Annotated in this window: 50 protein-coding genes, 1 tRNA gene and 1 riboswitch; of the genes, 26 read left to right on the forward strand and 25 right to left on the reverse strand. The window is 48.5% G+C overall.

Annotated features, from left to right (window positions below; all coding sequences use genetic code 11):
• Positions 1-130 precede the first annotated feature (130 nt).
• Entirely contained in the window at positions 131-619 is a 489-nt protein-coding gene (locus V6Z81_01340; GenBank protein ID MEG9861141.1) for a peroxiredoxin, read from the forward strand.
• Between the two features lie 4 nt (positions 620-623).
• Here V6Z81_01340 and rnhA read toward each other — a convergent pair whose 3' ends face one another.
• Genes rnhA through ispH form a run of 3 tightly spaced genes read right to left on the reverse strand, consistent with a single transcriptional unit; the run spans position 624 to position 3,062 of the window.
• Entirely contained in the window at positions 624-1,070 is a 447-nt protein-coding gene (rnhA, locus tag V6Z81_01345; GenBank protein ID MEG9861142.1) for a ribonuclease HI, read from the reverse strand.
• Positions 1,067-2,035: a homoserine kinase gene (locus V6Z81_01350; protein MEG9861143.1), complete on the reverse strand. Its 969-nt coding sequence runs from the start codon at positions 2,033-2,035 to the stop codon at positions 1,067-1,069. Before V6Z81_01350 ends, rnhA begins: the two co-directional genes overlap by 4 nt.
• On the reverse strand, positions 2,019-3,062 hold the full coding sequence (gene ispH / locus V6Z81_01355; protein MEG9861144.1) for a 4-hydroxy-3-methylbut-2-enyl diphosphate reductase: 1,044 nt from the start codon (positions 3,060-3,062) through the stop codon (positions 2,019-2,021). The genes V6Z81_01350 and ispH overlap by 17 nt, the downstream gene beginning before the upstream one ends.
• A gap of 97 nt (positions 3,063-3,159) precedes the next feature.
• Positions 3,160-3,266, forward strand: a riboswitch (glycine riboswitch).
• Between the two features lie 183 nt (positions 3,267-3,449).
• Between ispH and gcvT the strand changes: the two genes are divergently transcribed.
• The 4 genes from gcvT to gcvPB are packed head-to-tail and all read left to right on the forward strand — an operon-like array spanning position 3,450 to position 7,974.
• The gene (gene gcvT, locus V6Z81_01360) at positions 3,450-4,658 is read left to right on the forward strand and encodes a glycine cleavage system aminomethyltransferase GcvT (GenBank protein ID MEG9861145.1); all 1,209 of its coding nucleotides are present in this window, start codon (positions 3,450-3,452) and stop codon (positions 4,656-4,658) included.
• Between the two features lie 43 nt (positions 4,659-4,701).
• Positions 4,702-5,079 carry a glycine cleavage system protein GcvH gene (gene gcvH, locus V6Z81_01365; GenBank protein ID MEG9861146.1) on the forward strand — a complete coding sequence of 126 codons (378 nt, stop codon included), beginning with the start codon at positions 4,702-4,704 and terminating at the stop codon, positions 5,077-5,079.
• Positions 5,079-6,461 carry an aminomethyl-transferring glycine dehydrogenase subunit GcvPA gene (gcvPA, locus tag V6Z81_01370; protein ID MEG9861147.1) on the forward strand — a complete coding sequence of 461 codons (1,383 nt, stop codon included), beginning with the start codon at positions 5,079-5,081 and terminating at the stop codon, positions 6,459-6,461. The genes gcvH and gcvPA overlap by 1 nt, the downstream gene beginning before the upstream one ends.
• Complete coding sequence (gcvPB, locus tag V6Z81_01375) at positions 6,454-7,974, forward strand: aminomethyl-transferring glycine dehydrogenase subunit GcvPB (protein ID MEG9861148.1); 1,521 nt, start codon at positions 6,454-6,456, stop codon at positions 7,972-7,974. Before gcvPA ends, gcvPB begins: the two co-directional genes overlap by 8 nt.
• Positions 7,975-8,002: 28 nt before the next feature.
• Here the strand turns inward: gcvPB and V6Z81_01380 are convergent, their stop codons facing one another.
• The 8 genes from V6Z81_01380 to V6Z81_01415 all read right to left on the reverse strand — a co-directional run bounded on the left by V6Z81_01380 (position 8,003) and on the right by V6Z81_01415 (position 15,435).
• Positions 8,003-8,491, reverse strand: a complete 489-nt coding sequence (locus V6Z81_01380) for a hypothetical protein (protein MEG9861149.1) — start codon at positions 8,489-8,491, stop codon at positions 8,003-8,005.
• Positions 8,478-8,993, reverse strand: coding sequence for a hypothetical protein (locus tag V6Z81_01385; protein MEG9861150.1), 516 nt, complete (start codon positions 8,991-8,993; stop codon positions 8,478-8,480). Before V6Z81_01385 ends, V6Z81_01380 begins: the two co-directional genes overlap by 14 nt.
• Before the next feature lie 12 nt (positions 8,994-9,005).
• Entirely contained in the window at positions 9,006-9,233 is a 228-nt protein-coding gene (locus tag V6Z81_01390) for a F0F1 ATP synthase subunit C (GenBank protein ID MEG9861151.1), read from the reverse strand.
• Positions 9,234-9,288: 55 nt separating this feature from the next.
• On the reverse strand, positions 9,289-10,080 hold the full coding sequence (locus V6Z81_01395; protein ID MEG9861152.1) for a F0F1 ATP synthase subunit A: 792 nt from the start codon (positions 10,078-10,080) through the stop codon (positions 9,289-9,291).
• On the reverse strand, positions 10,081-10,488 hold the full coding sequence (locus tag V6Z81_01400; GenBank protein MEG9861153.1) for an AtpZ/AtpI family protein: 408 nt from the start codon (positions 10,486-10,488) through the stop codon (positions 10,081-10,083).
• Between the two features lie 153 nt (positions 10,489-10,641).
• Positions 10,642-14,085, reverse strand: a complete 3,444-nt coding sequence (smc, locus tag V6Z81_01405; protein MEG9861154.1) for a chromosome segregation protein SMC — start codon at positions 14,083-14,085, stop codon at positions 10,642-10,644.
• 39 nt (positions 14,086-14,124) lie between these two features.
• Complete coding sequence (locus V6Z81_01410; protein MEG9861155.1) at positions 14,125-14,853, reverse strand: DsbA family protein; 729 nt, start codon at positions 14,851-14,853, stop codon at positions 14,125-14,127.
• A 54-nt stretch (positions 14,854-14,907) separates the two neighbouring features.
• Complete coding sequence (locus V6Z81_01415) at positions 14,908-15,435, reverse strand: DciA family protein (protein MEG9861156.1); 528 nt, start codon at positions 15,433-15,435, stop codon at positions 14,908-14,910.
• 30 nt (positions 15,436-15,465) lie between these two features.
• Here V6Z81_01415 and mutY point away from each other — a divergent pair, with 30 nt between their 5' ends.
• Positions 15,466-16,575: an A/G-specific adenine glycosylase gene (gene mutY / locus V6Z81_01420; GenBank protein ID MEG9861157.1), complete on the forward strand. Its 1,110-nt coding sequence runs from the start codon at positions 15,466-15,468 to the stop codon at positions 16,573-16,575.
• Between the two features lie 6 nt (positions 16,576-16,581).
• Here the strand turns inward: mutY and V6Z81_01425 are convergent, their stop codons facing one another.
• From V6Z81_01425 to V6Z81_01435, 3 genes are all read right to left on the reverse strand, one after another.
• On the reverse strand, positions 16,582-17,817 hold the full coding sequence (locus V6Z81_01425) for a DNA methyltransferase (protein MEG9861158.1): 1,236 nt from the start codon (positions 17,815-17,817) through the stop codon (positions 16,582-16,584).
• Between the two features lie 106 nt (positions 17,818-17,923).
• Positions 17,924-18,556: a ribonuclease HII gene (locus V6Z81_01430; GenBank protein ID MEG9861159.1), complete on the reverse strand. Its 633-nt coding sequence runs from the start codon at positions 18,554-18,556 to the stop codon at positions 17,924-17,926.
• Positions 18,557-18,620: 64 nt separating this feature from the next.
• The gene (locus V6Z81_01435; protein MEG9861160.1) at positions 18,621-19,877 is read right to left on the reverse strand and encodes a PA0069 family radical SAM protein; all 1,257 of its coding nucleotides are present in this window, start codon (positions 19,875-19,877) and stop codon (positions 18,621-18,623) included.
• A 309-nt stretch (positions 19,878-20,186) separates the two neighbouring features.
• On the opposite strand from V6Z81_01435, the gene V6Z81_01440 reads away from it, so the two are divergent.
• Together V6Z81_01440 and V6Z81_01445 are read left to right on the forward strand one after the other, a co-directional pair.
• On the forward strand, positions 20,187-20,561 hold the full coding sequence (locus V6Z81_01440; protein MEG9861161.1) for an ankyrin repeat domain-containing protein: 375 nt from the start codon (positions 20,187-20,189) through the stop codon (positions 20,559-20,561).
• The gene (locus tag V6Z81_01445; GenBank protein ID MEG9861162.1) at positions 20,537-21,298 is read left to right on the forward strand and encodes an ankyrin repeat domain-containing protein; all 762 of its coding nucleotides are present in this window, start codon (positions 20,537-20,539) and stop codon (positions 21,296-21,298) included. The genes V6Z81_01440 and V6Z81_01445 overlap by 25 nt, the downstream gene beginning before the upstream one ends.
• 65 nt (positions 21,299-21,363) lie before the next feature.
• Here the strand turns inward: V6Z81_01445 and moaB are convergent, their stop codons facing one another.
• From moaB to V6Z81_01460, 3 genes are read right to left on the reverse strand one after another with little or no spacing between them, the layout of a single operon-like run.
• Positions 21,364-21,897, reverse strand: coding sequence for a molybdenum cofactor biosynthesis protein B (moaB, locus tag V6Z81_01450; protein ID MEG9861163.1), 534 nt, complete (start codon positions 21,895-21,897; stop codon positions 21,364-21,366).
• Positions 21,897-23,741 carry a lytic transglycosylase domain-containing protein gene (locus tag V6Z81_01455; GenBank protein ID MEG9861164.1) on the reverse strand — a complete coding sequence of 615 codons (1,845 nt, stop codon included), beginning with the start codon at positions 23,739-23,741 and terminating at the stop codon, positions 21,897-21,899. Before V6Z81_01455 ends, moaB begins: the two co-directional genes overlap by 1 nt.
• Positions 23,678-24,523: a uracil-DNA glycosylase gene (locus V6Z81_01460; GenBank protein ID MEG9861165.1), complete on the reverse strand. Its 846-nt coding sequence runs from the start codon at positions 24,521-24,523 to the stop codon at positions 23,678-23,680. Before V6Z81_01460 ends, V6Z81_01455 begins: the two co-directional genes overlap by 64 nt.
• Before the next feature lie 33 nt (positions 24,524-24,556).
• On the opposite strand from V6Z81_01460, the gene V6Z81_01465 reads away from it, so the two are divergent.
• The 3 genes from V6Z81_01465 to V6Z81_01475 are packed head-to-tail and all read left to right on the forward strand — an operon-like array spanning position 24,557 to position 29,012.
• Positions 24,557-26,356 carry an electron transfer flavoprotein-ubiquinone oxidoreductase gene (locus tag V6Z81_01465; GenBank protein ID MEG9861166.1) on the forward strand — a complete coding sequence of 600 codons (1,800 nt, stop codon included), beginning with the start codon at positions 24,557-24,559 and terminating at the stop codon, positions 26,354-26,356.
• 32 nt (positions 26,357-26,388) lie between these two features.
• Positions 26,389-28,128 carry a tetratricopeptide repeat protein gene (locus V6Z81_01470; protein ID MEG9861167.1) on the forward strand — a complete coding sequence of 580 codons (1,740 nt, stop codon included), beginning with the start codon at positions 26,389-26,391 and terminating at the stop codon, positions 28,126-28,128.
• The gene (locus tag V6Z81_01475; protein ID MEG9861168.1) at positions 28,125-29,012 is read left to right on the forward strand and encodes a 4-(cytidine 5'-diphospho)-2-C-methyl-D-erythritol kinase; all 888 of its coding nucleotides are present in this window, start codon (positions 28,125-28,127) and stop codon (positions 29,010-29,012) included. The genes V6Z81_01470 and V6Z81_01475 overlap by 4 nt, the downstream gene beginning before the upstream one ends.
• Before the next feature lie 15 nt (positions 29,013-29,027).
• Here V6Z81_01475 and V6Z81_01480 read toward each other — a convergent pair whose 3' ends face one another.
• Positions 29,028-30,068, reverse strand: a complete 1,041-nt coding sequence (locus tag V6Z81_01480; protein ID MEG9861169.1) for a polyprenyl synthetase family protein — start codon at positions 30,066-30,068, stop codon at positions 29,028-29,030.
• A 108-nt stretch (positions 30,069-30,176) separates the two neighbouring features.
• Between V6Z81_01480 and V6Z81_01485 the strand changes: the two genes are divergently transcribed.
• The 7 genes from V6Z81_01485 to V6Z81_01515 all read left to right on the forward strand — a co-directional run bounded on the left by V6Z81_01485 (position 30,177) and on the right by V6Z81_01515 (position 38,810).
• Positions 30,177-30,419: a DUF2007 domain-containing protein gene (locus V6Z81_01485; GenBank protein ID MEG9861170.1), complete on the forward strand. Its 243-nt coding sequence runs from the start codon at positions 30,177-30,179 to the stop codon at positions 30,417-30,419.
• Positions 30,409-31,170 carry a methyltransferase gene (locus tag V6Z81_01490; GenBank protein ID MEG9861171.1) on the forward strand — a complete coding sequence of 254 codons (762 nt, stop codon included), beginning with the start codon at positions 30,409-30,411 and terminating at the stop codon, positions 31,168-31,170. Before V6Z81_01485 ends, V6Z81_01490 begins: the two co-directional genes overlap by 11 nt.
• Before the next feature lie 23 nt (positions 31,171-31,193).
• Positions 31,194-32,093, forward strand: coding sequence for a S49 family peptidase (locus V6Z81_01495; protein ID MEG9861172.1), 900 nt, complete (start codon positions 31,194-31,196; stop codon positions 32,091-32,093).
• A gap of 118 nt (positions 32,094-32,211) precedes the next feature.
• Complete coding sequence (locus tag V6Z81_01500; GenBank protein MEG9861173.1) at positions 32,212-33,156, forward strand: glycine--tRNA ligase subunit alpha; 945 nt, start codon at positions 32,212-32,214, stop codon at positions 33,154-33,156.
• On the forward strand, positions 33,149-35,209 hold the full coding sequence (gene glyS / locus V6Z81_01505) for a glycine--tRNA ligase subunit beta (protein MEG9861174.1): 2,061 nt from the start codon (positions 33,149-33,151) through the stop codon (positions 35,207-35,209). The genes V6Z81_01500 and glyS overlap by 8 nt, the downstream gene beginning before the upstream one ends.
• A complete protein-coding gene (ppdK, locus tag V6Z81_01510) occupies positions 35,206-37,899 on the forward strand; it encodes a pyruvate, phosphate dikinase (GenBank protein MEG9861175.1) in 2,694 nt (897 codons plus the stop codon). The genes glyS and ppdK overlap by 4 nt, the downstream gene beginning before the upstream one ends.
• Positions 37,899-38,810, forward strand: coding sequence for a hypothetical protein (locus tag V6Z81_01515; protein ID MEG9861176.1), 912 nt, complete (start codon positions 37,899-37,901; stop codon positions 38,808-38,810). Before ppdK ends, V6Z81_01515 begins: the two co-directional genes overlap by 1 nt.
• Here V6Z81_01515 and V6Z81_01520 read toward each other — a convergent pair.
• The 5 genes from V6Z81_01520 to nadA all read right to left on the reverse strand — a co-directional run bounded on the left by V6Z81_01520 (position 38,807) and on the right by nadA (position 44,095).
• Positions 38,807-39,598: an SDR family oxidoreductase gene (locus V6Z81_01520; protein MEG9861177.1), complete on the reverse strand. Its 792-nt coding sequence runs from the start codon at positions 39,596-39,598 to the stop codon at positions 38,807-38,809. The genes V6Z81_01515 and V6Z81_01520 overlap by 4 nt on opposite strands.
• Before the next feature lie 11 nt (positions 39,599-39,609).
• A complete protein-coding gene (locus V6Z81_01525; protein ID MEG9861178.1) occupies positions 39,610-40,416 on the reverse strand; it encodes an SDR family oxidoreductase in 807 nt (268 codons plus the stop codon).
• 131 nt (positions 40,417-40,547) lie between these two features.
• Positions 40,548-41,399, reverse strand: a complete 852-nt coding sequence (gene nadC / locus V6Z81_01530; GenBank protein MEG9861179.1) for a carboxylating nicotinate-nucleotide diphosphorylase — start codon at positions 41,397-41,399, stop codon at positions 40,548-40,550.
• Positions 41,389-43,023, reverse strand: a complete 1,635-nt coding sequence (locus V6Z81_01535; protein MEG9861180.1) for an L-aspartate oxidase — start codon at positions 43,021-43,023, stop codon at positions 41,389-41,391. Before V6Z81_01535 ends, nadC begins: the two co-directional genes overlap by 11 nt.
• Before the next feature lie 7 nt (positions 43,024-43,030).
• Positions 43,031-44,095 carry a quinolinate synthase NadA gene (nadA, locus tag V6Z81_01540; protein ID MEG9861181.1) on the reverse strand — a complete coding sequence of 355 codons (1,065 nt, stop codon included), beginning with the start codon at positions 44,093-44,095 and terminating at the stop codon, positions 43,031-43,033.
• Positions 44,096-44,398: 303 nt separating this feature from the next.
• Here nadA and V6Z81_01545 point away from each other — a divergent pair, with 303 nt between their 5' ends.
• From V6Z81_01545 to V6Z81_01560, 4 genes are all read left to right on the forward strand, one after another.
• Positions 44,399-44,869, forward strand: coding sequence for a GatB/YqeY domain-containing protein (locus tag V6Z81_01545; protein ID MEG9861182.1), 471 nt, complete (start codon positions 44,399-44,401; stop codon positions 44,867-44,869).
• Positions 44,870-44,992: 123 nt separating this feature from the next.
• Positions 44,993-46,924, forward strand: a complete 1,932-nt coding sequence (gene dnaG / locus V6Z81_01550; GenBank protein MEG9861183.1) for a DNA primase — start codon at positions 44,993-44,995, stop codon at positions 46,922-46,924.
• A gap of 141 nt (positions 46,925-47,065) precedes the next feature.
• Positions 47,066-49,117 carry an RNA polymerase sigma factor RpoD gene (rpoD, locus tag V6Z81_01555; GenBank protein MEG9861184.1) on the forward strand — a complete coding sequence of 684 codons (2,052 nt, stop codon included), beginning with the start codon at positions 47,066-47,068 and terminating at the stop codon, positions 49,115-49,117.
• An 86-nt stretch (positions 49,118-49,203) separates the two neighbouring features.
• Positions 49,204-49,280: transfer RNA gene (locus V6Z81_01560), tRNA-Ile, on the forward strand.
• Positions 49,281-49,286: 6 nt separating this feature from the next.
• Here V6Z81_01560 and V6Z81_01565 read toward each other — a convergent pair.
• Both V6Z81_01565 and V6Z81_01570 read right to left on the reverse strand, forming a co-directional pair.
• Positions 49,287-49,895, reverse strand: a complete 609-nt coding sequence (locus V6Z81_01565; GenBank protein MEG9861185.1) for an ABC transporter substrate-binding protein — start codon at positions 49,893-49,895, stop codon at positions 49,287-49,289.
• Between the two features lie 86 nt (positions 49,896-49,981).
• The gene (locus tag V6Z81_01570) at positions 49,982-50,809 is read right to left on the reverse strand and encodes a VacJ family lipoprotein (GenBank protein ID MEG9861186.1); all 828 of its coding nucleotides are present in this window, start codon (positions 50,807-50,809) and stop codon (positions 49,982-49,984) included.
• A 159-nt stretch (positions 50,810-50,968) separates the two neighbouring features.
• Here V6Z81_01570 and V6Z81_01575 point away from each other — a divergent pair, with 159 nt between their 5' ends.
• The 4 genes from V6Z81_01575 (at position 50,969) to V6Z81_01590 (ending at position 57,550) form a co-directional block, all read left to right on the forward strand.
• Positions 50,969-52,006 carry a metalloregulator ArsR/SmtB family transcription factor gene (locus V6Z81_01575; protein MEG9861187.1) on the forward strand — a complete coding sequence of 346 codons (1,038 nt, stop codon included), beginning with the start codon at positions 50,969-50,971 and terminating at the stop codon, positions 52,004-52,006.
• Complete coding sequence (gene metF, locus V6Z81_01580; protein MEG9861188.1) at positions 51,984-52,889, forward strand: methylenetetrahydrofolate reductase [NAD(P)H]; 906 nt, start codon at positions 51,984-51,986, stop codon at positions 52,887-52,889. The genes V6Z81_01575 and metF overlap by 23 nt, the downstream gene beginning before the upstream one ends.
• Entirely contained in the window at positions 52,889-56,623 is a 3,735-nt protein-coding gene (gene metH / locus V6Z81_01585) for a methionine synthase (protein ID MEG9861189.1), read from the forward strand. The genes metF and metH overlap by 1 nt, the downstream gene beginning before the upstream one ends.
• 402 nt (positions 56,624-57,025) lie before the next feature.
• Positions 57,026-57,550 (forward strand): molecular chaperone DjiA, encoded by a 525-nt coding sequence (locus tag V6Z81_01590; protein MEG9861190.1) that lies wholly within the window; start codon positions 57,026-57,028, stop codon positions 57,548-57,550.
• Positions 57,551-57,671 lie beyond the last annotated feature (121 nt).

Genomic DNA, 57,671 nt, shown 5'->3' on the forward strand with positions numbered 1-57,671 from the left:
AAGACAATCACGATAACGGTGAGGGAGGGCCGGAGGGCGCTTTCCGAAACGGTGCAGGTAGGCTATAGTCAAGCCAACGAGTAACCGGAACAAGAATTAGAAGCCAGAGCAAATTAGGGAGACACTTTTCATGACCATAAAAATAGGTGACAAGGTTCCGGAATCTACATTGATGACCATGACAGATGAAGGGCCACGACCTGTTAGGACAGCAGATTTGTTTGGTGGCAAAAAAGTTGTATTGTTTGCCTTACCGGGAGCATTTACACCGACGTGTTCTAATCAGCACGCGCCTGGATTTATTCGTCATGCTGCTGATATCAAGGCCAGAGGCGTTGATACTATTGCATGTCTTTCTGTTAATGATGCATTTGTTATGGGGGCTTGGGGAGACCAGCTGGGTGCGGACAATAAGGTCATGATGCTAGCGGATGGTAATGGTGATTTTACCAAATCCTTAGGGCTTGATTTTGATGGCAGCAGTTTTGGCATGGGAGTGCGCTCCCAGCGCTATGCCATGCTTGTAGAAGATGGTGTGATGAAAACTTTGCATCTGGAGCCTAACCCCGGAGAGGCCCATGCCAGTGGTGCAGAGGCCATGTTGGAGGCGCTTGGTTAAAAACTTATTTGGACTCCTCCATAAAAGGCTCCATAGCCTGATGCGCCAAACTATCGGCGCGTTCATTACCAGGGTCACCTGTATGCCCCCGCACCCAACGCCAATCTACATCGTGGGGGGCTAGGGCAGCCTCTAGCCTCTGCCATAAATCTTTATTCTTCACAGGCTTTTTAGAGGCTGTGCGCCAATTATTGTGCTTCCAATTTGTAATCCAGCGGGTGATACCGTTACGGAGATACTCAGAATCAGTTACCAAAATTACTGCACAGGGATGCTTCAAGGTCTCCAAACCACAAATTGCTGCCATGAGTTCCATGCGATTATTAGTGGTTTCTTTCTCACCTCCTGAAAGTTCTCTACAGTGCTTTTTGTGCTCCATCACAACACCCCACCCCCCGGGACCTGGATTACCAGAACACGCCCCATCCGTATGCATAATAACATCTGTCATGGGTCTAGACCATAGGCCGTAATGCTCTCAACTCGGCGATGAAAGCGCACTCGGGCGAGATAATCCAGAGGGTCTTTCGGTTTTACCAAAGCAGTTTCACCAATATCACCCAATATCCAATCATAAAGCCGTGTTAAGAGAAAGCGCATAGCGCTTCCTCGACACAATATGGGTAACGCTTTTCGTTCGCAATCTTCAAGAGGGCGGCGTTCTTGATAACCAGAAAGCAATGCCCGTGCACAGTCAGCATTGAATTCGTAGTTATCCTCAAAGCACCATGCATTGATGCAGATGGCAATATCGTAGGCCAGAAAATCGTTACAGGCGAAATAAAAATCAATAACGCCTGATAATACACCCTGAGTGAAAAATGCATTATCTGGAAACAAATCCCCATGAATAACCCCATGGGGTAAATTACTGGGCCAACAGGTGGTAATGTAGTTTAGTTCTTTGTACAGTTCTACCGTTAGATGAGGTTTGATATGATCAACATTTCCAACCGCTTCTAGCAAGGATTGCAAGATATGAAGGTTAAGGGTGTTCTCACGTTGTAGAGAAAAATTCTGACCTTCATCATGAATACAAGCAAGAACCTTACCCACCTGTTGACAGTGTTCAGGGCGCGGATGGCGCACCCACAGACCATCAAGGAAACTCACTAAGGCTGCCGCTCGTCCCTCCAAGTGACCCCAAACATCTCCGTGACGGTTTCCTATAGGTGTCGGGCAATGGATACCTCGCTCTGATAAATGGTTCATCAAGGAGAGAAAAAAAGGTAAATCCTTCTCCTGTACCCGTTTTTCATATAGGGTCAGAATATAAGACTTCTGATCGGTCCGTAGCAGATAGTTTGAGTTCTCAATCCCCTCGGTAATGCCCTTGAAGGATAACAATGCGCCTATATCATAATCCGCTAGAAACTGCACCAGTGTCTCATTACTTACTTCAGTGTATACGGCCATCAGCGTCAACCTGTTGGGTTAGGATAGAGGGGAGTTTAAAGCGCATGGTTTCTTCAGTGATTTGTTGTTCGTCAATGTTTATCACGAACCATTCGCGCAATTTTTGAATGATATCTGTAACAATAATTTCTGGTGTTGAAGCCCCTGAGGTAAGACCGATGCGTTTAACATTTTTGAACCAATCTTGGTTAAGGTTGGTCTCATCTTGAACAAGGTATGTGCTAGTGCATCCCGCCTGTAGTGCTACATCTACCAGACGCTGAGCATTGGATGAGTTAGAGGATCCCGCCACCACAAAAACGTCCACCTGAGGGGCAATATGTTTAACGGCATTTTGCCGGTTGGAGGTGGCGTAGCAAATATCCTCTCGTCGTGGTCCGGCGATATGGGGAAAGCGTTGCTGCAGAGCGTCAATAATGACGGCAGTGTCATCCACTGACAGAGTAGTTTGAGTGATATAGGCTAGAGAGTCGGAAGCTTTAAAAGGCAACTGTGCTACAGTAGTACTCTCTTCAATCAGGGTTATGGCACCTTCGGGGAGATGACCAACGGTTCCGATGACTTCGGGATGTCCAGCGTGGCCAATTAAAATCACATGGCGGCCCGCCTCGTGATGACGCATAGCTTCCATGTGTACTTTGAACACCAACGGGCAGGTAGCATCTACAAAGAATAATCCGCGGGCGCGGGCTTCTTCTGGCACAGACTTAGGCACGCCATGGGCTGAAAATACCACCCGCCCTCCGTCGGGGACTTCATTTAGAGTATCCACAAAGACCGCACCATGTTCTGCCAACCGATTGACAACATGGCGGTTATGCACAATCTCATGGCGCACATAAATAGGAGCACCGTAGCGTTGCAAGGCGATTGCCACAATCTGGATGGCGCGGTCTACACCGGCGCAAAAACCCCGTGGTGCCGCCAATATAATTGTGAGAGGAGGTTTGCTATCAGGGGTAGAAGATAAGGGAGAAGAGCTATTTAAGGGCATGGATTTGGGGCAGGTTATCTCGTTTGTACGCATTATAAGCCATTTGGCTACGTTCGTCTCATCTGTGGCGTGTGGGCACTAGAATGAAATTGACATGAGCGAAAACGGCTATAATATTGGCGGGTCGCATGGACTCTTCACGGGAGAGAGTAGCGTAGGCTCTTCTAAGGGCCTGATGTAGCCGCCGAAGGAGCAACCGCCCCGGAAACTCTCAGGCATCCGGACCGTGTTGGGAATGTGGCGCTCTGGAAAGCGAGTCGGTATTCATCGGCTTCACCGACGGGGTAAGCGGAGCGCTTGAGAGCGCTCTCGTCAGTCTCTCAGGTTCCACGACAGAGGGGGCACGGAGGCAGGTGATTGCATAATTGCCTGACTGGACGAGCACCTGTTCGCATGGATTTGTGTGGAGATATGCTAATAATGAGTGAGCAACATGCGATATACAAAAGAATAGGACCTCAACCTACTGAGATTCAACCAGTTGTTGATGTTGCCGATTTGAAGCGTACACCGCTTCATGGCCTTCATTGTGCTTTGGGAGCTTCTATGGCGCCGTTTGCTGGTTATGATATGCCAGTGCATTATCCTATGGGTGTTATGGAGGAGCATATACATACTCGCAGACGGGCGGGGTTGTTTGATATCTCTCACATGGGGCAAGTGCGGTTGGTAGCCTCTGGCGCTGACCATCTCATGGAGCAGATAACGCCGGGAGATATTGTGGGGCTTGCACCAGGCCGTTTACGCTATACGTTTTTGATGAAGGAAAATGGTGGAATTTATGATGATTTGATGGTAACGCGTCCGGAGGTCACCGATAGTGCGTCAAGTGACACACTCTATCTTGTACTCAATGCTGCGTTTCAGGAGAAAGACGTGGTCATTATGGAGCATGCTTTTTCTGACGTAGAGGGAGTAGCACTTATCAAGGAGGATGACCGCGCTCTTTTGGCTTTGCAGGGGCCAGAGGCCGTTGATGTGCTAGCAACCCTTATGGGTGCGCCGTCTTTGAAAACGATGCCGTTTATGTCTGTTCAGGATGTTGTATGGCAGGGGGTGAGTTATCGCGTTAGTCGATGTGGGTATACGGGGGAAGATGGTTTTGAGATTTCTGTAGTCTCTAATAGGGCGGAATCTTTGGCTCGCTCTTTATTGGCCCATGAGGCTGTAGAGCCGATTGGTTTGGGAGCACGAGATTCATTGCGTCTGGAGGCAGGCTTGTGTCTCTCGGGTCAGGATATTGACGAAAATACAAGCCCTGTAGAGGCCGGTTTAATGCGATTTGTGCCTAAACGGCGGCGGGAGGAGGGTAACTATCTAGGTGCGGAGATTATACACCAACAATTAGAGAAAGGTGTTAGATGGCATCGTGTTGGTATTGTGCCAGAGGGGCGTGCTCCGGCGCGATCAGGTGTTGTCATCATAGGATCAGGTGAAGAGGACATTGGAGTGGTGTCAAGCGGCGGCTTTGGCCCCAGCGTTGGTCGCCCTGTTGCCATGGGATATGTTCTGGATGGTTGGCAGAAGGTAGGGACAGCCGTTCGGTTGATAGTGCGAGATAAAGCGCGAGCAGGGCATATCGTGGATATGCCGTTTATTGAACCCAATTATTATCGGGGCAAGAAGTAAATTCTTACACGCAAAAAAATTCTAAGAGAAATGAGGTGCGATTATGAGTAACGAAAAGTATACCAATCAACATGAGTGGGTGCGTGTTGAGGGAGATACTGTAATTGTTGGTATATCTGATTATGCTCAAAAAAAATTGGGCGATGTGGTTTATGTTGAACTTCCGGAAGTAGGACGACGTTTCTCTGGCGGAGAGGAAGCAGTGGTCATTGAATCCGTGAAAGCCGCAAGTGAAATCTATGCACCGGTTTCTGGTGAGGTGATTGCCATCAACGATGCGTTGGAAGAAAACCCAGCTATAATTAACGAGGAAGCACAAGGTGCGGGCTGGATATTCAAATTATGCCTTGAGGATAGTAGCGAGGTGAACTCTTTGATGGACCAAGCAGCTTATGATGATTTCTTAGCTGGTCTTGAATAATGCGTTATCTGCCCCATACAAATGCTGATCGCAGGGATATGTTGGATGTTATTGGTGTATCTTCTGTGGATGATTTGTTTGTTGATGTACCACCAGAGGCACATCTTGAAGAGCTTGTTGACCTACCTCATGCTATGAGTGAGTTGGAGGTTGAGCGTGTTTTGGGCCAGCTAGCCGACCGCAATATATCAGCGCGGAATTGGCCGTTTTTTATTGGCGGGGGAGCTTATTTTCACCATATACCTGCCAGTGTTGACCATCTGATTCAGCGTTCTGAATTTTTGACCGCTTACACACCCTATCAGCCAGAAATTGCTCAGGGTACTTTGCACTATCTGTTTGAGTTTCAAACCCAAGTCGCCATGATTACCGGCATGGAGGTAGCAAATGCATCCATGTATGATGGCTCTACGGCCTGTAGCGAGGCTGTGCTGATGGCCCACCGCGTAACCCGCCGTCCCAAGGCAGTGCTGTCGGGCGGATTACACCCTCATTACCGGGCTGTTTGTGAAACCCTTTCTCGTTTTAGCGGTCATACGATTGTAAGTGCTGATTGCCATGGTGTTGCAGAAGATGTAACGGCTCTTGCTAATCTAGTCGACGATGAAACAGCCTGCGTTGTTGTGCAAACTCCCAATGTGTTTGGCAGTTTGACGAATTTATCGAACCTAGCAGAATCCGCTCACGAAAAAGGCGCTTTGCTGATTGCCGTAATCCCTGAAATTATCTCTTTGGGATTGGTGAAGCCTCCTGGAGATATGGGGGCGGATATTGTTGTAGGCGAGGGTCAATCTGTAGGGAATAGCCTTCAGTTCGGTGGTCCTTACCTTGGTTTGTTTGCTACCAAAGGGCGTTTTGTTCGCCAGATGCCGGGTCGTCTATGTGGTCAGACTGTTGATGAAGAGGGTAAGCGTGGGTTTGTGCTAACACTCTCGGCCCGTGAGCAGCATATTCGTCGAGAGCGGGCCACAAGCAATATTTGCACAAACTCGGGTTTGTGTTGCTTAGCTTTCACCATTCATATGGCTCTTCTGGGAGAAATCGGATTTAAGCGTCTTGCAGCCGTTAATCATGCACGGGCTGTTCATTTAGCAGACTGTTTGGCGGAGGTACCTGATGTTGAAGTCTTGACAGATAGTTTTTTCAACGAGTTCACTCTAAGAGTGCCCGGGGATGGAGCGCAGATTATTGAAGCACTGGTTGGTATGCAAATTTTTGGGGGTATTCCTGGAGAAAGATTGTTTCCAGGGGCGCTTGCGTGTAAGGATAAAATTATAGTGGCTGCAACCGAAATGAACAGCGATGAAGATTGTGAAATTTATGCCGATAGATTGCGCTCCGTGCTTCAAGTCAATCAACAAGAAAGAGCCGCTCATGGTTGAGGGTATATTGTCACTCCCTAAAACATTTACGGGTAATCGGGCGTTGATGTTGGAGGAGCCCCTTATTTTTGAACGTCAATCCAGCGGGGGCGGCGTGGATATTGATGACAAAGTGCTAGACGGGAAAACCACCCGTTTGGGTGAGCTTGAGCGCGAGGATAATATTGGTTTGCCAGATTTATCAGAGCCGGATGTGGTGCGTCATTTTGTACGCCTCAGTCAGAAAAATTACGCCATTGATAGTGGTATTTTTCCCCTTGGGTCATGCACGATGAAGCACAATCCACGCCTTAACGAAAAAATGGCGCGATTGGACGGTTTTGCTGATATTCATCCTTTACAACCCACCTCTACGGTTTCCGGTGCATTGGCATTGATGGACATGTTAGCCCATTGGTTGAAAACACTAACTGGTATGCCGGGTATTGCTTTATCGCCTAAGGCAGGAGCACACGGTGAACTATGCGGTTTGATGACAATCGGCTCGGCGTTGGAGGCACGTGGCGAGCGCTCTTCGCGCACTCGAGTTTTAGTGGCTGATTCAGCTCATGGCACCAACCCGGCCACGGCAGCTCTTCTGGGCTTTGATGTTACTGCCATCCCAACCACCCCCGATGGGCGGATGGATGTTGAGGCATTCGGGGCAGAAGTAGATAAGAGTGTAGCCGCCGTTATGTTGACTAATCCCAATACATGCGGATTGTTTGAGCGGGATTGCAAGCGCATCGCGGATGATATACATGAAATCGGGGGATATTTTTATTGTGATGGAGCTAATTTTAACGCTATGATTGGTAAGGTGCGGCCCAGCGATTTGGGGGTAGATGCTATGCACCTTAATCTGCACAAGTCTTGCTCTACTCCTCATGGCGGTGGCGGGCCGGGATCGGGGCCGGTAGTCTTTTCAGAGGCGTTAACTCCCTATATTCCGGTACCTTTTGTGATACGAGACAACAACGGATATAAGCTTGTGGAGCAAATAGAAGACGCAGGGGAATCTATGCCCTTTGGCCGTCTTGCAGGATTTCACGGCCAAATGGGCATGTTTGTGCGGGCTATGGCATGGTTGATGAGCCACGGGGCCGATGGTTTGCGTCAAGTAGCAGAAGATGCTGTTTTGAACGCGAACTATATTATGAGCCGCTTACAAGATGTTATGACTACGCCCTTTGAGGGGCCATGCATGCATGAGGCCATATTTGATGATCGTTTTTTGAAAGCCTACGATATAGAAACCCTAGATTTTGCTAAAGCTATGATTGATGAAGGTTATCATCCTATGACGATTTATTTTCCCCTAACGGTGTCTGGTGCAATGTTGGTGGAGCCAACAGAAAGTGAGTCGCGTGCGTCTCTTGATTTGTTTATTGATACAATGCGTCACTTGGCCTCTATTGTACAATCTGGAAAGAAGGATTTATTCACCAAAGCTCCAGTTTATGCTCCACGACGGCGTTTGGATGATACGGCGGCGGCACGCAATCCAGTCTTGAGATGGCATAAACGCTTGTAATGCTTAAAAGAGCTTGTAATACGTGAAATTAACGCAGTGCGCTACGTAGTTCCTGAGCGCCTTCGTTAATGTAAGCATCGGTTTGGTCAGAAGACATTTTTTTTTCGACTATGTCTTTGGTGGCATCAATGGTGGTGGAGGCCACTAGAGCATGAATATCAGCCAAAGCATGTCGCTCTGCTTGCTTGATTTTATCTTCGGCCATTTTGGTACGCCTCTCCATACGTTGAATCATGGCACTGCGTATTTCCATAGCTAACCGTTCAGCCTCTGCGTGGGCTTGCTCTAATATGTTGTTTATTTCTTTGGTTTCATCTTGTTGGCGACGTTGATGTTGGGCCAGTATCCTCTGTGCCTCTTCTCGCAGTTTCTGCGCTTCTTCAAGTTCGTGGGCAATGGCAGCACTACGATCATCAAGGGCCGATATAACCCTCGCAGGAACTTTGAAGTAAAACACAAGGCCAACAAATCCAAGAAAGCTAATTAGAACCCAAAAGTCAGCATTAAACAGTGCCACGAGACATATCCTCCGAATTGCGTTCTAATGCTCCTTCAACGGCAGATATCAATCTTTGGCTGTCGGGCGAGTGGCCCATAATTTGCTTTACAATGTTTGAGGTAGCTTCTAATGTAATACTCCGCACGTGTTGTAGGGCTTTCGTGTGGCTTGCTGTAATGTGCACTTCTGCGGTCGCAATTTTTTTGGCTAGTTCCGTTTCAATGCGAAGTCGGTGAGTTTCTGTTTCACTGTGTAACTGTTCTCGTGTCTCCCGTGCTATAATGTGGGTGCGTCTGCGGGCCTCATCAAGAGCTATCTCATACTGTTGCACAACTTCATCAGCTTGACGGCGTAGTTGAACCGCCTGATCAAGGTTGTCTGCAATTTTATCTCGCCGCTCTTCAATGGCTGTTGCAATACGTGGCAGAGCAACACGTGCCATAATCAGATAAAGCAGGCCAAAACTGATGGCGAGCCAAATGAGCTGGGGTGTATAAGTGGAAAAATCTAGCTGTGGCATGAGATACCCTTGTTAGATGACGAACAGTAGAATGAGCGCTACCACAAGACCGAAGAGACCAGTTGCCTCCGTTAGAGCAAAGCCTAACAGAAGGTTGGGGAATTGTGCTTGTGCTGCAGAAGGGTTACGCAAGGCACCACTGAGGTAGTTACCAAATATAGTGCCGATGCCCACGCCTGCGCCTGCAAGGGCCACACACGCAATACCTGCGCCGATTAATTTTGCTGCTTCTGGTTCCATTTGAGTTTCCTTAGTTTTTAGAAGTTAAGGGCTAGGGTGCCCGTTTTGTTGTAGGTTAGTGCATGTGCAATGCATCATTGAGATAAATGCAGGTGAGAATAGCAAAGACGTAGGCTTGAAGGAAGGCGATTAAAATCTCAAGTCCGGTGAAGGCTACCATAAAGCCCAAGGGTAGCCATCCTCCCAACAGGCCCATGGCGACAACGAAGCCTGCAAATACTTTCAGCATTGTGTGTCCGGCCATGACATTGGCGAATAGTCGCACGGACAGGCTAATGGGACGTGTGAGATATGAGATGACTTCAATAACCACCAGCAGGGGTAATAGGGCTACAGGGACTCCTTTAGGTACGAAGAACTCCAAGAATCGTATGCCATGGCGAGCAAACCCAATGACAGTTACGCCGATGAAGATAAAGGCGGCAAGGGCGAAGGTGACAACAATATGGCTTGTTACGGTGAAGGAGTAGGGCAGCATGCCTAGCATGTTTGAAAACAGGATGAACATGAAAAGCGTGTAGATAAAGGGAAAGTAGCGTTGTCCCTCATGGCCCACATTTTGGCGCAGCATATTGGCAATGAATTCGTAGGATAATTCAGCAACCGATTGTAGTCGTCCGGGAACAAAAGAGCGTCCCCGCATAGCTGAGATGGTAAATAGGCTCACGAGCCCTGTGACCAGCAACATCCACAGGCTGGAATTGGTGAAGGAAGCATCAAGAGAGCCAATTTCTATGGGGATAATCCGGTGGACTTCAAATTGATGCATGGGGTCAACATCAAATCCACCCATATCTTTTTGTAAGATATTCGGGGATATAGCTGTTTGTTGTGCTGTGTCTGACATTTAGAGTCCCCTTCTTGGTTTATTGGGGATGGCATTTTTTACAGAGTCTACAGCATCTTGTTGTGAGTCTTTACTGAGTTCTTGATTGACTTCTCGTGCAGTGCGCATGACATTAAGAATTCCGGCAACGACTCCAAGAAAAAAAAAGATCATAATAAGAAGGGGTGCAGTGTTAAGCCATCTGTCCAAAAACCACCCGATGGCTGTACCAACAACGGGTCCAGCTACCAGTTCGCTACTAAGCCGAAAGGCTGTCCCTACAGCGCGTCTTGATGCAGGGGGGCGTACGTCAGCAGATTTTACTCTCTGTGCTCCTTGGGTGTTCAAGGCGCTGTGCAGGCGATTGTCAAAATCGGAGTTATCTACTCCTGACGGATTATCCATTTCCGGGTTGCGTGTTTCCGGCATGATGACAGATTATCTGTTTGGTTGCGGTTTACTTTTGCGATATCCCCGAATCTTTAATGTGTCCCCGGAAATCGCCCTAAACCCTAGTGTCATTTCCGGATTCTGTCAAGGGGTAGAAAAGAACAAGGGGGAGATAAACAGGTCCTTTGAGTCTTATCCAGTTTCTAAAAACTGCTCGGCGATATTAAGGTCAACTGAGACCAACTGGCTTACTCCACGCTCCTGCATAGTGACTCCAAACAGTCTGGATGTCCGTGCCATAGTCAAAGGATGATGGGTAACAACAAGAAATCGCGTGGGGGTGCGCTCTACCATTTGGTTTATCAAAGTGCAAAAACGTTCAACATTAGCATCATCAAGGGCAGCATCGGCCTCGTCCAAAACACAGATTGGCGACGGATTGGTCAAAAAGACAGCAAAAATCAGCGCTAGCGCTGTTAAACTCTGCTCTCCACCCGATAGCAATGAGAGAGATTGCAATCGCTTGCCCGGTGGCCGTGCCATAATTTCAAGACCGGCCTCGAGGGGGTCGTCAGACTCAACTAACTCTAGCCGTGCTACTCCGCCACTAAATAAGTGAGAAAATAAGTGCTGGAAGTTTTCATTGACCTCATCAAATGCTGCCAAAAGTCTCATCCGACTTTCTCTGTTCAGCCGGTTAATACCCTTGCGCAAACTACTTATAGCTTCCTCAAGGTCGGTGCGTTCTGTGGTAAGGGTGGTGAGTTGCTCTGACAAGGCTTCGGTTTCTTCATCAGCGCGTAAGTTTACTCCACCTAGATTTTCTCGCTCCCGTTTAAGGCGTTCCAAACGCGCTTCTGCCTGCTCGATAGAAGGTAGCCTTTCGTTTGTCTTAACGCCCCCTGCCGTTAACAGAGATTCCGGTTGACAGCTAAGGCTTTCCTGAATGCGCAGAGTTATTTCGTTGACCCGTTCTTTTGCCCCTTCAACGAGCGCTCCCTCTCGTGCCCGTTCTTCTCTAGTCACGCTGAGGGTATTGGCGGTTTCTTTGGCGCGGGCATCGGATGCGGCGCGATTTTTTTCAGCAATGGCTAACTTATCCGCGATTTCCCGCCGATTCACTTCTGCAATTTCTGTTTGCTCTATAAGACGTTCGCGACGCTCAGTGATTTCTTGTGGGACAGATTTCACTTGCTCTTGAGTGCGCTGGCTTTCCTCAAGGCGAGTTTGAAGAATATCCCTGTGCTGGATTGCATCAGAAAGTCGCCGTTCCCATATCTCCATATTGCGAGCCAACCCCGCCTGTTGCTCAGTGTGACGGTTTGCCTGATGGTGCAAAATATCATGAGATCCTTGTGCCTCTGTTAGGGCCTGACGGCGCTCGTCAATTGCAATCTTCTTGACGTCTAAGTATTGTTTCATTTGTTCAACATCTGGAAGAGTCTTCCGCTCCTGATTCACAGTGGCCAGTGCTGTTTGAACTGTTTTAATTTCTGACGCCAACCACTTTGCCATATCATCAAGAGCTGCTAGGCGCGATTGTTGCTCATTGTACTTTTCAAGAGCGTTGCTTTTAGCTTTTTGTAGGTGTGATAAATTATTTATAGCTGCGCTCCAAGCGTTATAACAGGCATTTTCGTGATCGTTGGCTTCTTGTGCTGCATGTCGGTTTTTTTCTGTGGTTTTGTTTTGCTCTGCTAGGGAATTTGTCAGCGCGTCTAGGCGATTACGCGCTACAATACGTTGTACACTATGGGAGGATGCATTCATGTTGGCGGTATATCCATCCCAGCACCATAAATCGCCTTCCTGTGATACCAGGCGTTGGCCTGGGTAGAGTTGGGTTTGCAAGTGTACTCCGATTTCTCGTGGGACCAATCCAGTATAGGCAAGGTAACGTGCTAGAGCAGGGGGAGCTGTGATGTACTCTGATATAGGTGTTGCACCTTCTGGTAGGGGCGGTATTGAGGAAGGGTCGGTGGGCATCTCTCGCCAATGGGCTGGGGCGCTGATATCCAACGAAGCCTCAAGTGTTTCGCCTAAAGCAGCCCATAGGGCTGTTTCGTAACCTGGGAGGGGGGTGACAGCATTGGACAAAGGTGAGGCATTGTCTGATGACCCTGCTACAAGGAGGCGTTGGAGAGTGTTAATCTCGGCGGTAAGGGCAGTACTGTTGCGCTCTGCTGTGCTGAGTTTCTCTCTGGCTTGTTCTTGTGCTTGTCGTGCTTGAGTTAAGGCTTCTTTAGTCTCTTGGATAGCGCGCTCTGCTTCTTCTCGTGCCTCAGCAGAGATACTCCCTGCCAAATGTATGGCCTCTCCTTCATAGGATATGTCTCTAACAAGAGGGCTAAGGGTGGCTTTTTCAGTTTCCGTCTCTCTTTGTTGTTGTTGAAGACGTTCATAGCGGGCGCGGAGTTCCTCCTCTTGATGAGAGAGAGAGGTGCTGCGGGCTTGATGCTGCGCTACAGTTGATGTGATTTCGTCAAGATCAGTTTGCTCCCGCATAAGAGCGGTTCGGGCAGCCTCAAAAGTGCTTTCAGCTTTTTGCAATTTATCGATATGACTCGCTTGTGCTTGCTCAAGATTGACCTTCTCTTCTGCCAACTGTTGAATCATATGTTGCGCCTCCGTTATGGCAGCTTTATCTCGCTCGCGGTCTTCGCTGGTTTGCCGAATGAACTCGGCTAATTGCTCCAGTTGCTCGTTCACCCGCCTCTTTTCTGCTTTAAGATTATCTTCTTCGGCAGATAATCTATGTAGAGCGGCGGCGGCTTCTGCCTCTGCCATGTGGAGAGGTTGCAAGGTAGCATCAGCCTTCTCTAGAGCTGTTGAGGCCTGTGCAGCCGCTCTGGTATGGGTTACGAGGACCGCATCAATATCATTCAGGCGCTGAATGGTAGATGATAGCGTCTCTTGTGCGTCTGTCCATTTGAGATAAAACACTATGGCTTCATCGCGCCGAATGTGAGAAGAAATATTCCGATAACGTGTTGCTTGTCTCGCTTGTTTTTTGAGATTGGCAAGTTGGGTTTTTATCTGATTTATAACGTCATCAAGACGCAAAAGATTGGTTTCCGCCGCTTTTAATCTGAGTTCCGCTTCATGACGACGGGTATAAAGACCAGTGATACCGGCGGCTTCCTCAAGAATATGACGGCGCGCTGTTGGCTTAGCGGTGATTATTTCCGTAATACGTCCTTGCCGTACAAACGCTGGAGAATGCGAGCCTGAGGCGATATCTGCAAAAAACATCCGCACATCACGGGCGCGTACATCACGACCATTGATACGATAAGCCGATCCGCCACCTCGCTCAATAAATCGGGTAACCTCTAGAACTTCTTCTTCGTTCCAAGCGGCAGGGGCGGTGCGAGTGCTGTTGTCAATAACAAGCGTCACTTGTGCTAGGTTGCGAGTTGGACGACCTGCCGTGCCGGAAAAAATAACATCTTCCATGGCTGCTGCGCGCATGCTCTTAATAGACGACTCACCCATAACCCAGCGCAACGCTTCCAGAAGATTAGATTTACCGCACCCATTAGGACCAACAATACCTGTCAATCCCGGTAGAATATCCAGATCAACCGGTTCAACAAAAGATTTGAAGCCCGCCAACCTCAGTTGTGTGAAATGCACAACGACTCCGCCGTTATTTGGGGTTCCGTCATCGTCTCGCTAATCCCCATCAGAAGTATCCCGCATGTCTTCAGGGAGATGTTGCTCAATGATAGCCTCTAACTCTTTATATGGACGATTGCCTTGTACTTTCTCTCCGTTAATAAAAAAGGTGGGCGTTGAGCGAACCTCCAACTCTCTCTGACCCCGTCCTTGTACATCTCGAACGTGAGACAGAAGAGTTTCATCTTTCAAACAAGCCCGAAACTCTTCAGCGTTAAATCCGCCCTGTCGTGCTAGAGATTCAAGACTAGCCATCGGCTGTACGGAGTTCATCCACTCATTTTGTTGAGAAAACAGTAGGTCAATAAAGCCAAAGTAGCGCTCCTCTCCAGCGCACAGTGCTACTATAAACCCTGCCGTAGCTAACGGATCAAAAGGATACTCCCGAAAGACCAGACGAACCTTGCCGGTATCAATGTATTTTTCTTTAATTAGAGGAAGGGTACGCATGTGAAATTCGCCACAATGAGGACAGGTCAAAGATGCATATTCCACCATGGTAACGGGAGCATCATCAGCGCCTAATACGGCATCTCCCAAGGGGCCAGGAGTCTCAAGTGGGCTGGTGCTAGTGCTAATGACCTGAGCTATTCCATTTCCAGAAGAAGGACTGTTCTGTAGGGAGATTGAAGGTGAAAAATATACGCTCGCCCATACCGCCCATCCAGCGATTAGAACGGCAATTACAATAAGACCTATGATGATGTATCGCCTATTTTGTATCATGTTCCTTCATCCTCCGCGATATGTATTGATTATAATGTGTCATACGCTCCTCTATCAAGGAGAGCTTGGGGGCCTGAGGGCGCTATCCATAATATGTTGACCTATCCGTTTGAGGTTTTCTCGTAAGCCAAGATTTGAAATGTTTTCCAGAGATGAATCCAGCTGGGCGCCTTCTCTATGGGAAGGGGGGTTGGAGGTTATTTTTTTGCATTTTTTTTGAGTAATTCGTAGGGGAGAAACAGGCAGCGGTGCACCTTGAACACAGTGTAGACGGGTAACGGTGTCTGGGCCGCATACGGCATTAATGCGGGCGATGAGTCGGGGGGTATCGTGTTGAATGAGGACAGCGGCGGCTCCACTGACCCGAATCACGAGAACAGAACCACCATTATGCTTATCTTGGTGTAGAGACTCAGGTTGGGCGAGAGCGGCTATCTCTGGGCCCACCAATTCCGCCCAATGGGTCAACAGGCTGGTGTGGGTAAAGCCGTGGCGACGAAAGATCCGCCGGACGACAGGGGTAAGAGATAGAGTGACAGAGCGCATCGTTGTAGGTCTAGGGTATGGTGTCAGGCTTTTCATGAGAGCGGTGTGTGTGTCACAATCGCTCCTATGAGTAAGCATACCACAGGGGTGACAGGGGGGAAAGGTGCACATACCCATGCGCAGCTTGTGCGGTGGCTGCTGGATTGGTACGGCACACATCAGCGCTCTCTTCCATGGCGTGTGCCTTTGGGAGTCCACGTGGATCCTTATCGCATATGGCTAAGTGAAGTGATGTTGCAGCAAACGACTGTAGTAACAGTAATTCCTTACTATCAGCGTTTCTTGGAGCGCTGGCCAACCATTGAGAATTTGGCGGCGGCGTCTGTTGATGATGTTTTGGCTGCATGGGCGGGTCTTGGATATTATGCGCGGGCGCGTAATCTACATCGATGCGCCCAGACGTTGATGACAGATTATGGAGGCCGGTTTCCTGATACAGAAGAGGCGCTGCGTACCCTGCCGGGTATCGGAACTTATACGGCGGCGGCGATAGCGGCGATAGCGTTTGATCGTCCCGCTACCGCCGTGGACGGTAACGTAGAGCGGGTGATGGCTCGTTTTTATGGGGTTGAGACTCCTCTACCAAAGGCCAAACGAGAACTGGCCCAACTGGCCAAGGAGTTAACACCTACCCATCGGAGCGGGGAGTTTGCCCAAGCCATGATGGAACTGGGCGCGCTGGTCTGCACACCAAAGCAGCCCTTGTGTGAGATTTGCCCTTGGCATAAGAATTGTGAAGCGCAGCGCACAGGGCGTGTGTTAGATTTGCCCCATCGCTTCCCCAAACCGACTAAGCCAACACGCTATGGGGTAGCCTTTTGGGTTGAAAGGGCGGACGGGGCCGTAATGTTGCGCCGTCGTCCGGATCATGGGTTGTTAGGTGGCATGATGGAACTACCCGGCACACCATGGATGGAAACAATCCCTTCGGAAACAGACGTTGTTGTTCATGCGCCCGTGAAAGCACGTTGGCGACGGTTGACGGGATGGGTTCAGCATACATTCACACATTTTCACCTAGAAATCGAAGCGCGTACTACCAGCCTAACGCCGCGCACAACCTTAACCTTGCCTGATGGTGCAATGTGGGTGCAGCAGAAGAAATTTGATACCTACGCGCTACCCACTCTCATGCGCAAAGTTATTGGCCATGCTTTAGCGCAAAAAGAAAAATAATTTCTGTTAGGAAGATCCATTGAGGGTTGCTATTCTGGCGCGCAATTTTCGGCGTAGAAAATCAATGGGCAACATTCTGCTCTGGTCACGAAAATGCCAGAACGTCCAACCATTGCACGCAGGAAGACCCTGAACACGCGCTCCAATTTGATGAATGGACCCTGTTTTGCCATCACAATCTAAAGTGCCATCGGCACGCACCCGAGCAGCGCAGGGTTGTTGCCCTTGACCATAAAGCACAGACCCTGGCATTAGCAGACCTTGCTCAACAAGAGCACCAAAAGGAATACGAAGCTCCTCTCTTGGAGATGGCGTTACTTGAATATCTTCCGGCGCGGCAGGTTTAATGCCTTGTAGTCGGGCGCGGGCCAAGCGCACATACTCAGACTCTTTTTCAATGCCTATATAATGTCGGTTGAGCCGTCGTGCTACAACGCCAGTTGTACCGGTTCCAAAAAACGGGTCCAAAACCTTATCTCCTGGCTTGCTAGAGGCAACAAGCACCCGATGTAATAACGCCTCTGGTTTTTGTGTGGGATGTGCCTTGGTCCCCGTCTCATCCTTAAGACGCTCCTCGCCTGAACAAATCGGCAAAAGCCAATCAGAGCGCATTTGAATATCATCGTTTAAGGCCTTCATGGCGTGATAGTTGAATGTATACTGCGGGCGTTTGTCATAAGCCGCCCAGATAAGAGTTTCATGAGCATTGGTAAAACGGCGTCCGCGAAAATTAGGCATTGGGTTCGTCTTGCGCCAGACAACATCATTGAGAATCCAAAATCCCAAATCCTGCAAAATGGTGCCCAGACGAAATATATTATGATAGCTGCCGATTACCCACAGGCTGGCATCCTTCTTCATCACCCGTCGCGCCGCCTGAAGCCACTCACGAGTAAAGTGATCATAGGCCGCAAAACCATCAAACTGGTCCCATGCCTCTGTCACACCATCAACATGAGAGTGGTCAGGGCGAGTTAGCCCTTGTCCCAACTGCAAATTATACGGTGGGTCAGCAAAAACAACATCAACAGAGGCTTCGGGTAAGCGGTTCATAACTACAATACAATCGCCAGTTATAATCCTGTTGCGGGCGGTTTTTCCAGTGGTCAGTTTTTCTTTAGTTTTCCCCGCACTTTTCCTCACCTTCGGTGTTTGCCCTAACTCTGTACTATGGTGAGTCGAGGGGCCTTTGCTCTGTTTTTTGCAAGTCTGTTTTCTGTGGGCAATCTTGTTTCCTGACATTATCCCTCTCTTTCGGAGAGGGTATCATGGGAATCTTGTGGAAAAGGTCAATAGCTTTATTGAATCAAGGGGTTATCGTGTTTTTACTCACTACATCAAGCCCATATCAAGCATTTAGACTCAATATCTTGCGTATCGGGGCAAATGAACGCCGATGATGGGGCGTCACCCCAAAGCGCATCAAGGCCTCCTTGTGCTCCGCTGTGCCATATCCGGCATTGTGTTCCCAGCCATAAGGAGGCCACTCACGAGCCAGTTGTGTCATCAACCGGTCACGAGATACCTTGGCTATAATGGACGCTGCTGCAATGGAAAGTGATTTCCTATCGCCGCCCACAACAGAAACAGCCGGACAATCAACCTGCGGAACATAGGGACCATCCACAAGGACTGATCCAGGAAGATGTGGCAAGGCGCGAATAGTTTGTGCCATAGCATCAAGACTAGCATGCAGGATGTTACGTTCATCAATGACAGCTATGTCTACCACGGCGATAGTTGTGGTGGCGTATGTCATGATGCGGTCAAATAATCTCTCGCGTCGGGCGCGGGTGAGTTTTTTTGAATCGTTAAGCCCGTCAGAAATATGTCTTTCATCAAGAATAACGGCGGCGGCTACCACCGGTCCAGCCCATGGACCGCGTCCTGCTTCATCCACACCAGCCACCGGTCCACCATGCTGTTTTATGGCGGCTTCCTCCAGAACGTAAGAAGGAAGGTTAGGGGTTATCTCTGTCATGGTGCGTCAGTATGATGGACTGGCAAGGATGGCGCAATGATTTGCTTGTTGTCGGAGATTGGCTTTAGAGCAGGGTCATCTGTCGTGCTTGATTCGGTGGGGCAAAACGAGTGGCGTCAAGAAGGCAGGATGAGGCGTTGAGATTCAACCGTCTGACACATAGGTCAAAGCGGCGTTTGAGAAGCCAAGCGTAGGGGCCGTTTCCACGCGTTCTGGTAAACCATTGGGAGTTGTAATCCTCTCCTTGTCGCATAGCGTTCACAAGAGACATGATATGGGCGGTTTTATCGGGGACGTGAATATCCAACCATTCGCGAAACAAGCCAGCTACTTCGCGGGGAAGTTTGAGTAGTACATAATTGCCAAAGCGGGCACCACTTCGTTGGGTTCCATCCATAATACGTTCCAGTTCCATGTCATTGAGAGCCGGAATGACCGGAGCAAACATGACGCCTGTAGGAACCCCTGCCTCCGCTAAATCAGCAACAGCGGCCATGCGTTTTGTGGGGGTGGAGGCGCGGGGTTCTAGAGCACGGGCAAGTTTGGGGTCAAGGGTTGTGACAGAAAGAGCGGTGTGCACCAGATTTTTTTCAGCCATGCGGGTGAGGATATCCAAGTCTCGCTGGATGAGGGCGGATTTTGTGAGAATTGTTACCGGATGTTGAAACTCTTCTAGCACTTCAAGGATGGAGCGGGTGATGCGGTATTGTCGTTCGATGGGTTGGGAGGGGTCGGTGTTGGTTCCCATAGCTATGGGGCGCGGTGTGTAGCGGGGAGAGGAGAGTTCGCGTCTCAGGAGTGCCGCTGCTGTGGGCTTGGCGAACAGTTGAGTTTCAAAATCAAGGCCCGGAGATAATCCCAAAAAAGCATGAGAGGGACGGGCGAAACAATAAACGCAGCCGTGCTCGCATCCCCGGTAAGGGTTGATGGAGCGGTCAAAAGGCATATCAGGTGAGTTGTTCCAGCTGATAATGCGTTGAGGCGTTTCAAGGGTGACGTTGGTATTGAGGGATGATTCGTCGGCGAGTGAGTTCCACCCGTCGTCTTCATGGGTTCTTTGTTGGGACTCAAAGCGCCCAGATGTGTTGGAGGCGGCTCCTCGTCCTCGTTGGAATCTGTCCGGGCCGAGGTGGGACATGGAAGTATGGGTGAATGCGCTCCGGTTCCGGTGTTCATCTGACCAGCGAGGAGGGAATAAGAACCGGTCTGGCGTGTTGTTTGCCGGAGAGCCATCCGCCTCATCAAGGGGGGATAGGGGAGGCGGTTTCGCCCTATTGTGGGTGTTGGCCGTGCCGGAGCGCATTTGTTGGTTAAGAATCATGGTTGTGATCTTATACCTCGATAAAGAACAAATCAAGAACTTTTTTCGTGGATTTTGCGATCCCCCTGAGGATTATTGATGTTTTTTGAGAACTTGGGTGCGCATATTGTCAGTCTCCTATAGCTCTTTTATTGTCAACAGAATTATATTTTAAGGGGCTTATATACTTAGGGGCTTTTAGGCCGTTTTGGGCACTAGAGTATATAAGCCCCCTTATTGTATATCCTTCTGGTCTTTGTTGGAGCGGGCCGACACTGTTATGGAACGAGAGCTATACAGATGGCCCCAAAAAGAACGGTCTCTTGAGATATGAAATCAATAATCATCATTTGTAGTATTTTTTTGCTGGCGCTTACACCAGTGTCACTTCATGCGCAGGAGAATGTTTTATTGGAATCAGAGTTCTGGGAAACAGCAACGATTGAGGATGTAGAAACAGCTATCAGGGATGGTGCCGATGTCAATGAGTCCATCGCATGCATCCAATGTACAGATGATGAGTGGTTCAATATTACTCCCCTACATTTAGCGGTAGATGTTGGTTCACCAGAAGCTATAAATGTGTTGCTGGAGCATGGAGCGAATGTTGAAGCGCATGACAACTACGGCTGGACGCCTATGTACTGGGCAGTAAAAAAAGCACAGAGACAGCGAAAATATTGCTCAATCATGGTGCTGATATAAACAGCAGAGACAATCGTGGAGCAAGCCCACTTCATAGGGCGGCACACAATTACAAACCTAAGATGCTAAAATTTCTATTAGAGAAGGGAGCTAATGTAAAAGTGCGCGACAGGTTTGGAAATACACCATTTCACAAAGTCGGGCGTTCAGAAAAAGTAGGAATTTTACTAAAATATGGGGCAGATATAGAGACGCGTAACGAGTTTGGATATACACCTCTTCATGAGTTGGTATCCGAGAACAGTAGCCTATCTATAGTGGAAGAGATGCTAATCTCTGGCAGTAATACTGAATCTCGCACGAATTTATTTGGACAAACGCACCTTCATCTAGCTGTTCATCTGCCAGAATCTACGGCAAAGAGATTCTGGAGGCCAGGGCCACTTGCTATGGTGGAACTTTTGCTAAAATATGGTGCGGATATAAAAGCCCTTGATAATGAAAATAATACGCTTTTGCACAAGGCATCTAAATGGGGTCAGTCAACGACTATATTGGAATTTCTTATCAACAAGGGAGCAGATCTGGAAGCCCGGAATGCCGTTCATGCTACTCCTCTACATTTGGCTGCTCAACATAGTGAAATACCAGAAGTTATAGAGATACTTCTGGAGCAAGGAGCTGATGGTACGGTGAAGGATGAACAAGGGAATACGCCTTTTGATCTTGCTGTCTCTAACAAAGCCCTTAAAGACACAAAAGCCTACTGGCTTCTGAACGATGCTCAATATCCCTAAAAACTTCTGTTTTTTGTTTGATATGCTGGTAAAATGAGAACGTTACTTAGGTATATAAGCCCCCATCATTTATTGTCTTGAAGACGGGGTATGAGTTCGGCCAGATTACAAGGCTGAAAGCGATTATCCAGTTGGTAGCGCAATATCTCATCCCAGCCATCTTTAACGGCCCCGGGAGAGCCGGGTAGAGCAAAAATGTACGTACTCCCTGCAACTCCAGCCGTAGCGCGGGATTGAATGGTTGAAACTCCAATTATCTCAAAACTGATGCGATGAAAGACAGCAGAAAATCCTTCAATCTCTTTGTCATAAAGGGTGTGAAATACTTCCGGCGTTACGTCGCGTGCCGTAAGGCCCGTTCCTCCCGTTGCAATGACAACCTCTACGGTTTCATCAGCAATCCAAGCCGTCAAATGCTCTTTGAGTAACGTTTGGTCGTCTGCTACAAGCGCACGGTCGGCTAAAATATGACCCGCTCCCGTGAGGCGTTCCACCAAAATCTGGCCGGATGTATCAGTTTCTGGGGTGCGGCTGTCAGAGACGGTCAATACCGCGATGCGAACCGGTAGAAAAGGCCTCGATTCATCAATACCAGTCATTATTGCCTCTGGGTATCGGCAAGTTCACTGGTCTCTAGAGATTGATAAAGCGGCCATTGGTCTTCGGTTACCATCGCCAGAGAGGGAGCCGGTTGCCCCAAGCGATTCCTGTATACCCACAGATTGGTCATAACGCGTTTGACAAAATTGCGGGTCTCAGGAAACGGAATACTTTCAACAAACACAAGAGGGTCGTTTTTATGGTCCATGTCTGCAAGCCAGCGTTGTACGCGGCGGGGGCCGCCATTCCATGCAGCGGTCACCATAAAGAGATTGTTGGGAATTTTAGATTTTTCAAGGAGCATCGCCATATATTTCTGTCCTAGCGCAAGATTAAGAGGAGGTTCGTATAAATCGTGACGGCGGTGGTGCACTAAGGAACGGTCTTTAGTGATATATCCGGCGGTTGAGGGTAGGATTTGCATCAATCCTCGTGCGCCTGATCTTGATTTTGCCCGTGACTTAAACCTGCTTTCTTGCCGGATGACCGCATAGACAAGGGCGCGATCTAAGAGAAATCCACCATCAGGCTCAAAAGAAGGAATAGGGTAAAGACTGGTGTGGGTGTAATGGGTAGAAGGCAGTTTTCCAGAGGTTTCTTGGGGAATAGTTTGAGCTATATGTACTTGGCTGGCCGGTAGGTTGAGATGATGGGCCAGCGCTAGCATCGTCTGTCTTAAAGGGGGAGAAAGACGGTGGTAGGCATTCATCAGTTCATATTCTGCCATCTCTGGCCATCCGGTTTCCACAAGAGCAATGGCGCGAACGACAGCCGGATCACGGATAACATCGTCTATGGCACTTCCTGCCGGAGGCGGGGGAGACCAGAACAGAGCATTTTTGCGCCTTAGTTTGTGGGCGGCAAGCAAACTATAGAAATTAAGGTTTTGCGCTGCTGCATGCTTCAGAAATACTTGAGCGAGGGCATTGTCTCCCATCTGTTGCCAGACTCGAGCCGCCCAATAAGCCCCCGCAGAGCGTAACTGTGCACTTGCATGGGGTGAGTTAGCAAGGGGTGTGAAAAATTTTGCCGCCTCAATGCTACGTCCAACCTGCCAAGAGGCCAGCCCCCCATACCAATTGGCAAGGGGAACACTATCACCGGCGCGGTTTACGATGCCTGATGCTAATTTCAGGGTCTCTGCATATTTGTTATGAAAAAAATAAGCCCCCGCAATCCGCCCGCGCAAATTATCTGCCTGTGGAGCGCTGATATATCTAAGCCAGTCTCGTGTAAGGGTTGCTAGAGCTTGTGTTGGTCTTCCACGCTGTAGGAGAGAGGTAATTTTTCGCCTAGCGTTGTTGTAATGGGGCGAGATACGGGGTTCAGGCAGTATTATCTCGTTGGCCAAGTCAGGGGTAGTTGATGGGTCAAGGGACGAGGATGTGGCGCTTGGGGTCGCTGACTGCATATCAGATGGAGAGGTGGGGCGTGCTGCTCCTCTAGGGTGGCGTCTTAGTGCTAGCCGATAAACGCGCGTTGCCCCCGGATGATCACTATAGGTAGCAAGCCAGTTTGAGAGTTCCTTGTAGGAAGAGCGCCATGCGGTGGGATGCATATAGCGTTGATACTGGACGTAGCCCATCAGGATGGGGTCATCTATTGTTGCAATGATCTTGTCGGCGTCTTTCCAGTGGCCTTTTTTCTGGGTGTGGAAGATGCGTCGGTAGCGCTCGGCATCCGCTGTGGAGAGAATCTGAAGTGCCGTGGAGGTGGGTTGTTCTGAGGAAAATGCTGTGCCAGCAAGAACGGATGTTGGCAAGAACAGGGCAAAGAGAACTATAAGGAAGAAGAAGTACCCAAAGTGTTCAATTTTTCTTGCAACATGAGAAGGTCGTGCCATGCGAGCCGTTTTTGCCCAGGTTGACGAAGCAAAAATGCCGGATGAAAAATAGGTAACGCTGGAATGTAATAATCTACTCCCTTGTCTGATATTAGGCAGTCTGTCCATTTTCCTCGTAAAGTCATAATTCCTTTGGAAGTATTCAGCAAGGTCTTTGCCGCAACGCCGCCTGTTAAAACCAGAACATCCGGATTAATAAGCATTATATGACGATTTAGGAAGGGGCGAAAGGGATTAATCTCATCTCTTGTAGGTGTTCGGTTTGCCGGTGGCCTCCAAGGTATAACGTTAGTGATGTAGACTTGTGTGCGGTTAAGACCAATAGCCGCCAGCATACGATCTAATAATTGTCCACTTCGGCCTACAAAAGGTACCCCTTGACGGTCTTCCTCTCGTCCTGGTGCCTCGCCTATAAACATTACCCGCGCCTTAGGGTTACCATCACTAAACACAAGTTTAGAGGCTGTAGCACGCAAGCCACCATCGGCAACATTTTCCATGGCATGCCGTAACTCTTCAAGGGTTGTTATGTTGGCAAGCAAGGGAGCAAATGAAGGAAGGGAAGAGGGAGGTTGTTCCTCTTGTTGTCTTTTATAGGGGGATATTTTGGCATGGAGGGGCTTCTCAATAATAGTTTCAAGAGGCGTTTCAGTATACGTTTCAGGGGTGATTTCGGCAATAGTTTCGTCGACTCCCGCCTCACTTTGCCAGCGCAACAAGGTCAACGCAGCCTGATTACTTAAGAGGGGATTCACAGGAGATGTAGGCTTATAGCCTGTCATTGTTTCCTCAATTCTATCCAGAAAACTGGCGTTATGGATTGTAGGTTAGAATATGCTACACTGGAAGAATACAACGGGCTGAAAATACCACACATTGCAGAAGGAATCATGAGCATGCCATCATCTTCCGGCACATTGCCCCTCTCCGATCTTAACGCCCGACAAGGCATCGCCCTAGTTCCAGAAGAGCGGGAGTCTATGGTCTACGATGTGGTCATTATCGGTGGTGGTCCTGCCGGTCTAGCAGCAGCTATTCGTATTCGTCAACTGGCGCAAGAACAGAGCACAGACACCACCGTGTGTGTGCTGGAAAAAGGTTCAGAGGTTGGTGCTCATATTTTATCCGGTGCGGTTATTGATCCTGTGGCTCTCAATGAATTGCTCCCAAACTGGAAAAAAAATGGAGCCCCCCTTAATACGCCGGTAACAAAGGATGAATTTTACTTTCTAACCAAGAATAAAAAAATAAAAATGCCCAGCTTCATGATGCCACCTCTGATGAGCAATCATGGCAATTATATTGCCAGCCTTGGTAATGTATGTCGTTGGTTATCTCAACAGGCCGAGGCGTTGGGAGTAGAGATTTATCCGGGGTTTTCAGCTGCTGAGGTGCTGTTTGACGAGGCAGGGTGCGTCAAGGGCGTGGCCACTGGCGATATGGGGGTTGCTAAAGATGGTGAAAAGAAAAGCAATTATACGCCGGGTCTTGAACTTCATGGAAAGTATACGTTGTTTGCTGAAGGCGCACGGGGATCTCTTTCTAAGTATCTCATAAGCCATTTTGAGCTAGATAAAGATCGGGAAACGCAAAAATATGGCATCGGCCTTAAGGAGCTATGGGAGGTCTCTCCAAGTGTTCACAGGCCTGGTTTAGTACAACATTCTTTTGGGTGGCCTTTGAAAGGTGACACAGGTGGCGGTTCTTTTCTGTATCATTTGGAAGATAATCTTGTAGCTGTGGGTTTTGTGGTTCACCTGAATTATAAAAACCCGTGGCTATCACCGTTTGATGAATTTCAGAGGTTCAAAACGCATCCTGCCGTACGGGGTGTTTTTGAGGAAGGTAGACGTCTGGCTTACGGGGCACGTGCCATAACGGAGGGTGGATTTCAATCGGTACCGAAATTATCGTTTCCGGGTGGGGCATTGATCGGGTGTTCTGCGGGTTTTGTCAATTTGCCACGTATCAAGGGTTCTCACAACGCCATGAAGACCGGCATGATGGCCGGAGAGGCTGTTGTGGAAGCTCTCACTGCTGGGCGTGCTCACGACACCCTAGAGAATTACGAAAATGATTACGAAAACAGTTCTGTAGCGACGGACCTCAAGCGAGTGCGTAATGTTAAACCCTTGTGGAGTCGGTTTGGATTGTTTTTGGGTGTAGGGCTTGGAGGGCTTGATATGTGGATGAACAATCTTCATCTTGGGTTACCTTTTACCTTAAAGCATGGCAAGAGCGATGCCGCCTCCCTTATGAAAGCCGATGAGTGTGAGAGGATTGATTATCCTGCCCCAGATGGCAATATATCTTTTGATAAACCTTCATCGGTTTATTTGTCTGCTATTAGTCATGATGAAGACCAAATAGTGCATCTGGCATTGCGAGATAAAGACATGCCTATTGGTGTTAATTTGCCGGTTTATGGTGAGCCAGCTCAGCGCTACTGTCCAGCGGGTGTGTATGAGGTCGTTGAGGTGGGTGGCAAGCCAGTGTTTCAAATCAATGCACAAAACTGTGTCCACTGTAAAACATGCGACATCAAGGATCCTCGGCAAAATATCAACTGGACAACGCCAGAAGGGGGTAGTGGCCCCAATTATCCCAACATGTAACGTATGTCTCTCTTGAAATGGGATAAAACGGCATGGCGAAAATAGCAGGTTGGGGGGGCAGATTATGTCTGCTGGTGTTTGCGTTGCTTGTGGGGTACTCGCTGGTTTTATCTTCTGACAATTTTGTGGATAACCCCTTTGGACGTAGCACCTCAGTTTATGGGCAATATCTAGCGGCTCGTCATGCCGGAGCCAATCAGGACTTTAGTACAGCTACCGATTATTATGGAGAGATTCTCAAGCAAGATTCAGAAAAAGAAGCCTTGTTGAAAGAAATTATGAGATTCACTTTGTCCAATGGTAATGTTGAGGAATCTATATCCTTTGCCCGGCGTGTTCATGCTGTAGATAGCAAAGATGCACTGTCCCTTATTATCTTAAGTGCAGAGCAGATTAAGGAGGGATACCCAGCAAGAGCGCTTACCTATTTTGATACTGTTGAGGGTCAGCCTACGCAGTTTTTGGCTCATTTGGGGTCCGCGTGGGCTTTGTGGGATAAAGGTGCTGTTGATGAGGCATTGACTCACCTTGAGAAACCGCAAAGCGCCTCGCTTTACAGCTCGTTGCAGCGATTTCATCGGGCTTTGATGTTGGATTTATCTGGCAGGAGTGATGTGGCAGATAAAGTGTTTTCATCATTGGTTCAACAAGCCGATAACCTCAGTCCGCGCGTTGTGCAAGCTTATGGAATATTTCTGGAGCGAGAAGGACGCACCGAGGAGGCTAGGGCGCTTTATGAAAAATTTCTGAAAACTTATCCCAACTATATTCCCGTCATCGTGGCTCTTGCGCAAGTAGATGAGTCATCGCCCTCACATTTGGTCAGAAATGGTCGTGAGGGCTATGCGGAAATCTTGTATGGGTGGGGTAATTTGCTAATCCTAAATCAGGACTTAAACGGAGCGCTATTGAATTTTCGGTTGGCCCTCTACATGCGCACTACTATGACGATTGCTGTGGTGAAGATGGGTGAGGTTTATGAAAATCTTGAGCGGTGGCCAGAGGCGATTACTGTCTTGGATGGCATAGAGCCGGATAATGATTTTTATTATTCGGCGCAGATTCAGAGTGGCAATAGCCTCAATGAGGAGGGGAATATTGAGGGTGCTGTTGCGCGGTTAAAGAATCTTCAAAATCTCTTTCCGGATAGGAGAGAGACTTATAGGGTGCTGGGGGATATCTATCGTGAGCACAATCGTTACGATGAGGCAGAAGAGCAATATTCACAATCTTTGGCGATAGGTGGCGTGGCAGAACCTTCTGATTGGCCTTTGTATTATGCCCGCGCGATTGCTTACGAGCGTACGGGGCAATGGATGAAGGCGGAGCAAGATCTCAAGCAAGCCTTAGTGTTGTCAGATAGGCATCCTTTGATTTTGAATTATCTTGGCTATTCGTGGATTGATCAGGGCATGCACCTAGAAGAAGGGTTGGACATGCTCAAGGAGGCGTTGGAAAGATGGCCCTATGATGGTTTTATCACAGATAGTGTTGGGTGGGCTTGGTATAGGTTGGGGGATTATAATCAGGCGGTTGAGTATCTTGAGCGTGCGGTTGCATTAGAGCCGGGGGATCCGGTGATTAACGATCATCTAGGCGATGCGCTCTGGCGTGTGGGTCGCCATATTGAGGCGCGTTATCAGTGGCGTCATGCACTAAACAGTGAGCCAGAAGAAGATAGAGTTAAGCCTATCAAGAAAAAAATTATTATGGGTTTAGTAGGGGTCGACATAGATGAAGAAGCAAAAGCTGCCTTTTATGATGTGCAATGAAACGTAAACTCTATGAACTGGCTTCGGCCAAAATTAATCTAACATTGAAGATTAAGGGACGGCGTGATGATGGCTTCCACAAGGTGAGTAGTCTTGTTGCCTTTACAGAAGTAGGGGATGTGGTTTGTGGCTCTTGTGCAAAGGATATGTCCTTGGATATTACTGGCCCCTTTGCCCCACATGTTTCTTCTGGCACTAATCTAGTGGTACGGGCAGCACAGACGTTTTTTCAAGAGATGTCTCTGCAGCCCTGCACGCAGTTTATGTTGGAAAAAAATCTACCAGTGGCCTCTGGCATAGGTGGGGGATCGGCTGATGCGGCGGCTACGTTGCGGCTGTTGGCACGGTTGCATAGGGAGAATATAAAAAGTGAGGAGGATATAGAGCCTGAGCGTTTGCAGAGGCTGGCTTGCGTTTTGGGCGCTGATGTGCCTGTTTGCTTAGGGGGGCAACCAGCGATGGTTTCGGGCATTGGGGAGCAGGTTGAACCGCTTGAAAGTTTTCCTACGGTGTCGGTGGTATTGATTAATCTTGGGGTTGGTGTTTCTACAGCTAAAGTTTTTCGAGCTTTTGCTGAGAAGGCGGTTGTTAGTGATACCTCTGCTTGTAATCTTCCTGTTTTTAGAGATGCGTATGATATAGCTGACTGGTGTCGTGATCAGGGCAATGATTTAACGGTGGCAGCATGTGGTATTGCACCGGAGATTGCCGATGTGCTTTACCGTCTAGAGAATATACCTCTGTGTTTGTTGGCCCGTATGAGTGGCAGCGGAGATACGTGTTTTGCATTGTTTGCAGAGCATGAAGAGGCGCAGAGTGCAGCACAGAGAACAAAGAATGAAACAGGTTGGTGGGTGTGCGCCTCTCGGTTAAGAGGCGTATGACATCTTCACGGTATACTAGTGAGTACGGTGAATACAGAAATCAACCAGTTCCATAAGAGTCTTCCGCCACACGCTTTTAGGCACAGCATTTAATGCGCTTTGCGCCTGTGCACCATAATATTGTGCACAGGCTAACGTGCCGGACAGAGATTTGTGACGTTCTAGAATTTCACGAGCACGTTCAAAATCACCATCGCGGATAATCTGGTTTTCTCCAAGAGTGCGCCGCCAAAAACCATGCTCTTTTTCATCGCCTGCTGCCATAGCTAGAATAACCGGCAGGGTGATTTTTCCCTCCTGAAAATCATTACCCTGGAGTTTGCCCGTGGTTATGGCCGTCCCTCCATAGTCCAGAGCATCATCAACCAGCTGAAAGACCATTCCTAAATTGCGCCCGTAATTTTTCAAGGCTATCTCTACGTCTTTTTCAAGGCCTGCTATTATAGCGCCTGTTTGCGTAGCCGCTGCAAACAAGGTGGCAGTCTTGGCGTCTATAACCTGTAAGTATGTCTCTTCTGTGGTGTTAACCTCTTTGGCGGCGGACAGCTGCATCACTTCTCCCTCAGCAATCACGGCAGCCGCTTGAGATAACACACCGAGAGCTTCTAACGAACCTGCTTCCACCATCAACTCAAAAGCTCGGCCTAACAGAAAATCTCCTACCAGAATACTAGAGCGATTATCCCATATTACCCGTGCTGTGGGTTGTCCGCGTCGCAGGTGACTGTCATCTACTACATCATCATGGAGCAAGGTTGCCGTGTGCATAAACTCAACGGCGGTAGCTAGGCTGATATGGTTGCCCGCCTCAGGATTTCCAATGTGGGCTGCAGCTATGGTCAGCATGGGCCGCAGACGTTTGCCACCGGAATCAAACGTATATCCTGTCAATTTTGGTACCAGAGCAGCTTGCGAGGTGATACGCTCTACAATGAGTGTGTTGACTTGCTCCATATCTCTGGCCGTGAGGGATTGCAAGATGGCTATGGCTTTTGATGAATCCTTGGCGGCAGAGAGGGGCGTATCTGTCTTGCTAGGAGCAATAACGGCGTCCATGGGGCTTGCGACTCCAGAGCGGGTTGCATAAACAATAGGGTTCAAGCATAAGAGTGGCGTGTGTGGCTGGTCAAGGGAAAGGGTGAATGCAAAAGAAAGGCTAGATAAATGGAAGAATTATTGCGCACCAATGATATGGCGCTGATTTCTTTTGTGGAAGCTTTGCTGTGGGATGCCGAGATTCCTTATCAGGTGCTAGATAGTCACATGAGTGTGGTGGAGGGTACTTTGGGCATTTTGCCCCGCCGGATTGTGGTAATGAAAGAGTCTATGATGCAGGCACATCGTTTGTTGGTAGTGGCGGGCTTATCTGACGAGGCACGTGAGTTTGATGATGGCAATGATGGCTGAATCGATTGACGTAAGTAATGATTGTTTTCTTGGGGGGCAGCTTAAGATCTGGCAATCAACCCGTGGGTATAGGGCGGGGCATGACGCTGTGTTATTAGGGGCGTCTGTTCCAGCGCAAGGGGGCGAGTGTGTTCTGGATGCTGGAGGAGGCGCTGGTGTTGCGGGTTTGTGTGTTGGGATGCGGGTTGAGGGGGTTAGACTTGTCTGTTTGGACAATGATGAAACCCAAGCGAAATTGGCACGCGAGAATCTAGCCCGGAATGCGCAGACAGGTGATAGCTTGGTAGGTGATTTAACCGGAGTGTTGTCCGATCTTGAGGGTGTGGGCCTTAAGAAGGGCAGTTTTGACCATGTCTTGTCCAACCCGCCTTATCGGGTGGAGGGAGCTTCAACGCTTCCGGTAAATAAAGGTCGTGCTCAGGCTTTCGTGTTGCATACTTCGTTGGGGGCATGGGTGGAGCGTTGTTGTTTTTTTGCAAAGATTGGCGGGACGGTGACGTTTATTTATCTTGCCCACGAAATCTCGTCTCTTGTAGTAGCTATGAGCGCTCATTGTGGAGATATAAAAATCATGCCTCTGTGGCCTCATGCAGGTACCCCAGCGCGGAGGATTATCATTCAGGGTAGGCGAGGTGCACGGGGGAAGGATGCTGTTTTACCTGGCCTTGTGCTTCATGAGGCGGGTGGCAGTGCTACAAAGGCGGCAGATGATGTTCTGCGGGGGTGCATTGGTCTTAAGGGGTTAATTTAAGACCATTCCTGAGGAAATAAATCTTGAGAAAAGAAGCAAAGAATACCATTTTAACAAGTATGGTTAATTTTTCCCTTAATCCGGTAAAGTGGTGGCGCGAGAAATGCTCATGCAAAAGGGTGCCTGTGGTGTCAGTTGTGCGCTTGTCAGGAGTTATTGGTGCAAGCGGTGGAGTGCGAGGTTTATCTAACGCGCTGGATATAGCTTCTGTTGCAGATTCCTTGGAGCGAGCCTTTTCAGTCCGCCATGTGAAGGCGGTAGCAGTGATTATCAATTCGCCGGGCGGTTCTCCAGTGCAATCTGCCATGATATATCGACGTATTCGAGCTTTATCTGAAGAAAAAGACGTACCGGTTTTTGCCTTTGCTGAAGATGTCGCTGCCTCTGGCGGCTATATGCTAGCATGCGCGGGGGATGAAATTTATGCCGATGAAAGTTCTGTGATTGGTTCGGTCGGTGTCATATCTGCTGGATTTGGCTTCACAGCTTTGTTGGAAAAGTTGGGCGTTGAAAGGCGGATTCATGCAACCGGTCCAAACAAGGGTATGTTGGACCCGTTTCAACCGGAAGACCCAGCTCATGTTGGGCGATTGACCGCTATTCAGGGCGATATCTATGAGGTGTTTACGACTTTAGTGTGTGAGCGTCGGGGGAAGCGGTTAAAGTCAGAGGATGATGATTTGTTCTCTGGCGCTTTTTGGGCTGGACGCCGTGCTTTGGCCTTGGGGTTGATTGATGGGATAGGAGACATGCGTGAGGTCATGCGCGAGAAATACGGCGAGAAGGTTCGCTTTTTGGTGGTCAACAGAGCGCGGTCATGGCGGCAGCGGTTGGGACTTACTTTGGGAACAGCTTTTGGGGATGAACTCCTAACTTCTCTTGAAGCGAGCCGGTTGTGGAGCCGCTTTGGTATCTGGCGCTAGAAACCTAGAAAGAGAGGTTCCTGAAAAAGAGAGTTAAAGATAGAGGCCATTGAAACAAAGACATCCCTCTTGAAATGAGTCAGAGAGAACGTTAGTCTAGGACTCGCGTTTAGTTTTAATGTTTGGCGTCACAGAGAGGCAGCCCGCCATGGTCGGTACGCAAAGTTCAGCGCCACCAGGGTCACAGTCGGCGACCTCTTCTTTTCAGGCACTTATTCTTACTCTACATCACTATTGGAGTGCGGTAGGGTGCGTTTTGTTGCAATCTTATGATATGGAAATGGGAGCTGGTACGTTTCATCCGGCTACGACGTTGCGGGCGTTGGGGCCGAAGCCTTGGCGAGCAGCTTATGTGCAGCCATCCCGTCGACCTGCAGATGGGCGCTATGGGGATAACCCCAATCGGCTTCAGCATTATTATCAATATCAGGTGATGTTAAAACCTTCGCCGGATGACATTCAAGATCTATATCTGAAGTCTCTGGAGTTTATCGGCATTGATATGCATCGCCATGATATCCGCTTTGTGGAAGACGACTGGGAGAGTCCTACACTGGGTGCAGCGGGGCTAGGCTGGGAGGTCTGGTGTGATGGTATGGAGGTGAGTCAGTTTACCTATTTTCAACAGATGTGTGGTCAAGAGTGTTATCCGGTGTCCGGGGAGATTACGTATGGGTTAGAGCGTCTCTCTATGTATGCTCAGGAGGTGGATAATGTCTTTGATCTCGATTTTAACGGGGCGGGTCTTAGGTATGGCGATATCTTTCGTCAGGCTGAGCGGGAATACAGTTATTGGAACTTTGAGGTAGCAGACACGGAGATCTTGAAGAAGCATTTTGCCCATGCAGAGCAAGAATGTCATCGTATTCTTAAGCGTGAAGGAATGATTCTGGCATATCCGGCATATGACCAATGTATCAAGGCCTCTCATTTATTTAATGTTCTGGATGCTCGTGGTGTTGTATCGGCAACGGCGCGTCGGGATTATATTGCTCGTGTGCGGGCTTTGGCGGTTGCTTGTGGGGAGGCTTTTCTGAAGACGGAGGCAGGCGGTAGTGGCTGATTTGTTACTGGAGCTGTACTCGGAGGAGATACCGGCATGTATGCAGGTGGCAGCACGGGAGCAGTTACAACGGATGGTTAAAATGCGCCTTGAAGTTGAGGGCTTGGGGTATGGAGATGTGCGTTCTTATGTTACTCCGCGTCGGTTAGCGGTATCGGTTGCGGATCTCGCGGGAGTGGCTCCTGCAGTACGTCAGGAGCGTCGAGGGCCGAGGGTGGATGCACCAAATAAAGCGATTGAGGGGTTTTTGCGCTCAACGGGACTAATGCGGAAGCAGTTGGAGGTACGTGAGGGGCCTAAAGGGCCTGTTTATTTTGCTGTTATAGAGAGGGCGGTGCGTCCAGCAGCAAAGGTGATTGCAGAGATGGTACCGGAGATTATCCATGGATTTGATTGGCCGAAGTCCATGGTTTGGACAAAATCCGCGATCAAAAGTGGAGAGTGTTTAAAGTGGGTGCGACCTCTGCGGGGTGTTTTGTGTATTTTGAATGGACAACCGATTTCCTTTGAGGTAGAGGGGCTTACAAGTGATTCTGCAACAGTTGGGCATCGCTTTATGGCTCCAGCAAGCATAAGTGTTAAGAGTGTTGCTGAGTGGCAGAAGAAACTTGAGATCTCTTTCGTGATGGTAGAAGTTGAAGCCCGCCGCAAGCACATTCTAAAGCAAGCTCGTGCCTTGGCGGAAGGCAAGAGTTGCCGACTTGTGGATAACGAACGTCTTTTAGATGAGGTTGTAGGGTTGGTAGAATGGCCCGTCGTCTTGATAGGCTCTATTGACGAAACCTATATGAGGTTGCCGAAGGAGATTTTGGTAAACGTGATGGAGAAGCATCAAAAATATATGGTGGTGAGTGTTCCAGAGACCGGTGAGTTGGCACCATATTTCATTGTGGTTTCTAATCTGGAGACGTCTGATAAAGGGGCAACTGTAGTAAAGGGTAATGAGCGTGTGTTGCGGGCGCGTCTTGAGGATGCCCGCTTTGCCTTTGAGAGGGATAAATCCCGCACACCACAGGAATTAAGAGAACATTTGAAGATGCTGGATTTTTATCCCGGCCTTGGCAGTCTGTATGATAAAACTAGGCGGATGATAAGTCTGGCGCGTGTGGTAGGGAATAGTGTGGGTTTAGCGGGGTCTCAGGCCATGATAGCTGCCCGGTATGCCAAGTTGGATTTAGTGAGTAGCACCGTTGAAGAGTTTCCCAGTCTTCAGGGTGTTATGGGCGGTATTTTGATGTCAAACTGGGGGGAATCAGATCTTCTGGCAACGGCCATAAGGGAGCATTATAAACCTTTGAATCCGAGGGATGGGATACCCACAACACTGCTGGGTCAAATTATAGCGCTGGCGGACAAGCTTGATACGTTGTTTAAGTTTCAAAGTATAAATGAAATGCCAACCGGTTCTGGTGACCCTAATGGTTTACGTAGGGCAACGCTGGGGATCATACGTATTATGCTGGAGGGAGAGGAGGCACTGAGTAAGTTATCGTTACGTGGTTTGAGTGCTCAATATGATGGGGTAGATGAAAACAAAGTCTTGGATTTTATCTATGACCGATTGAAAATCCATTTGCGCGGGCAAGGCTTTCGCCATGATATTATTGACTCTGTGTTTACCTCTAACTTTGAAGATAGCATTGCCTCATGTGTTGAGCGTATTAAGGTTCTCTCAGTTTTTCTCAAAACAGAGGATGGTGAAAGCCTGCTTGCAATCTACCGACGTGCGATCAACATTCTCACCATTGAAGAAAAGAAGGATAAAACGCGATATGATAGTGAACCGAATTCTGCACTATTCTCTGAACAAGCCGAATATGATCTAGATCAGCAAGTAACACAGCTGGCATCGGATATAGGCTCAGGTAAAGGATTTGAGGAAGATGTCTGGTCTCTAGCCAAGCTACGTTCGCCGGTGGATAATTTCTTTGCAAACGTTATGGTTAATGCATCGGAAAAAAATATCAGAGAAAATCGGTTGCGGTTGTTGGCTCAAATACGATCAATTCTTGATAGGGTGGCAGACTTCTCTCGTCTGGAGCTACACTCATGATGGCTGATAAATGGGTTTATACATTTGGCGGCGGTACAGCAGAAGGCAATGCTGCTATGCGTGATTTATTGGGAGGTAAGGGGGCTAATCTTGCCGAAATGTGCGCCCTTGGTTTGCCTGTGCCACCAGGGTTTACCATCACTACGGCGGTATGTGCTTTGTGGCAAGATAAAGGAGGTGTATATCCATCTGGTCTTGAGGAGCAAGTAAATGTAGCATTAACTCAGACAGGTAACATTGTTGGCGGTAGTTTTGGGGATGAAGAGAATCCGCTTTTAGTCTCGGTGCGGTCTGGCTCACGGGCCTCTATGCCCGGTATGATGGATACAGTGCTTAACCTTGGACTAAATGACGAAACAGTTCAAGCGCTGGCACGTGCTTCGCAAGATGAACGCTTCGCCCAAGATGCCTATCGGCGCTTTATTCAGATGTACGCCAATGTTGTCATGGGCGTTCCTCATTACACCCTTGAAGAAACTCTGGAGGTATACAAAGAAGACAACGGCCTTTTGATGGACACAGATCTGGAGGCCGATGATTGGCGAGCGCTTGTTGAGATGTATAAAGTGTTGGTAGCACAAGAAGCTGGGCGGGTTTTTCCTCAAGATGTCAGAGAGCAATTGTGGGGTGCTATTGGTGCTGTGTTTAACTCATGGGATAATGAGAGGGCACGTACCTACCGCCTTTTGAATGATATTCCTGAAGAGTGGGGTACAGCGGTGAACGTGCAAGCCATGGTGTTTGGTAACAAGGGAGATGATAGTGCTACTGGTGTTGCGTTTACGCGTAATCCATCAACAGGTGAAAAAAGTTTTTTTGGCGAGTTTCTCATCAATGCTCAAGGCGAGGATGTGGTGTCCGGTATTCGTACCCCTCATCATTTGACCAAAGCGGGCCGCGAGACTCATGGTAGCAAGGCACTTTCTATGGAAGAGGTGATGCCTGGTCCGTTTAATGAATTGGTGGAGATTTATAAACGTCTAGAAGTCCATTATCGAGACATGCAAGATATGGAGTTCACTGTTCAGGAGGGGGTGTTGTGGATACTTCAAACCCGTGCGGGCAAACGCACAACGCGGGCGGCTCTTAAAATTGCAGTGGATATGGTAGATGAGGGGTTGATTAATAAGGCAGAGGCTGTGCGTCGGATTGCACCATCGTCTCTTGAGCAATTATTGCATCCGGCGCTAGACCCTGATGCTTCCCGTGAGGTTATAGCAACAGGGTTGCCTGCTTCACCGGGGGCAGCAAGTGGTGAGATTGTATTTCATGCCGGGCGGGCGGAAGATTTAGCCCGACAGGGGCGCAAGGTTATTTTGGTGCGGGTGGAAACAAGCCCGGAGGATATCCACGGAATGCACGTAGCCGAAGGCATTTTGACAACACGGGGCGGTATGACAAGTCATGCAGCGGTTGTAGCGCGAGGCATGGGCAAGCCGTGTGTTTCGGGCGCGGGGTTGTTGCAGGTAGATTATGGGGAAGAGATTTTACGTGCTGGAGATTTAGTCTTTAGGGGTGGTGATCTTATCACCATTGATGGTACAGCTGGACAAGTTCTAAAAGGTGAAGTGCCGCGAGAGCCTGTTAGCTTGTCAGAAGATTTTGAGCGATTGATGGCATGGGCCGATGGGTATCGGCGTATGAAAGTGCGTGCTAATGCAGAAACCCAGGGTGATGTGGAAACAGCGTTGCGGTTTGGAGCAGAGGGTATTGGCTTGTGTCGTACTGAGCACATGTTTTTTGATCAGAATCGTATTTTGACGGTGCGCCGGATGATATTGGCTCGCAACGAAGAAGAGCGGCGCGGGCCGTTGGCAGAAATATTGCCGATGCAGCGTGATGATTTCACTATTCTGTTCCGTCACATGGTGGGACTGCCGGTAACTATTCGCTTGTTGGACCCGCCTTTGCATGAGTTTTTGCCACGCACCAGCGAAGAGGTACAAGAGATCGCTAATGCTCTTGGAATTTCTCCTGCTGAGGCCCGTCAGAAAGTTGCATCTCTTTCAGAGTATAATCCTATGCTGGGGCACAGAGGCTGCCGTCTTGGTATTAGTTTTCCCGACATTTATGAAATGCAGGCTCGTGCTATTTTTGAGGCAGCCCATATTGTTATGCAGGAAACAGGAGAGGTCATAATTCCTGAAATTATAATACCTCTTGTGGCCATGCGTGAGGAATTTGATGCCCTAAAAGAGTGTATTGCAGAGGTAGCGTGCACTGTGGCGCAGGAGTGTAACACTTCGGTTGAGTATCTAGTGGGCGTCATGATTGAACTGCCTCGTGCAGCTTTGCGGGCTGGTGATATTGCTCGCTCGGCGGCGTTCTTTTCTTTTGGTACTAATGATTTAACTCAGACGGTTTATGGTATCAGTCGAGATGATTCGGCCGGATTTCTCAATGATTATGCCGCCCGTAACATTATGGCTCGTGATCCGTTTGTATCGCTTGATACGGAGGGGGTAGGGGAGTTAGTGTCTTTGGCGCTAGAAAGGGGGCGGGCAGCGCGGTCTGACTTGAAAGCTGGTATCTGCGGGGAGCATGGGGGTGATGCGGACTCTATTCACTTTTGTGAAGAGATAGGTCTGGATTATGTATCCTGTTCTCCTTACCGTATTCCTATCGCTCGGTTGGCGGCCGCTCATGCGGCTTTGAATAAAGATAACCTTCTTCGGGATGCAACTGAATAATGGCGTCAAGTAAGGCGAGCCTTCTTGAGAGCATAAAACAAGAAGGTCGGGTTGGGCTGGCACATGCTCTTTCCATGTTGGAAGAAGCACCGGAATCGGACAAAGCGTTGGTTTTGTTGACGGAGGCATGGAGGGTGCAGAAAGCCCATAATATTGGCTTGACAGGAACTCCAGGTGTAGGCAAATCCACCCTTGCTGGCGCTCTGGTGCGGGAGTGGCGTGGGCAAGGTAAAACGGTTGGCGTCTTAGCGGTTGATCCCTCTTCTCGTTTGACAGGAGGGGCGTTGTTGGGAGACAGAGCAAGGATTGTATCACAAACCGATGATGATGGAGTTTTTGTGCGCTCTATGGCGGCCGGACGTCACCCCGGCGGACTGGCAGAGACAACTACGGCGGCGGCAACCCTCATGGGCGCATTTTTTGACAAGGTGGTTGTAGAAAGTGTTGGGGTTGGTCAATCAGAATCTGATATTGCCGATATGAGTGATACGCTCGTTCTGTGTATTCAACCGGGGGCGGGCGATAAATTGCAATTTATGAAGGCGGGTATTATGGAGTTGTCGCATATTATTGCTGTGACTAAATCTGATATGGGCGATGTTGCTCACCATGCTTTAAGTGATGTGGCGGTTCACATGGGACAGGCAGTGGGCCCGTTTTCAGTTTCTGCTCAGCACGGGGAGGGGGTTGATGCTCTGGCTGAGGTAATAGATGCTCACTATAGTGATTTGGTTTCATCAAATCAGTTGGTTTCGTTGCGGCATGTCCAAGCGTGTCGTCGTCTTGAGGTCACTATAAAAGTTCGTTTTGGGGAAGAGGCGCTTAAGAAGGCTGGTGCTCTTTTGGCACTAGAGGAGGGGCATTCTCCCTTTTCTGCCATGGCGCATATTATGCGTAAAATGGAGGCCTAATAGCCAGAGATCCTTTGCATGCGTCGCCGTGCCAAACGCGGTAACAGAGATGATAGCCGATCTGATGTCTGCACACCTTTTGAGCCATAATGATGCACTGTATCGCCTTGAACAGCGGTATGGACAAGACGGGCAATATCATCAGGCTCATGGCTGTAACCCATTTGGTCAAGGATTGCCGAGGGATGCATCTGGTTACGCACCATACCAGTATCTACAAAGGCGGGCATAATGTCGTGGACGAGAATGTTATCTTTCTCCAGTTCAATAGAAAGAGACTCGGTAATGGCTCGCACCGCAAACTTGGTGGCTGAATAAACGGAAAAATCTGGCACCCCATAAACGGCTGATGCCGATGACATACTCACAATATGGGCGCTCCCATGAACCTGTGCCGTATGGCGTAGACACGCAAGAGAATTGTGAATACCGATAACAACACCTTTTACGTTGACATCTATGGTTGCCAATTGTTTGTCCAGTGATACCGTATCAAACGGTCCTATATGTAGGATACCCGCATTGTTAAAAAGAACGTCCATACGTCCACCTGTGTGTACGGAAAAATTGTTTATTGCCTCATTAAATTCATCATTGTCTGTTACATCAAGAGGTTGGGTGTGGCACTTATCTACTCCTAGCTTGTCAGATAGTTGCTCTAGACCCGTGCCATCAATATCATAAAGCCCTGTAAACCAGCCCTCTTTAGAAAATAATTGCGCCGTAGCTCGTCCGATACCGGTGGCTGCTCCGGTGATAAAAATTGCTGGGTTATCTTGAAGGGTCATGGTTTCTTCCTCTAGTCAATAGGATTGCTATTGAGAATGCCCTCGCTTGCAAAATGCGCACGTACACTTTCGGGAGAAATGGCCACAGCCTTGTTTATGTCTTCTAGGTCAGAGGGTACAAACCAGTGAATCTTGCCCGTTGTATCATTCCATGCATCACGTACGGCACAAGCCACTTCAGAGGGGGGTATAGCTCTGAATGCACCCTCCTTGGGAGCATTTTCCACAACGCCCTCCGGCAAAAGAGGTGTATCAATTAGACCAGGTAAAACATCGGAAACTCGAATGTTTAAGGTGGCAAACTCAATAGAAAGCGCTTCCGTTAAGCCCTTAACTGCCTTTTTGGTAGCTGAATATGTCGCAATGTTCGGCATGCCAAAAATGGCAGACGAAGAAGAGGTGTTAAAACACAAAGAGTTTTCAGTGTTCTTAAGGAGTGGCAACGCAGCATGAATGCCATTCAGCACACCAATGAGATTAACGTCAATAATCTGAAGTTGATCTACAAAATCCATCTCCGCAAACGGACCACCAACCCCTATGCCCGCATTGTTAAAGAACACATGCAAACGGTTTCCCGTGACTTCACCAAAAGCCTGTAGAGCGGTATCAAAGGCCACCTTGTCACGTACATCAAGAGAAAAGATCATGCAATTTTCTGCGCTTAACTCTTGTTGCACAGCATCAAGAGCTTCTGTATTGATGTCAGCTACCCCAATAAACCAGCCATCTTTTGCAAACAATCGCGCTGTTGCAAGGCCAATGCCACTAGCACCACCTGTAATGAATATAGCGTGGCGCTTGTCAGCGTGAGCCATTTATTCAGCCACCTGAGAGGTAGATGCTTTGCCTGCTGCGAGAGATTTAGAACGAGAGGAATTCTGATTTAGCATGAGAGTGTCTCTACCACATTCTCTATACTTTGTCAGCTTTCCACTTTGGGTGGGCCTTACGTGTATACATCAAGTGCTACATTGAGACTTGGGGCAGAGTGAGTTATCCAGCCGGTTGAGATATAATTGACGCCGGTTTCAGCAACAATGCGAGCAGAGTTGAGGGTGATGCCGCCGGAAGCCTCTGTGATGGCGCGTCCGTCAACTAAACGCACGGCTTTGACGAGGGTGGCTGGGGTCATGTTGTCTAAGAGGACAGCATCAACGCCAAGATCTAGCACTTTGCTAAGTTGGTTGAGGGTATCTACTTCTACTTCTAGTTTGAGCATGTGTCCGGCATGTTGCCGAATGCGGGATAATGATTGGGTGATACCACCCGCCGCCGCAATGTGATTGTCTTTAACGAGTAAGCCATCATCAAGCCCAAAACGATGATTAACTCCTCCACCGCATACAACAGCATATTTTTCTAGGAGGCGCAGATTGGGTGTTGTTTTGCGGGTGCAACAAATACGCGCCTGAGTGCCGACAATAGATTCAACAAGGGCCAGGGTTGCTGTAGCTATGCCTGATAGATGCCCAAGAAAATTAAGAGCCACACGCTCAGCTGTCAAAATAGAGCGGGCGTTACCCTGAACAAGCGCTACCGTCTCTCCTGCTTTTACCCGAGTGCCATCGCAAACCTTTGGAGTGAATGTAAGGTCTTGACCCAAAAGGTGAAATGCTAAACGTGCAACACCAAGACCAGCTAAACATCCCTCCGCCCGTGTCACAATTCTCGCTTCAAGATCAATCTCTTGCGACACAACGCATTGGGTGGTGACATCGCCTGCACGACCTAAATCTTCCTCCAGCGCCTGACGCACTAAAGGCTCAACGAGAACATCTGGTAGCGAGCTAGCAGGCACGATCTTTTCTTATGTCATCGGCGCGGGTGGCGGCGGTTTCTGCAATGTGGTTAACCTCTTTAAGGGTTAGGGTCATCTGTCTCTCAAATATAGTGCGTGTTTCTGGAAAATCCTGTCGGAAATGTCCTCCTCGGCTTTCTTGTCGTAGAAAAGCCGCCACACAAATAAACTTGGCCGTTGTAAAACGATTAGCGAGTGCATCTCCTGCCGAGACGGTGCGCTCTAGACGTATAATCTCGCTTAGCGCTTCCCCAAGACTCGTCGCGCTACGTACAGTTCCCACTTTTTCACTCATCAAGTGGCGTAATTGGTCTACAACTGGCATAATGGCAGGGGGTGCGGGTTTATCTGTTTTTACCAGAGCAATCGGAGCAATTTGTCTTGCGGAGGTAACATCCATGGGTTGGCCTTTTAGATCGTCAGCAATGCGTGCAGCCATCACTACTGCCTCTAGCAAAGAATTGCCTGCTAGACGATTGGCGCCATGACACCCCGTACATGCAACCTCACCACACGCCCATAAACCATCTAGGGAGGTGCGACCATTAGAATCTGTTGCTATCCCACCCATGTGATAATGAGCTGCTGGAGTCACAGGAACAGCCATCTCAAGGGGATTGAAACCAAGAGATAAGCACTGAGCGTAAAACGAAGGAAATCTATCAGGCAAAGTATTACCGAGAGCCCTTCGTGCATCCAGAAAAACGCGCCGCCCTTCGTGTAATTCGCGGGTAATGGCGCGTACCACTAGATCCCGTGAAGCTAGTTCAGCATCATCATGGGTGTGCTCCATAAAACACTCACCAGCCTCATTAACAAGTTGTGCTCCTTCACCCCGTAGCGCTTCGGTCGCAAGAGGGGTGGGATCTCGTCCGACATCAATGGCTGTGGGGTGAAATTGCACAAACTCCGCATTTGTTATTGCAGCGCCTGCTCGTGCTGCCATGGCCAACCCATCACCATTGGCAGATTTAGGGTTGGTGGTAACTTGATAGATATTACCAACTCCACCAGTGGCCATCACCACACAGTGTGCTTTGAACAGGAGAGGTGTTGTCGGTTTGCAGCTATGAACAGGGCATACAAAAACACCGACCACCCGCTCATCTTCAATGGCTAAATCAAGAGCCACATAACCTTCCAGAAAACGTACAGAAGGTGTGTTGCGGGCGGTATAAGCGAGAGTGGTCATAAGTGCTTGTCCGGTGCAATCACCCGACACGCTGATAATGCGCCTCTTACTGTGGGCTCCCTCTTGACCGAGATGCAGTCGACCATCCGCCTGTTTATCAAAAGAGATACCAAACTCTATTAAATCCTTCACACGGGCAGCAGCCTCTTGGGTAATGAAAGTGGCGACATGAGAGTCGGTTATTCCTTTACCGGCAGCTATGGTGTCTGCCGCATGACTGTGAGGGCTATCATCTATACCCAACGCCACCGCAATACCCCCTTGCGCCCAAGCGCTTGCGGCTCCACTGCCAACTGGCGAGGCAGTCAGCAGGCTAACGGGACAAGGAGATAGTTTTAGTGCTGCAAACAAGCCCGCAAGCCCCGCCCCTATAATCAAGACAGGACCAGCATCAATAACATTATCTTGAGAAATACCGCTTGTGGTAGGCATATAAGTGTCAGGCGTCAAGGGCTATCATTCGCTCAATAGGTTGCCGCGCACGTTCTGCCAACAACGGGTCAATGGTTACTTCATCACGCATTTCAATCAGGCAATCCAATATGTTTTCAAGGGTAATTTTTTTCATGTGCGGACACAAATTACACGGGCGCACAAATTCAACATCGGGATGCTCTACGGTGACATTATCGCTCATAGAACATTCCGTTACCATAACAACCCGTGCAGGTTTATTGTCTCCTATCCAGCGTATCATGCCGGAGGTAGAGCCAGAAAAATCGGCCTCATCAATTACATCGGGGGGACATTCGGGATGCGCAATAATGATAATCCCTGGGTTGTCCATGCGATAGCGGCGTAACTCTTCTGCTGTAAATCTCTCGTGCACCTCGCAACGTCCCTTCCACGCAATGATTTCAACTTGAGTTTCACAGGCAATGTTACGAGCTAGATATTCATCGGGAATGCACAAGACTCGTCTAGCGCCTAGGGATTCAACAATCTGAACAGCATTAGATGACGTGCAACAAATATCAGACTCAGCTTTAACGTCAGCACTGGTATTCACATAAGTGACTATTGGCGCATCAGGGTAACGCTCTCGCAACAAACGCACATCGGCACCAGTAATAGAGGCGGCTAAAGAGCAACCTGCTCCAGCATCGGGAATTAAAACTGTTTTGTCAGGATTCAGCAGTTTTGCTGTTTCTGCCATAAAATGAACGCCACATTGGACAATAACATCAGCTTCGGTTCTTGCAGCCTCGCGGGCCAGTTGGAGGCTATCGCCTGTTATATCGCTAACGCCGTGGAAAATCTCTGGTGTTTGGTAATTATGGGCTAGAATAACGGCACCGCGCTCTTTTTTGAGGTCGTTGATGGTACGAATGAGCGGCGCAAAGAACGGCCACTCAACAGAAGGGATGACATTTTTGAGCTTCTCATAAAGAGGGGCCATATCACGGGCTAGACCAGAGGTATAGGTAAGATCAGGCCGCTCAAGGGGCGGGAATTCTTTGATGCTGAGAGGTGCCTCATATGGGGTGGAAGAATGAGTTTGCATTGTTGTGTACTTAATTTAGAGGGCCAATTGCTTATGCTTATTTTGAGCATTACTAACGTAACAGATAGGTTCAAATGATGCAAATAGCAAGAATTGTGATAAAACTGTTATAGGCTTTTCAGAGAATTTTAGGGAAAAGGCCTATTATGGGTGTAATTACTCTCATCACAATTTTTGTCACATTATGTATCTTGATTAAAGGGTGCAAAGCTTAGTAGGCTCTGCTTGGTAATGCGTTATGAGGTATAGAGTAGCTGTGGCGTGGCTCTTTCAGGCGGTGGGGGAAGCAAACAGGAATATATTATGATACGGGATTGTGTGGTGAAAGCCTTGAGGTCCGCTGTTAAGGTTCAGGATAGACAGCGTATGTCCACTTTGCGTCTTATGATGGCGGCTATTAAAGATCGTGATATTACTCTGCGATCAAATGGCACATCGGATGGGGTGTCTGATTCAGAATTGTTGGATGTTTTTGGATGCATGGTGAAGCAACGACGAGAGGCGGTGTCGGTTTATGAAGAAGCGGGGCGACCTGATTTAGCGGAACGGGAACAAGCGGAGGTTTCTGTCATCAGTGAGTTTTTGCCTTTGCAGTTGGAAGGTGATGAGATGCGCACAGCTTGCGAGCAAATTGTGATGGAATTGGGAGCCACCAGTTTGAAAGACATGGGTCGGGTTATGGGAGCGCTTAAAAAGCGCTATGCTGGGCAAATAGATTTTACCGTCGCCAATACGATTGTCAGAAGCCAGCTCGGTGAGGTGGTTTCGTCATAGATTAGGTAGTGGTGTTGGCAAAACCTGCCAGTTATTTATCTATTTTTTCATAAAAGCTTTTCGGTATAGGGGAGGCGTGGTATCGTGTTGCCTCTGAAGTTAGGGTGGCGCGGACGGTAAACCATGGTGTTTTCTGACAGTTTTCTTGAAGCCGTGCGTATGCGGATATCCCTGCGGGATGTGGTGGGGCAACGAGTGCAGTGGGACCGTGTTAAATCCAACCCAACACGGCGCGACTGGTGGGCGTGCTGCCCATTTCATCAAGAAAAGACTCCTAGTTTTCACGTAGATGAAAATCGTAACCGCTATCATTGTTTTGGTTGTGGGGCTTCAGGGGATGTAGTGCGTTTTGTTATGGAGACAGAGAATCTGCGCTTTCCGGAGGCGGTTGAAAGGCTTGCCAGTGAAGCGGGAATTAAGCTACCTATTTTTGACCCTCAACAAGCTGCCCGAGAAAAACATCGCGCTGGTTTGTATGAGATTATCGGCGTTGCCCAAGATTTTTTTCGTCATCAACTAACAACTCCCGCAGGCGTTCAAGCTCGCGCGTGGCTTGAGGGGCGGAGGGTGACAGCCTCTATGCAGGAGGCGTTTGCTGTTGGGTATGCTCCGGGAGGGCGTGACGGGCTTATCTGCGCCTTACAAAAAAGGGGTATTGGCACTGCCCAGATGCTTGAGGCCGGATTGACGCTTGTCAGTCAAGGCGGGGAAGTGCGTGACCGATTTCGCCACCGTATTATGTTTCCCATCCATGATGATGGAGGACGCGTGATTGCCTTTGGAGGGCGAGCACTAGATGAAACAGCTCCTGCTAAATATCTAAACTCTCCCGAAACACCAACGTTTCAAAAACGCGCCGTACTTTATAATTTTCATAATGCTCGCCGTCTGGCCCTTAAGGTAGGAACGGTCATTATGGTCGAAGGTTATATGGATGCCGTTGCCATGGCGGGCGCTGGGTTTGGTCATGTGGTAGCACCTCTAGGCACAGCTCTGGGAGAGCGGCAGATTGAACTGATGTGGCGGTTAGCACCAGAACCTATCATTTGTTTTGATGGCGACGTAGCCGGTATGCGGGCTGCATGGCGGGCCATGGATATTATTTTGCCATTGTTGCAGCCAGGACAATCGGTGCGCTTTGCTATGTTACCAGAAGGCGAAGACCCAGACGATGTATTGCGATTACAGGGAAGGGCAGCGATGCAAACCATTTTGGCACAAGCACAGTCACTGTCAGATGCGCTTTGGGAGCGTGAGTCAGTTGGTGGTTCGTGGGATACGCCGGAACGTCGCGCTCAACTTGAGAGTCGTCTGGAAGAATTAGTGAACCAAATCCAAGACACTAAAGTACGTGCTCATTACCAGAGCATGATGCGTGAGCGATGCTATCAACTATTTAGAGGGGCAACGCTCAAGGGGCGAACGTATAGAGGGGGTGAGGGGTCATTTGACCGTAACAGGGTAGGGCATAACACAATGGCTCCAAGGCCCGAAACTCGGCGCAATAAATTGGCGCAAGATGTGCTATATCCTGGGGCTCGTCTGGAATCTCTGATGGTGTTGATGATGCTCAACCACCCTATGTTATTGGGGGATTATGGCGAAGATTTTGGGCAAATTTTGTTGCAAAAACCGTGGCTTAATGATTTGAAAACTGCTATCATGGAAGTAGCGGCTCAGAATGACCCCCTTGACAGGGAGGCGTTGGAGCGCCATTTGTCAGGACAGAATTTGATGGGATATGTTGAAAGTCTGAGGACCGATAGGGCCCTTCAGAATGAGCCTTTTGCGGGCTTGGATAGTGATCAGGTGACGGCATCGGAAGGATGGCGGCATATATGGGAGCGTTATAAAAGGATAGTCTTGTTGCCTGAGGCCTTACAAGAGGCTGGTAGGCGCTTGGTTGAGCAACAGGAAGAGGGAGACAGTGAATTCGCCAATATAGGCGAAATAATAAATCAGATCGGAGGTCATAAGGGGAGTGAGACTCGTTGGGATGATCTAGAATCTTCTTCAGAGATAGTGCAGGCAAAAGGAATCGCAGAGATTAAATAGTGGTAACAGGATAAGTGGTAACAGATTTAAGAGTCCTCCGCATGCCTAATGGCAGGCTGGGGGCTTTATGGACGAACTGTTTTCGATTAAAGAAAGAGAGAAGGTATTCTGTTGGGGGGAGTGTTGTTGGAGTAGTGATAAATGGTAAATACGCAGGCGGTAAAAACAAAATCTGGGAGAAAACTGAGATCTAAGAGTAGTGGCAAGAGCAAAAGTTCTGGCTTTGCATCAACAGCAAGTGTTGATGAGTCGGGTGTTGCTGGTCTGGAGATGATTGTTCAAAATTTGATCAAAGTCGCGGAAAAACGTGGAAGTGCTACGTACGATGACCTCGGTAAACTCTTATCTCAAGAGAGCGTTTCCGCCGAGTATATTGAAGATATTATGGCAAAACTAGCGGAGTTGGGTATTGCCTTTACTGAAACAGGTATTGAGGTCGGGGGCGATGATGAATCTGGACACGACCAGACAGATGGTGAGGTTGCTGTAAAAGACGAGGGGAGTGTGTTGTCTGCTGAACGGGCTAAGACGGGGGAAACCACGGACCGCACTGATGATCCTGTACGAATGTATCTACGGGAGATGGGTAGCGTTGAATTGCTTTCTCGTCAGGGGGAGATTGCGATCGCCAAGCGGATTGAAGCCGGGCGAGACATTATGATTGCCAGCCTGTGTGAAAGTCCTCTTACATTTCAGGCGATTATCATCTGGCGTAACCAACTCAATGAGGGTAGCGTTTTGTTGCGTGATGTCATTGATCTGGAGGCTACTTATGCAGGTCCAGAGGCTCGGAAGGTAGATCGTAGTGCTACTGGCGCACCAGATAGTGCTGCGGGGGGGCGGCCAAATATTCCCTCAGTCGGAGCGGTAGATGAAGATAGCGAAGATGATGATGCCATGGGAGATGGCAACAGTAGCGAGAGCGCTTTGCCTCTAACTACCATGGAATCTGAACTCAGGCCCAAGGTATTAGAGGCTTTTGACAGCATTGCCTCTAATTACTGGAAATGGCGCCGTCTTCAAGATCAAAGCGTTGAGCGTCGCCTAAACAATGAGATGCTTTCGCCCTCTCAAGAGCGCCGGTATAAAAAACTACGTGACGACATTATAGAGAACGTGGAAAGCCTGTGCCTACATAATGTCCGTATAGAATCTCTCGTTGATCAGCTTTACGATCTCAACAAACGGTTGGTAGGACTTGAGGGTCGCCTGATGCGTTTAGCTCATGGGCATAATATACACCGTGAGGAGTTTCTCAAAAAATATTATGGCGCTGAGCTAGATCCAAATTGGGTGCGGAGGGTAGGTCGTCTTGTAGGCCCCGGATGGAAAGATTTTGTTAAGGCTGAACGTGTGCAGATTAACGAGATTCGTGCTGGTATTCAGGATTTGGCCATTGAGACGGGCTTGGACATAGGCGAGTTCCGGCGCATTGTTCACAATATGCAAAAGGGAGAGCGAGAAGCTCGTACAGCCAAAAAAGAAATGGTGGAGGCTAATTTACGGCTTGTTATCTCCATTGCTAAGAAATACACCAATCGCGGATTACAATTTCTGGATTTAATCCAAGAAGGTAACATTGGCCTTATGAAGGCGGTGGACAAGTTTGAATATCGGAGGGGTTATAAGTTTTCTACATATGCTACGTGGTGGATTCGTCAAGCCATAACGCGTTCTATTGCTGACCAAGCACGCACCATTCGTATACCAGTGCATATGATCGAAACTATTAATAAGTTGGTTCGTACCTCACGACAAATGCTACATGAAATTGGCCGTGAACCAACACCGGAAGAGTTGGCAGAAAAACTCAACGTGCCATTAGATAAAGTCCGTAAGGTTATGAAAATTGCCAAAGAACCTATTTCTCTTGAGATGCCTGTTGGCGATGAGGAAGATAGTCATCTTGGCGATTTTATTGAGGATAAGAATGCAATTCTTCCTATTGATGCGGCTATACAGTCCAATCTTCGGGAGACTACAACACGGGTCTTGGCCTCTCTTACGCCACGGGAAGAGCGCGTTTTACGGATGCGCTTTGGGATTGGCATGAATACAGATCATACGTTGGAGGAGGTGGGGCAGCAGTTTTTTGTTACTCGTGAGCGCATTCGTCAGATTGAAGCTAAAGCCTTGCGCAAACTCAAGCATCCCAGCCGTAGCCGTAAATTGCGCAGCTTTCTCGATGGTTGATGAGAATTAGGGGGTTATGGGGATTAGTGTTGAATCGCTCTTGCGCTCCTCTTACGCCTTGTATAATTAGAACGAGCGATAATGTGGGGCCTGTAGCTCAGTTGGTTAGAGCGAACCGCTCATAACGGTTTGGTCGCAGGTTCGAGTCCTGCCAGGCCCACCATGCGCTTTATGTTTTGCTTGCGTTTTCAATTTGTTTCCTTAAATGGCTAAGCAGGACGGGGAACTTACCATCTCCCTTTTTTAAAATTGAGACAAAGGTAGCTCGTTGCTCTTGTGCCAGCCAGATACCAGCTACCTGAAGATCAAAAATCTTATATCCTCCATCTTCGCGGAGTAGCCACCAGTTTAGGTTTACAGACTGATCTTTTCCTGCCATAGTAATATGGCTCTTAACTATCACTTCTTTGCCCCTTGAGCCTTTGTTGGTACTGTCTGTGATTTTTACCATTGCATCGGAGTAATCTGAAAGACGGCTGACATAAACTTTGGTAATGAACTCTTTCAGTATATTGATGTATTCTTTGAGTTGGTCTTCTGTGGGAGTGCGGGCATATTGCCCCAGTGCAAATCGGGCAACACGGCGAATATCCACCTTGCTTACAAAAATCTTAAGAAACTCTTGTTTGCGCTGTTCTGGGTTGGAATTTTTTAGGAGGGCAATAACAGCTTCCGCTGTTTCGCCAGCAAAGGCTTCTGCCACAGCATCATCGCTAGCTAGCACATGAGCAGGGTGAGTGGCCAACACGCACAGGGCGATAGCAACACCTACAATCATGCGGGGCATAATCGTAGAAAAATATTGGAAAACATAAGAACCTCCTGAAGTATTGAGGGTACACTATGGGTTTTTGGTGCTATCGGTCAAGACGAATCATCATCTAAATCAGAAATATCTGGTAGATAGTCTACACCATTTGCATTGCTACGACGTTGGCGAACGGCATTGGTTTGGCTTTGAAAATACAGATTCCGGACAGTAGCATAATAATCTACGGAGGTTTTTTCCAGATGATCAATAAGGTTTAGGTTGCGTGCCCGTAGAGAAATACCATTCACGGTACTACGTGTTATCAAAACCTTTCTACTTGCATAATAAGCGAAGGGATCAAGCGCAACATCAACGCTGCTACCAATTAAATCCCGCGGAGAGGAAGGTCCTATGATAGGTAAATGGAGATAAAAACCCGACCCAATCCCCCATACACCAAGGGTTTGGCCAAAATACCCAGTTTTTTTAGAGTATCCAAAACGGTCAGCAATATCAATCAAGCCGCCAATGCCAATCGTGCTGTTGGTGCTAAACCGCACCATAACGACCCACGCATCATACATCTCACCTTGTAGCATCGTGTTAGGCAAATAGACTGGTGTTCTGAGGTTGTCCAAAAAATTAGACACACCATTCTGAATGGGTTGCGGTATGATGCCATGATACCAAGTGGCAACTGGTTTTAGAAGTATGGCGTCAAAGAAGCGGTTGACCTCAAACGTGTAGCGGTTGAATGGCTCTAGGGGGTCACTTATTTCTGCTACTTGGTTGGCGGTGGTTATCTGATTAGCACTCTTGTCTGGGAGTTGTTTTCCGGCACACGCACCCAGCAAAAATAGCGCTATTAGGGGCAAGGTCAGTGGCAAGGGTAAGGGGGGAGATACGATAATTTGGCGGATTGCTGAGGGTTTTCTTAACAAGACGTGAATCATGACGAAAGAGTATATCGCGTTGTGTGATTCTAAACCAGAGAATCGGTTATGAGGTTTCTCGTACTTGTATGTAGAGTAAGTTTACCATATAAGTATGTCTTTATGTTTGCTAGAGAGATAGAGGAACAGAATAGGTAACAGGATAATATGCAGAATAATGATGGCAAACTACACAGTGACACATTGCTAACGGCGCTCAGGGCTGTGGGAGATTCTACCAGACTGCGTATTCTGATCATTCTGTCTCATGGTGAATTGACGGTCAGTGAGCTTACGCGTGTCTTGGACCAGAGTCAGCCTCGTGTGAGTCGTCATCTTAAATGTCTTGCTGCGGCGGGTCTCGTGGTGCGCCACAGAGAGGGGACATGGGTTTTGTATCGACTGGCGGATAGGGCAGTGATGGGAGAGATTGTGCGCTCTCTGGTGGGTTGGGTAGAAACGGATGACGATATTGTTCGGCGTGATGAAGGGCGTCTGTCGGCTGTGCGTCATGACCGGGCGGTTCAGGCGGCTGCGTATTTTCGGAGCAATGCTGCTGCGTGGGATAGAGTGCGGGCACTTCATGTGTCAGAGGCTTCTGTTGAGGAGGCTATGTTAGAGATGGCCTCGCAGGCGCACTTTGATGTCATGGTGGATTTGGGTACGGGTACGGGGCGCATGTTGGAGACGTTTGCCGGACGAATAAAGCAAGGTATTGGTTTTGATGTCAGTCATGAAATGCTGTTTTTTGCGCGTACCAATTTGGAACGGGCAGATCTAGGTCATTGTCAGGTGCGTCATGGCGATATCTATAACGTGCCTCTAGCGGATAATGTGGCAGATTTAGTAGTGATGCATCAGGTGTTGCATTATCTGGATAATCCGGCGGGGGCTGTTAGAGAGGCGGGTCGATTGTTGCGACCAAAGAAGGGACGATTGGTGGTAGCGGATTATGCACCTCATGATTTGGAGTTTTTACGTCAAGAGCATGCTCATCGGCGGTTGGGGTTTCGCGCTGAGGAGGTAGCGGCGTGGATGCGTGAGGCTGGTTTCGGACTGATAGAGATGCGTTCTTTATCTGATAATAATGGCGAAAATCCTTTGAAGGTTGTTATCTGGGCCAGCAAGCGACAAGGTCGTGCGGTAAGGGTACCGCGCGCCTATCATGAGGGTGTTCATAAGGTTGAAATCAATAATTATGGATGAAGTGCAACTCTCGTTTGAGTTTTTTCCGCCCTCCAGTGAGGCCATGGAGGTGCGCCTTTGGAAAGCGGTTGAAGGCCTTGTGCCTTTAAGCCCTCGCTTTGTGTCTGTTACTTATGGTGCAGGGGGCAATATCCGCACCCGCACTCATGAGACGGTCAAACGGATACACAAGGAAACAAGTTTAGCGGTCGCGGCTCATCTTACGTGTGTTGCGGCTAGCAGGGATGAGATTGATGCCATCGTGCGAGATTATTGCGATGCGGGTATTTCTCACATTGTCGCCCTGCGCGGTGATATGCCCGATGGCAGTTCTTACAACTCTCATGAGCAGGGCTATGCCTCAACACCTGAGATGATAATTGGTATCCGCAATCAAGGTGTAAGTGAAATTAGTGTTAGTGCTTATCCTGAAGTTCATCCGGATACATCGTCTATGGCGGCTGATATTGAACTGCTGCGGCGCAAGGTAGAGGCAGGTGCGGTGCGAGCGATAACTCAGTTTTGTTTTGAGACGGATGATATTTTGCGCTACCGCGATAAAGTACGCGCAGCGGGTTTAGAGATACCTATTGTACCAGGTTTACTACCGGTGACCGAATTTAACGGCATGGCTCGCATGGCGAGACGTTGTGGAGCCAGTGTGCCAGATTGGTTAACCCGTAGATATGAGGGGCTCGAAGATCAGCCAGAGGCTTGCAAGCAAATGGCTGTTTGCATGGCAGTTGAGCAATGCCAACGTCTTCTTGAACATGGTATTACAATGCTTCACTTTTATACTCTGAATAGAGCAGAAATCGTGTCTGCTATTTGTCAATCTATTGGTGTGGAGGCCTCTTCACTGTGTTCTTTGCATGATTTATCAACAGCGAATAGAAATGAATAATGGCTCAGGATTGTTCCAATGAGGCAAAACGCACTGAAGCGCTAGTACAGCGTTTGAATTCACGTATTTTGGTGTTGGATGGAGCGATGGGATCTCTTATTCAGGGACACGGTCTTGAGGAGGGAGATTATCGAGGAACACGGTTTTCTGATTGGCGCTGTGATCTGAAGGGAAACAATGAATTACTCACCTTAACGCGACCAGATATCATTGAGGGCATTCATCAGACTTATCTTGAAGCGGGTGCGGATATTGTAGAAACTAATACGTTTTCAGCGACAAGTGTGGCTCAGGCTGATTATGGCACACAGGGTTTTGCGTATGAGTTGAATTATGAGGGGGCGCGTTTAGCGCGTCAGGCGTGTGATGCTTTTATGGAGCACCACAAAGAGAAGATATGCTTTGTGGCGGGGGCTATGGGTCCGACACCTCGTACGGCATCTTTGTCGCCGGATGTAAGCGACGCTAGTGCGCGCAATATTACCTATGATGAGTTACGGGTTGCTTATGAGGAGGCTACGCGGGGGCTTTTATCGGGCGGTGCGGATTTGTTGTTGGTGGAGACTATTATTGACACGTTGAACGCTAAGGCAGCACTTCATGCAGTTGCGGATGTGTTTAAAGAGATGAGATGGCGCGTACCAGTTATTGTGTCGGGCACGATTACTGATAAGTCGGGGCGTACTCTTTCTGGTCAGACGGTAGAGGCGTTTTGGTATTCCATCCGTCATATACGTCCTTTAGCGGTAGGTTTGAACTGTGCGTTGGGGGCAGAGCAATTACGCCCTTGGCTTGTTGATTTGTCACGGGTGGCAGATGTTCCTGTGAGCATCTATCCCAATGCTGGGCTACCCAATGCTTTTGGTGAGTATAACCAAACTGCGGATCAAATGGCAGAGCATGTGGGCCAGTTTGCACGTGAAGGGCTCGTTAATTTGGTCGGTGGGTGTTGTGGGACAACACCCGAGCATATTCGTGCTCTCTGTGGGGCGGTAAAAAATGTTGCCCCACGTTCTGTGCCGGATTTTGTACCCTTATTGCGGCTTTCAGGGTTAGAGCCGTTTACTCTGACGGGAGATATTCCCTTTGTTAATATAGGGGAGCGCACCAACATGACCGGCTCGGCACGGTTTCGCAAGCTTATTACTGATGGAGATTATGATGCTGCCCTAGAGGTAGCCCGCCAGCAGGTGGAAAATGGTGCTCAGATCATTGATGTTAATATGGACGAAGGGATGTTGGATTCTGTTGCAGCTATGACGCGATTTTTGAATCTTGTTGCCGGTGAACCAGATATTGCGCGTGTGCCAGTGATGATTGACTCATCAAGGTGGGAGGTTTTAGAGGCCGGTCTTAAGTGTGTGCAGGGTAAAGCGATTGTGAACTCTATCAGTCTCAAGGAAGGTGAGAAGGTTTTTCTTGAGCAAGCGGTTCTTGTGTTGCGTTATGGGGCGGCAGTGGTTGTGATGGCTTTTGATGAACAAGGGCAAGCGGAAACGCTTGAGCGCAAGATGGAGATTATCTCTCGTGCTTATGGTTTGCTGACGGAGAAAGTGGGTTTTCCACCGGAAGATATTATTTTTGATCCCAATATATTTGCCGTTGCTACCGGTATTGAAGAACATAATGAGTATGCCAAAGCCTATATTGAAGCTGTAGGTCAGATACGCAATAAGATTCCCCATGCTCATGTATCGGGTGGGGTATCTAATTTGTCATTTTCGTTTCGAGGTAATGATGCAATACGGGAGGCTATGCACACGGTCTTTTTGCATCATGCGATTGCGGCGGGCATGGACATGGGCATCGTCAATGCAGGTCAGCTGGGGCTTTATGGAAACGTTCCAGATGATTTACGGGAGCGAATTGAGGACGTGCTGTTTAATCGACGGTCAGATGCCGCCGATCGCTTGCTTGATTTTTCGGAGACGTATGGTGGGTACAGTGCTAGCAAGCAGGTGCGGGATGTTTCATGGCGTGACAAGTCGGCAGAAGAGAGGCTTATTTATGCTTTGGTCAATGGTATTGGCGAGTTTGTAGAGGAGGATGTAGAGGAGGCTCGCAAAGCAGCAGAACGTCCATTGCATGTGATTGAAGGTCCGTTGATGGATGGCATGAATGTTGTGGGCGAGTTGTTCGGTGAGGGAAAAATGTTTTTACCTCAGGTAGTTAAAAGTGCACGTGTTATGAAGCAGGCGGTTGCAGTTTTGTTGCCTTATATGAAGGAGGAGGAAGGCAAGGGCGAGAATCGGCATTTTGCAGGTCGTATCTTGATGGCCACTGTTAAGGGAGACGTACATGATATTGGCAAGAACATTGTTGGGGTTGTCTTGCAGTGTAACAACTACGAAGTGATTGATTTAGGGGTGATGACACCTTTGCCGGATATTTTGTCGTCAGCCCGTAAACATGATGTGGATATAATTGGTTTGTCGGGGCTTATAACGCCAAGTCTGGATGAGATGTGTGCTGTGGCCTCAGAGTTGCAGCGAGAAGGTTTTGATATTCCGTTGCTTATTGGAGGGGCTACGACAAGTTTAGCTCATACAGCGGTTAAGATACATCCTTGCTATGGGAGGGGTCAGGCGGTTTATGTGCCTGATGCGAGTCGTGCGGTAGGGGTTGTAGCGAGTCTGTTGTCGCCGGATAAACGTGCGGATTATGTAGATACCATCGCTCACGATTATGATGAGTTCGCTACCCGTTATCGTAATGCTCAGGAGGAGGTAGGGCGGTGCGCTCTAGTGGAGGCACGTGCCAACCGGTTGACGCCCGATTGGGCGGCTTATGTGCCACTACAGCCTTCTTTTGTGGGAGTGCGGCATTTTGATAATTATTCCTTAGAGAAGCTAGAGCGTTATATTGACTGGCAACCGTTTTTTAGGACATGGGAATTGGTTGGGACGTTTCCGGCTATTTTGGATGATGATATTGTAGGTCCTACGGCGATGCAACTGTATGACGATGCCTGCGTCATGTTGCGGCGGATGATTAGCGAGGGTTGGTTGACAGCACGTGGTGTTATCGGCTTTTGGCCCGCCAATAGTGTTGGTGATGATATTGAGATTTATGGCGACGAGGAGCGTACGCAGTGTCTTGGTGTTTTTCATACTATAAGGCAACAAATGATGCGTCGTGGTGGTAGGCGGCCTAATTTGGCTTTGGCAGATTTTGTAGCGCCCAAAGAAACGGGTTTGCGCGATTATATTGGGGGTTTTGCGCTGACAGCCGGTCATGGCGAGGATGAAGTAGCTCAGCGTTTTGAGCATAATGGTGATGACTATAATTCTATTCTCTCAAAGGCTCTGGCAGATCGTTTGGCGGAAGCTTTTGCTGAATGTATGCACGAGCAAGTGCGCCGCGAGTTCTGGGGTTATGCTACTGATGAGGTGTTGACTAATGAGCAACTTATTGCTGAGGCCTATCAGGGTATTCGTCCAGCACCAGGTTATCCGGCGCAGCCGGATCACACGGAAAAACGTCTCTTATTTGATGTGTTGAACGCTGAATATCACACGGGAATTCGTTTAACGGAAAATTTGGCTATGTGGCCGGGCTCTTCGGTGAGCGGGCTTTATTTCAGTCATCCAGAGAGCGTCTATTTTGGAGTTGGCCGTATAGACCGGGATCAGGTAACGGATTATGCTGTTCGGAAGGGTATGACGGTAGCCGAAGTGGAGCGTTGGCTTGGGCATATTTTGAGTTATACGCCCAATCAATCAGCTGCAGCCTAGTTTGGTTAGCGATAGGCATTCACGGGGGGGATTGAAGGAAAATCAGTATTAGTGATAAGTTCAAGAGCCTCACGTGCCTTGAACTTTAATGGGCCAGTTTTTATCATAGATAGAGCGGATACCCATTTGCGCTGGATAGATTTTACTTAACTTGGTTTTTTTACGCCAAGTTATTGTGGTTTTTAGTGAAAACCCTTTCAATCTTTTCTGTGTCTTGCTCTGTCCATGGCCCGCCATGATGCAGTTTCTGTATCAGTCTCCTTAAATCTTGCAAATCTGATGTATTCTTTATCACTACCATAAAGTAAAGGAAGTGTGATAGAGAATTATATCTCTATATGTGATTGGTTACACAACACCAGATCGTGATCGGATTATTTTTTACTATCGCTCTGATTTTCTCTGTGCACAAAGATGGCTCGGGCAGATGGAACAGTAAGTGATAATGAAATCTGTGCCTTTCATGATGTATTGCGGGTGCCTCCTGAACAAGAAAAACGAGTGGAGCAGTTTTGGTATTTAGCACAGCAAGGTGTTGTAGGATATGAAGCCTATGCGAGTCAGATTATGCGTTTCTATAGTGATAAGATTGGCATTTTGGAGGATGTTCTTGCGGGACTTTTTCATGTTGCGTTGGCAGATGGTAGCGGGATTGACTCCCATGAAGAAGTTTTTTTGGTAAGAGTTTCTGAGGTTTTTGGTTTCTCTCATGCTGAGTTTCAGCGTATCTATGCGAGCCATATGGGGTTGGTGGAGGAAAGCCTTTATCTTGTTTTGGAGTTAGAGTCAGGAACTAGCCTTGAGTCTGTGCGTGAGGCGTGGCGGCATTTGGTGAGGGAAAATCACCCTGACCGCTTGGATAGCCCGAGGCGTGTCAGAGGAGTTGTTTCAACAAGCCCTAATCCTCTTGACTATCAAATACTCTGAGTTATCAAAGTGATATTATAGCACATAATGCTATCATCTCATGAGCAAAATACTAAACTAAGGTAATTATATACTTTAGTGGAAAATGTCATCAGGCATAGTGGAAAGTTTGATACGCCCC

This window comes from Parvularculales bacterium (genome assembly GCA_036881865.1).
In the GTDB taxonomy this organism is placed as follows: domain Bacteria; phylum Pseudomonadota; class Alphaproteobacteria; order JAPOUT01; family JBAJNM01; genus JBAJNM01.

Coding starts and splice junctions, on each gene's coding strand:
- V6Z81_01340 (MEG9861141.1), top strand. CDS start 131: ATGACCATAAAAATAGGTGACAAGGTTCCGGAATCTACATTGATGACC.
- rnhA (MEG9861142.1), bottom strand. CDS start 1,070: ATGACAGATGTTATTATGCATACGGATGGGGCGTGTTCTGGTAATCCA.
- V6Z81_01350 (MEG9861143.1), bottom strand. CDS start 2,035: ATGGCCGTATACACTGAAGTAAGTAATGAGACACTGGTGCAGTTTCTA.
- ispH (MEG9861144.1), bottom strand. CDS start 3,062: ATGCGTACAAACGAGATAACCTGCCCCAAATCCATGCCCTTAAATAGC.
- gcvT (MEG9861145.1), top strand. CDS start 3,450: ATGAGTGAGCAACATGCGATATACAAAAGAATAGGACCTCAACCTACT.
- gcvH (MEG9861146.1), top strand. CDS start 4,702: ATGAGTAACGAAAAGTATACCAATCAACATGAGTGGGTGCGTGTTGAG.
- gcvPA (MEG9861147.1), top strand. CDS start 5,079: ATGCGTTATCTGCCCCATACAAATGCTGATCGCAGGGATATGTTGGAT.
- gcvPB (MEG9861148.1), top strand. CDS start 6,454: ATGGTTGAGGGTATATTGTCACTCCCTAAAACATTTACGGGTAATCGG.
- V6Z81_01385 (MEG9861150.1), bottom strand. CDS start 8,993: ATGCCACAGCTAGATTTTTCCACTTATACACCCCAGCTCATTTGGCTC.
- V6Z81_01390 (MEG9861151.1), bottom strand. CDS start 9,233: ATGGAACCAGAAGCAGCAAAATTAATCGGCGCAGGTATTGCGTGTGTG.
- V6Z81_01395 (MEG9861152.1), bottom strand. CDS start 10,080: ATGTCAGACACAGCACAACAAACAGCTATATCCCCGAATATCTTACAA.
- V6Z81_01400 (MEG9861153.1), bottom strand. CDS start 10,488: ATGCCGGAAACACGCAACCCGGAAATGGATAATCCGTCAGGAGTAGAT.
- V6Z81_01410 (MEG9861155.1), bottom strand. CDS start 14,853: ATGATACAAAATAGGCGATACATCATCATAGGTCTTATTGTAATTGCC.
- V6Z81_01415 (MEG9861156.1), bottom strand. CDS start 15,435: ATGAAAAGCCTGACACCATACCCTAGACCTACAACGATGCGCTCTGTC.
- mutY (MEG9861157.1), top strand. CDS start 15,466: ATGAGTAAGCATACCACAGGGGTGACAGGGGGGAAAGGTGCACATACC.
- V6Z81_01425 (MEG9861158.1), bottom strand. CDS start 17,817: ATGTCAGGAAACAAGATTGCCCACAGAAAACAGACTTGCAAAAAACAG.
- V6Z81_01430 (MEG9861159.1), bottom strand. CDS start 18,556: ATGACAGAGATAACCCCTAACCTTCCTTCTTACGTTCTGGAGGAAGCC.
- V6Z81_01435 (MEG9861160.1), bottom strand. CDS start 19,877: ATGATTCTTAACCAACAAATGCGCTCCGGCACGGCCAACACCCACAAT.
- V6Z81_01440 (MEG9861161.1), top strand. CDS start 20,187: ATGAAATCAATAATCATCATTTGTAGTATTTTTTTGCTGGCGCTTACA.
- moaB (MEG9861163.1), bottom strand. CDS start 21,897: ATGACTGGTATTGATGAATCGAGGCCTTTTCTACCGGTTCGCATCGCG.
- V6Z81_01455 (MEG9861164.1), bottom strand. CDS start 23,741: ATGGCACGACCTTCTCATGTTGCAAGAAAAATTGAACACTTTGGGTAC.
- V6Z81_01460 (MEG9861165.1), bottom strand. CDS start 24,523: ATGACAGGCTATAAGCCTACATCTCCTGTGAATCCCCTCTTAAGTAAT.
- V6Z81_01465 (MEG9861166.1), top strand. CDS start 24,557: ATGGATTGTAGGTTAGAATATGCTACACTGGAAGAATACAACGGGCTG.
- V6Z81_01470 (MEG9861167.1), top strand. CDS start 26,389: ATGGCGAAAATAGCAGGTTGGGGGGGCAGATTATGTCTGCTGGTGTTT.
- V6Z81_01475 (MEG9861168.1), top strand. CDS start 28,125: ATGAAACGTAAACTCTATGAACTGGCTTCGGCCAAAATTAATCTAACA.
- V6Z81_01480 (MEG9861169.1), bottom strand. CDS start 30,068: ATGGACGCCGTTATTGCTCCTAGCAAGACAGATACGCCCCTCTCTGCC.
- V6Z81_01485 (MEG9861170.1), top strand. CDS start 30,177: ATGGAAGAATTATTGCGCACCAATGATATGGCGCTGATTTCTTTTGTG.
- V6Z81_01490 (MEG9861171.1), top strand. CDS start 30,409: ATGATGGCTGAATCGATTGACGTAAGTAATGATTGTTTTCTTGGGGGG.
- V6Z81_01500 (MEG9861173.1), top strand. CDS start 32,212: ATGTTTGGCGTCACAGAGAGGCAGCCCGCCATGGTCGGTACGCAAAGT.
- ppdK (MEG9861175.1), top strand. CDS start 35,206: ATGATGGCTGATAAATGGGTTTATACATTTGGCGGCGGTACAGCAGAA.
- V6Z81_01515 (MEG9861176.1), top strand. CDS start 37,899: ATGGCGTCAAGTAAGGCGAGCCTTCTTGAGAGCATAAAACAAGAAGGT.
- V6Z81_01520 (MEG9861177.1), bottom strand. CDS start 39,598: ATGACCCTTCAAGATAACCCAGCAATTTTTATCACCGGAGCAGCCACC.
- V6Z81_01525 (MEG9861178.1), bottom strand. CDS start 40,416: ATGGCTCACGCTGACAAGCGCCACGCTATATTCATTACAGGTGGTGCT.
- V6Z81_01535 (MEG9861180.1), bottom strand. CDS start 43,023: ATGCCTACCACAAGCGGTATTTCTCAAGATAATGTTATTGATGCTGGT.
- nadA (MEG9861181.1), bottom strand. CDS start 44,095: ATGCAAACTCATTCTTCCACCCCATATGAGGCACCTCTCAGCATCAAA.
- V6Z81_01545 (MEG9861182.1), top strand. CDS start 44,399: ATGATACGGGATTGTGTGGTGAAAGCCTTGAGGTCCGCTGTTAAGGTT.
- dnaG (MEG9861183.1), top strand. CDS start 44,993: ATGGTGTTTTCTGACAGTTTTCTTGAAGCCGTGCGTATGCGGATATCC.
- rpoD (MEG9861184.1), top strand. CDS start 47,066: ATGGTAAATACGCAGGCGGTAAAAACAAAATCTGGGAGAAAACTGAGA.
- V6Z81_01565 (MEG9861185.1), bottom strand. CDS start 49,895: ATGATTGTAGGTGTTGCTATCGCCCTGTGCGTGTTGGCCACTCACCCT.
- V6Z81_01575 (MEG9861187.1), top strand. CDS start 50,969: ATGCAGAATAATGATGGCAAACTACACAGTGACACATTGCTAACGGCG.
- metH (MEG9861189.1), top strand. CDS start 52,889: ATGGCTCAGGATTGTTCCAATGAGGCAAAACGCACTGAAGCGCTAGTA.